Origin of the sequence: Streptomyces albospinus (assembly GCF_014648695.1) — a bacterium.
In the GTDB taxonomy this organism is placed as follows: Bacteria; Actinomycetota; Actinomycetes; order Streptomycetales; family Streptomycetaceae; genus Streptomyces; species Streptomyces albospinus.
In genome coordinates this window covers 175,950-233,620 of sequence record NZ_BMRP01000005.1, presented here as the reverse complement: position 1 = coordinate 233,620, position 57,671 = coordinate 175,950, and the positions used below count along the sequence as shown (strand labels likewise).

Below are 57,671 nucleotides of genomic sequence, written 5' to 3'. Positions count from 1 at the left end.
CAGCTCGTGGCGTACGTCGGCATGGACGAGTTCTTCAAGGGCGTGCAGGCGTACTTCAAGGCGCACGCCTACGGCAACACCCGGCTGAGCGATCTGCTGGGGGCGCTGGAGGAGACCAGCGGCCGGGACCTGAAGAACTGGTCGAAGAAGTGGCTCCAGACCGCGGGCATCAACATCCTGCGGCCCGAGATCGAACTGGCCGCGGACGGCACCGTCGCCTCGTTCGCGGTACGGCAGGAGGCGCCCGCGCTGCCCGCCGGGGCCACCGGCGAGGCGGTACTGCGCCCGCACCGGATCGCGATCGGCTACTACGACCTCCAGGACGGCACGCTCGTCCGCACCGGAGGCGTCGAGCTGGACGTGGACGGCGAACTGACCGAGGTCCCGTACCCCGAGGGCACCCCGCGGCCGGATGTGATCCTGCTCAACGACGGCGACCTGTCGTACGCCAAGGTCCGGCTGGACGAGCAGTCGCTGAAGGTCGTCACCGAGCACCTCGGCGACTTCACCGAGTCACTGCCGCGGGCGCTGTCGTGGGCATCGGCCTGGGACATGACCCGGGACGCCGAGATGCCCACCCGGGACTACCTCGCACTGGCCCTCTCCGGCATCGCCAAGGAAACCGACATCGGCGTCGTCCAGTCCCTGCACCGCCAGGTGAAGCTGGCGATCGACCTGTACGCGGCACCGGAGTGGCGCGAGACCGGGCTCGCCACCTGGACCGAGGCCGCGCTGGCGCAGCTGCGGGCGGCTGCGCCCGGCGGTGACCACCAGCTGGCGTGGGCCCGGGCGTTCGCCGCGTCGGCGCGTACCGACGCCCAACTGGACCTGCTCCAGGGGCTGCTGGACGGTACGGAGGAGATCGCCGGGCTGGCCGTGGACACCGAGCTGCGCTGGTCCCTGCTGGAGCGGCTGGCGGCCACCGGCCGGGCGGACGAGAAGGCCATCGCCGCGGAGCTGGAGCGGGATCGCACCTCGGCCGGCGAGCGGCACGCGGCGACCGCCCGCGCCGCGCGGCCCACGGCGGAGGCCAAGGCGGAGGCCTGGGCCTCGGTGGTGGAGTCCGACCACCTGCCGAACGCCGTGCAGGAGGCGGTCATCGCCGGCTTCGTGCAGACCGACCAGCGGGAGCTGCTGGCGCCGTACACGGCGAAGTACTTCGACGCCGTGAAGGGCGTCTGGGACTCCCGCAGCCACGAGATGGCCCAGCAGATCGTGGTGGGCCTCTACCCGTCCCTCCAGGTCTCGCAGGAGACCCTGGACGCCACGGACGCCTGGCTGTCCGCGACCGACCCGAGCCCGGCGCTGCGCCGCCTGGTGACGGAGTCGCGCGCGGGCGTCGAGCGGGCGCTGAAGGCGCAGGCGGCGGACGCGGCGGCGGGCTGACCCGCACCCCGCGGACCTCACAGGGGCGTGCCCCGGAACCCATGAGGTTCCGGGGCACGCCCCTGTAACGGGCTTCTGGATCAGGGTTGGTGACGCCCGGCGGCGGCGCGGGCTGGCGCTGCCGTCCGCCGGGCGAGTCCTGGTCCGCCGGGCCCCGCCCCCCTCCCGCGGGCCCGGCGGGATGCGGGGTCAGCCGTTGAGCTCGTCGAAGCGGCGGATCAGCTCGGCGCGGCCGGCCTCGGTGAGGTCGCCGTGGACGCGCATCCGGGCCAGGCCGCCGTCGGGGAAGACGTCCAGGCGGACGTGGGTGGCGGTGACCCGGCGGGGCAGCACGAAGCGGTGCGGGGTGTCGGGCTGGAGCCTGGTCCTGGGCAGGATCTCGAACCACGCGGACGCGTCCTCGGGGTCGCCGTCGCAGCCGGAGAGGGCGGCCCAGCCGGCCGAATTGCCCTTCAGGTACGCGGTGTCGATCTCGACGGCGCGGATCTCGCCCTGCGCGGCGAGGCGGAAGCGCACCCAGTCGTTGGTGCCCCGGACCCGGCGGCGGCGGTTCTCCCAGCCGTCGTCCATCTTGCGGGACAGATCGGGCTGGATGATCTGGGTGGGCGAGGAGTAGAAGCGGTCGGAGGCGTCCTCGACCACACCGCCGTGCATCACGGAAGCCAGGTCGAGCGAGCCGAGCACGTCCAGCCACTCCGGGTCGGGCACGACCTCGCCGTGGACCCGGAGGCGGGCTATGCCGCCGTCGGGGTGCTGCTTGAGGCGGAGGTGGGTGAAACGGCGCTCGGCGGTGACCGCGAAGCCGTTGGCGGCGTGGCCGCGTACCGGCGTGCGCGGGACGATCTCCTCCCACTTGACCCCGTCGGCCAGCAGGTCGTCGGGGCCGGGGCTGCCGGGCAGCGACGTCGCCTCGACGGTGACCTGCTGGGGGTAGTTGCCGCGGAAGTGGGCGGTGTCGACGATGAGGCCGCGGATCACGCCGGGGGCGGCGAGGCGGATCAGCGCCCAGTCGTGCTCGTCCTCGGTCGGGAAGGGGTGCTCGCCGTCGGCACCGCGCCGGCGCCGGGTCTCCCAGCCGTCCATGATCTTGCCCTTGTGGCCGAAGTGCTCGGGGTCGAAGACCGCCGGGCCCGGCTTCAGCAGGTTCTCGCGCTCGGCGAAGAACTCGTCGTTCGCGGCGACGACCCCGGCGCCGAAGCGGCGGTCGGCGAGGTCGACGAGCGCGGTGAAGGGGAAGTCCCCGCCGCGGTAGTCGGCGTAGGGGTCGCCGCCGCCGTACGGGTCGGCGTCGTTGGCGTGGGGATCGGTGGAGTCGGCGGCCGGGGTGGCGGGCATGCGGTTCCCTTCGTGCGCGGCGGGCGGTGCTGGGGACCGGTCCACCGTCGCAGCGGGGCACCCGACAGGTCCATCGAAAGTTTTCGATGGTTGTGTTCAGCTGGACTGAACGGTTCCGGGTGGCTCGGCGGTGTCCGCGCTCCCCCTGGCCGTCTGCGCGGCGGCGGCCTGGCGCAGTGCGGCCAGCACCCGGGCGAGCCCCGGCGCGTCCTCGGAACCGCGCCGGGCGGCGGCGACCACATGGCGGCGCGGCTGGTCGGCGTGCAGCACCCGCAGCGCCACCCCGGAGCCGCGCCCGAGGCCCCGGATCCCGCCCGACCGCGCCATCCGCGGCACCAGCGCGACGCCCATCCCGGCCGCGACCATCGCCCAGATCGCGCTCCAGTCGGCGGCGGCATGCGCCTGCTCCGGGACGAACCCGGCGTTCTCGCAGGCGGTGGTGGTGATCTGGGACCAGGGGCCGCTGCTGCCGAAGATCCACGGCTCACCCGCCAAATCGGCCAGCCGCAGCCCCGGTTCGGCGGCCAGCGGATGACCGGCCGGCAGCGCGACGTCCAGCGGGTCGGCGAGCAGCGAGACCCGGCTGAACCTGGGGTCGCGGGGGGTGGGCGCGTGCGCGGCCAGCGACAGGGCGAGATCCACGCTGCCCTCCGCCAGCAGCTCGTACGCGGCCTGTGCCTCCGCCTCCCGTACGGCCACCGCCAGGCCCGGATGGGTACGGCGCAGCTCCTGCACGGCGGGGACCACCAGCGCCGGGATGGCGGTGGAGAAGGCGCCGACCCGCACCTGCCCCGCCTCGCCCTGGAGGTAGCCGAGGAGTTCCGCGTCGGCCCGCTCCAGCTGGGCGAAGACCGCCTCGGCGTGCCGCAGCACCAGCTGCGCGGCGTCGGTGAGCCGGACCCGCCGGCCGTGGGCCTCCAGGAGCGTCACCCCGAGCGCCTTGGCCAGCCCGGTCAGCTGCTGCGAGACCGCCGAGGGCGTCATGTGCAGCGCCTCGGCGGTCGCGGTGACCGTGCCCAGCTCTTGGAGTGTGCGCAGGATGCGCAGCTTCTTGATGTCCCAGTCGGCCATGCGGGCAGCGTACGCACCCGCCACGGCCGGACCGGTCACCGCCGGCTGCCCGCCGCCCCCAGCGCCACCCCGGCGACGATCAGCGCCATGCACAGCACCTGCACCGCCCCGATCCCCTCGCCCAGGACCGCCGAGGAGAGCAGCGCCACGCAGACCGGCTGAAGGTAGTAGACGACCCCGGCGCGGGCGGCGCCGACCAGGGCGACGGCCTTGTTCCAGGTGAAGTAGGCGACGGCCGAGGAGAGTACGCCGACGTAGAGCAGCGGCCCCGCGGTGCCGGCGGTGAGCCGGAAGCCGCCCTCGGCGGCGAGGCTGATCGCGTAGGCGGGCAGCAGCATCGCGGCGCCCAGCGCGAAGGTCGTGAACAGGAAGGAGAGCCCGCCGATCTCCTGGGGGCGGCGGCGCAGCAGCGCGCTGTAGCCGGCGAAGGTGGCGGTCGCGGCGAGCATCCACAGATCGCCGGTGGCGAAGTCGAGGTGCAGGATCGCGGCCGGCGAGCCCTTGCCGACCAGGGTGACGACGCCGAGCAGCGCGATCACCATGCCGGCCGCCCGGCGCGCGCCGAGCTTCTCCCGCCCGCCGCCGCGCCGCCCTCCGGCGAGGTCGAAGAGGGCGATCATCATCGGCGAAGCGGCGGCGATCATGGCCATGTTGGTGGCGGAGGTGCTGCGACCGGCCGTGTAGATCAGGGTGTTGAAGAGGGTGACGCCCAACAGGGCGGCCAGCGCCAGGAATCCGAGGTTCCGGCGGATCACCGGCCACTGGCGGCGGACCTGCGGCAGGGCGACGGGGGCGACCGCGAGCAGCGCGACGATCCAGCGCCAGAAGGCGGTCTGGACGGGCGGGACGGTGTCGTGCAGGGCGCGGGCGATGACGAAGTTGCCGGACCAGACGACGGTCGCCGTCAGGGCCAGCGCCAGGCCCACGGCCTGCGCGGACGGTGTGCGGCGGACTCGGACCCGCTCCAGGACTGCCACGGTTTCCTCTCCCTCGGTGGTGGATACGGATCCACCGTGGCAGCCCGTCAAGCATCAGGTCTATCGAATACTTCAGCCATTTCCTTTCAGCAAAACTGAAAGGAACACCCGTGACCGACGGAAACACCCGTACCCGGGCAGTCCACCCCGCCCGACCACCCGCCACCACCCCTCACCACACGCAAGGAACTCATCACTCTCCGTAATCGTTGCGAGTGTAAGGAAGCAGCACGCGAGGCGCCGGCCCCTCACCCCGGGACGGTGGACCGGACCCGCAGGCCCCCGGGCCCACCGCCCCCAGGGTCCAGACTCCCCGGCGGGTTCAGGTCATGGGCGGACTCCCCGGCCCGCCGCCCGGCTGGCAGCGTTCAGGCCCCCGGCCCACCGCCCGGCGGGCCTACTGCCGGGCCGCCCGGCGGGCCAGGATCGCCGCCTGCCGCTCGTCGAACTTCCGGGCCTGCCCGTCCAGTCCGCCCATGAACAGCCCCAGCTCCTCCTGCGCCGCCAGCCCGACCGAGCCCAGCCCGCCGATCTCCAGCACCTTCAGGAAGCGCAGCACGGGCTGGAGCACATCGTCGTGGTGGATACGCAGGTTGTAGATCCCGCCGACCGCCATCCGGACGGCGGCCCGCTCGAAGCCGGGCATGCCGTGGCCGGGCATCCGGAAGTTGACGACCACGTCCCGCACCGCACACATGGTCTGGTCGGGGGCCAGCTCGAAGGCGGCGCCGAGCAGGTTCCGGTAGAAGACCATGTGGAGGTTCTCGTCGGTGGCGATCCGGGCCAGCATCCGGTCGCACACCGGGTCGCCGGAGTGGTGGCCCGTGTTCCGGTGCGAGATGCGGGTGGCCAGCTCCTGGAAGGCGACGTACGCCACCGAGTGCAGCATGCTGTGCCCGTTGTCGGACTCGAAGCCCTCGGACATGTGGGCCATGCGGAACCGCTCCAGCTCGACCGGGTCGACCGCGCGGCTGGTGAGCAGGTAGTCGCGCATCACGATGCCGTGCCGGCCCTCCTCCGCGGTCCAGCGGTGCACCCAGGTGCCCCAGGCGCCGTCCCGGCCGAAGAGGGTGGCGATCTCGTGGTGGTAGCTGGGGAGGTTGTCCTCGGTGAGGAGGTTGACCACCAGCGCGACCCGGCCGATGTCGGAGACCTTGGACTGGTCGGGGGCCCAGGGCTCGCCGCCCATCACACCGTCGAAGTTCCGCCCGTCGCTCCACGGCACGTACTCGTGGGGCATCCACTCCTTGGCGACCTTCAGGTGCCGGTTGAGCTCCTTCTCGACGACCTCTTCGAGTGCGTAGAGCAGCTGGGCGTCACTCCAGGCGGCCTGGCCGCGCTCTCCGTTATGGCGGGCGGGGGCGATGGTCAAGGGGAACTCCTGGGGACGACGGACCTACGGCTCCGTAGGTTTTGACCTACGGCCCCGTAGGTTACGTCATCGTAGGTACAGTCCGGTTAAACAGTTCCCCAATAACAAAACGGTCGAAAAGCGCTCAACAGCCGCTCTGCAACCGGTTTTTCACCTGCGGAAACGACCCGGGGGTGAGCCAGGACGGAATGAGGGAGGAGCCAACGCGGCCTCCGGGGACGGCACCGACCTCCGGGGACGGCACCGGCGTCCGGGTACAGCAAAGGGGTGCCCCCGGTCCGGATGGACCGGGGGCACCCCTTTGACGTTTCGGGCGCGGGCGGTCAGCCCGCGGAGCCCGTGCCGAGCCCTGTGGTGGACTCAGCTCTTGGGCTCGGCCCGCTTGCGGGACTTGTCGGTCACGATGACCAGTCCGGCGATGACGAGGAAGAGCACGACGGGCAGGACGACGTAGAGACCGAGCGTCTCGATCACGCTCAGGCCCGGACCCGGGTCGTCACCGTCGTCGCGGGTGAGCGCAAACGCGGGGGACGACATCAGCAGCAGCAGCGCGGTGCCGGCCGTGACGGTTCCGGCGCGCAGGGCAGTGTTCTTCACGTTCTTGACCTTGTTGCTCACCCAATCAACGTATCGGACGCCTGCCCACTCCGCGCGCCCGGGGTGGCGCAAGCCGCATCACGGCAGGCCGGGGGGACATGGCTGCGGTGCGGCGCCACCGGCCGGAGGAAGGTCCAGGGTGGCGGCCAACTCGTCCCGGACCCGGTACGGACTCCGGTGCGGACCCGGCGCGGACCCGGCGCGGACCCGGTGCGCGCGGGCCTGTTCCGGCGCCTTACGGCGTCTTACGGCGTCTTACGGCTCCTTGCAGCGTCCGCGGCCAACGGGGCGGGCGATGCGATGCGATGCGGCCCGGCGCGGTCCGGCGCGGTGCGGTGCGGTGCGGTGCGAGGATCCGCTGGTGCTCGGTGGTGGCGCCTTGGGTCACCACCGTCCACCGGCCCGCCCTACGCCGATCCGCGCCTCCGCGGTACAGCGCTCGCTCCGCCGCCCGTGCCGGATGTTCCATATATCCCGGATTTGCCAGATATTCCGGATGCTCTCGACCGGAACGGGCCGGCGATCCGTTGCGGAGGCGCGGCGTACGGCGGTCCCGGAGGCGGTGGGCGCGGCAAGGGCCTCGGGGGCGGTCCGGCCGTTCCGGGCGGGGTGTCCGGGGCACGGTGCCGGGCGCCGCGGCGCGCCGGAAGGGTGTGCGACGGGCCGGCGTCAGCGGTCCACCGACGCCAACTCCCGCATCAGCGCGTGCAGTCGGGGTGACGCCGCCAGCTCTTCGAGGGTTTGCGGGCGGCCGTCGGGGCCGGCGATGGGGAGGCGCCAGTTCGGGTATTCGTCCCATGTCCCGGGGAGGTTCTGCGGGCGGCGGTCGCCCACGGCGTCCGGGAGCCAGACGCCGACCATCCGCGCCGGGGTGCGCAGCAGGAAGCGGTGCACGGCCTTGACCGCCGCCTCCTCTTCGCCGGTGCCCTCGGGGAGCAGCCCCTGCCGCGCCAACTCGCCCAGCCACTCGCGGAGTTCGCACGCGGCACGGTACCGCTCCTGCTCCGGGGGGCCGGCGAGCAGTCCGAGGCGGGCGCGCAGCGCGACGTCCTCGCCGGTGAGCCGGGCGGCGGTGGGCGGCAGATCGTGGGTGGTGACGGTGGCCAGGCAGCCGGCGCGCCACTCCTCGGGGGCGAGGATCCGGGCTTCGGCGGCGGCCGGTTGCGCCGCCGGGTCCGCGTCGGGCGGGGCGCCGTTCCCGTAGTCCCGTTCGAACCACAGCACGGACGTGCCCAGCACCCCCCGCTCGGCGAGTGCGTCGCGGACGCCGGGTTCGACGGTGCCCAGGTCCTCGCCGATCACCGCCGCGCCCGCCCGGTGTGCCTCCAGGGCCAGTATCGAGAGCATCGCCTCGCCGTCGTAGCGCACGTACGCGCCCTCGGTCGGCGGGCGGCCCTCGGGGACCCACCACAGCCGGAACAGCCCCATGACGTGGTCGATGCGCAGCGCGCCGGCGTGCCGCAGCAGTCCTTGCAGCAGCGCGCGGTACGGGGCGTAGCCGGCGGCGGCCAGGACGTCCGGGCGCCAGGGCGGCAGGCCCCAGTCCTGGCCGCGGGAGTTGAAGGCGTCGGGCGGTGCGCCGACGGACATCCCGGCGGCGAAGGCGTGCCGCTGTGCCCAGGTGTCGGCGCCGGAGGGGTGCACGCCGACGGCGAGGTCGTGCACCAGCCCGATGCCCATCCCGGCCTCCCTGGCGGCCCGTTGGGCGGTGGCCAGCTGCTGGTCGGTGAGCCAGGCGAGCCGGGAGTGGAAGTCGATCCGGTCCAGCAGTTCGGGGCGCAGCCGGGCGGTCCCGGGCGAGCGGGGGTCGCGCAGGCCGGCGGGCCAGCCGCGCCAGTCGGGGCCGTGCCGTTCGGCGAGCGCGCACCAGGTGGCGTGGTCCTCCAGGGCCTGGCCCTGCTCGGCGAGGAAGTCGCAGTACGTGGCGCGCCGCCCCGGGGTGAGCGGGACGGCGCAGAGCAGTTCCAGGGCCTCCTGCTTGAGGGCCCAGACCGCGTCCCGGTCGATCAGCGCGCCGTCGTCGAGGACCGCGGTGCGCAGTGCGCGGGCCTGTGCGGCCAGTTCGCCGGCCCGGGCGCGGTCGGCTCCGGCCAACTGGGCGTATTCCGGGATGTGTTCGATCCGCAGATGGACCGGGTCGGGGAAGCGGCGCGAGGAGGGGCGGTAGGGGGACGGGTCGGTGGGCGGTCCGGGGACGGCCGCGTGCAGCGGGTTGAGCTGGAGGAAGCCGGTGCCCAGGGCGCGCCCGGACCAGGCGGCGAGGTCGGCGAGGTCCCCGAGGTCGCCCATGCCCCAGGAGTGCCGGGACAGCAGTGAGTAGAGCTGGACGAGGAAGCCGTGGCTGCGGCCGGGCGGTTCGGGCACCCGGTCGGGGGCGACGATGAGGCGGGCGCGGGCGGTGCGGCCGTCGGGGGCGTCCGCGCGGAGGTCGTGGACGCCGAGGGGCAGCTCGGCGAGGGGTGCGGTTCCCGGTGCCCCGCCGCGGAACGCGCCGTCGCGGAGCTCGGCGCCGACGATGCCGCCGTCCTCGGTCCGCACGCGCAGGACGGTGCCTTCGGGAAGGCCGGCGAGGTGTGGTGGCCGGCCCCGGCGGGCGGTGACGGTGGGCGGCAGCAGGGCGCGGCCCGCGGTCTCCTCGTAGGCGGCGAGGGCGGTGCGTACGGCGTGCGGCGTGGAGGCGTCGACGCCCAGTGCGGCGAGCACGGCGACGACGGTGTCCTCGGAAACGTGGACGGCCTGGCCCGGCGAGGGTTCGTAGGACGTGGCGATGCCGTGGAGCCGGGCGAGCCGCGCGCGGCCCATGGCTGCTCAGACCTCCATGGACTCCGTGCCCAGGCCGGCGGCCGTCGGCTCGCTGGTCAGCGGGAGTTCGGCGGCGATGGGCACCTCGCTGGTCAGCGGGGCGATGTCGGCGAGCGGCGGCTCGCTGGTGAGCGGCGGCTCGGCGAAGCTGAAGGATCCGGAGCCGTCGAGGCCGGAGTCGGGACCGGACACGCCGTCGAAGAGGTCGGGCTCGGCCGGCGCGGTTGCCGGTTTGGTGGCCAGTGCGTCGAGGAGCAACTGAGCGGATGCGGCCACGAGGGCCTCCCGTTCATCGGTAGTGGGACACGTCTGCCCTACCCAGTCGGCACGATCGCAGACGTATTCACCGTGCAAACGTGACCCACGTCACACTACCCATCCACAGGCGATTTCACTGCGGGGAGCGCCGACGGGCGCACAGAACACGCGGGAACGGGGTCCGGGAACGCAATTCCTGCGGCGCTCCGCCGTATCGCGCACCTGTCGGCCGGCCGCGACAAAAGGTGCATTCCGCCGGCTGTCCGGAGGGGCCGCCGCCGGGCGAACGGAGCCGCCGCCTAGGCCCGGTTGACACGTTTACCGGCACAATGGTGGGCTCACAGCCGAAGGTCTGTCCGAACGGGTACCGGCGGGTACACAACCCCCCGGTTCTCCACGCCGCGCGCACCACGACCACCAGCCTCCACCGCGGCGACCGCCGGCCGGACGGACGCCTCGGGTGCGCGGGGCCCCGGCGGCCGGGCGGTGGGACGAAGGGGGAGCCGGCGCGGGCCGGTGAGCGCGAGACGGGGACGAGGAGCGACGGTGCGAGTCCGGGGCGTTTGGGGCGGCGGCAGGGCCACAGCGACGGGCCGGGGAGGCACCCGGGCCCGGGTGGCCGGGACGACCGCGCTGGCGGCGGCGGTGATAGGGGGCCTGCTGGGCGGCGTACCGAGCGCCCAGGCGGCGCCCGCCGACCCCTCCGTCGGGACGCCCGACCAGCCGGACCGGCCGGCCGGCGCCGGGCAGGTGCCCGCCGTCTGGCCGCGGCCCCAGTCGCTCCGGCAGCTCGGCACGGCCGTACCGCTCGGCGGGCAGGCCGTCGTGGTGGCGGCGCCGGACACCGACCCGTACGCCCTCGACGTGCTGCGCGGGCTGCTGCGGGACGCCGGGGTGCACACCGTCCGGCAGGCGGCGCCCGGCGACCCGCTGCCCGCGGGCGGGCCGGTGTTCCTCGTCGGCGGCGCCCCGGCGGACGGCGCGCTGCGGGCGCTGCGGGTGCCCGCCCGCGGCGATCTGCCGCCCGGCGGCTACCGGCTCGCCGTCGGCCAGGTATCCGGCCGGGACACCGTCGCCCTGGACGGGGTCGGCACGGACGGCCTCTTCCACGCCGCGCAGACGCTGCGCCAGTTGGTGACGGACGGCCCCGACGGAGGGCGGCAGCTGGCCTCGGTGGCGGTGCGGGACTGGCCCGCGACGGCGGTCCGGGGCACCACCGAGGGGTTCTACGGGCAGCCGTGGACGCGGGCGCAGCGGCTCGCCCAGCTGGACTTCATGGGCCGTACGAAGCAGAACCAGTACCTCTACGCGCCGGGCGACGACCCCTACCGCCAGGCGCAGTGGCGCGACCCGTACCCGGCCGAGCAGCGGGCCGACTTCCGGGCGCTCGCCGAGCGGGCCCGCGCCAACCACGTGACGCTGGCCTGGGCGGTCGCCCCCGGCCAGGCGATGTGCCTGTCCTCCGCGGAGGATCTGCGGGCGCTGCGCCGCAAGGTGGACGCGATGTGGGCGCTGGGGGTGCGCGCCTTCCAGCTCCAGTTCCAGGACGTCAGCTACAGCGAGTGGCACTGCGGCGCCGACGAGGAGACCTTCGGCACCGGCCCGCAGGCCGCCGCCAAGGCGCAGGCCGGGGTCGCCAACGCGCTGGCCCGGCACCTCGCGGAGCGCCATCCGGAGGCCGCGCCGCTGTCGCTGATGCCGACCGAGTACTACCAGGACGGCGCGACGGCGTACCGGGGCGCGCTGTCGGCGGCGCTCAACGACCATGTGGAGGTGGCCTGGACGGGCGTCGGGGTGGTGCCGCGGACCATCACCGGCGGTGAACTGTCCGCCGCCCGCCAGGCGTTCGGCCATCCGCTGGTCACCATGGACAACTACCCGGTCAACGACTACGCCCAGGACCGGATCTTCCTGGGCCCGTACACGGGTCGCGAGCCGGCGGTGGCGACCGGCTCGGCGGCGCTGCTCGCCAACGCCATGGAGCAGCCGGTCGCCTCCCGGATCCCGCTGTTCACCGCCGCCGACTATGCCTGGAACCCGCGCGACTACCGCCCCGCGCAGTCCTGGGACGCCGCCATCGACGACCTCGCGGGCGCCGACCAGGGCGCCCGTACGGCCCTGCGGGCGCTGGCCGGCAACGCCTCCTCGTCGCTGCTGGACGGCGACGAGTCGGCGTATCTCCGGCCGCTGCTCGACCGGTTCTGGAAGACCCGCGAGGCGGCGATCAACCGCGGCCGGGAAGGCGACGACCCCGACTTCGCCGAGGCCGCCGCGGCGCTGCGGGCCGCGTTCCGCACGATGGTCGCCGTGCCGAAGGGCCTGAATTCCGATCTGCGGGCCGAAGTCGGGCCGTGGGCCACGCAGTTGGGGCGCTACGGCAGTGCCGGAGAGCAGGCCGTGGACACGCTGCTGGCGCAGGCGCACGGCGACGGGGACGCGGCCTGGTCGGCGCAGCGCGCGGTGCTGCGGCTGCGTACGGAGATCAAGCAGAGCCCGGTGACGGTCGGCACCGGGGTGCTCTCGCCGTTCCTGGACCGGGCGATGGCCGAGGCGGACGCCTGGACCGGCGCCCGGAACGCCGTCCCGCGGCCGGCGCGGGGCGCCGACCCGGCGTCGCTGACGGTGCCCTTCCCGCGGGCCCGGCCACTGGCCGCGGTGACCGCGCTGACCGAGCCGGGGCCGACCGCGGGCGCGGTCTCCCTGGAGGCGCATGTGCCCGGCAGCGGCTGGCAGCGGCTCGGGCAGCTCTCGGCGACCGGCTGGACCGAGTCGCCGACGGCCGGGCTGCGGGCCGACGCGGTACGGATGACCTGGGCGAAGGGCGCACAGGCGCCGTCCGTGCACGCGCTCACGCCGTGGTTCGACGACACCCCGCGGGCCGGTCTGGAGCTGTCCCGCAAGGAGACCGACGCGGAGACCGGCGGCAGCGCCACGGTGGACGCGCGGGTCTTCTCCCGCCGCCCGGCCGATGTCCACGACACGCTCACGGTCAAGGCCCCCAAGGGCTTCACCGTCCACGCGCCGAAGGAGCTCACCGCGCCCCGCGGCGGCACCGCCACCGTCCCGCTGGCGGTGGACATCCCGAAGGACGCGCCGTCCGGGACGTACGACATCGTCGTGGGCTTCGCGGGCCAGGAGCAGCATCTGACGGTCCGCGTCTTCCCGCCGACCGGCGGCCCCGATCTGGCGCGCGGCGCGGACACCACCTCGTCCGGCGACGAGACCGACGACTTCCCGGCGTCCGCCGCCACCGACGGCGACCCGAAGACCCGCTGGTCCTCCCCCGCCGAGGACGGCGCCTGGCTCCAGTTCGCGCTCCCCCGCCCCACCCGGCTCGGCCTGGTCGTCCTCAACTGGCAGGACGCCTACGCCGCCGCCTATCGCATCCAGGTCTCATCCGACGGCCGCGTCTGGCGCACCGCCGCCACGGTCCGCGACGGCAAGGGGGGCCGGGAGGCGATCCGGATGGACGCGAAGGACGCCCGCTTCGTCCGCGTCCAGGGGGACAAGCGGGCCACCCGGTTCGGGTACTCGCTGTGGGAGGTGGAGGCGTACGCGGTGACGCCGGGCGGCTGAGCGCCGTCCCGGGGCGCTGGGGAACCGCCGTGCCGCGGAAACGCCGTGGCGGGGGCCGCAGAAGCCCCCGCCACGACAAAACCCGGATCTACGCCGATACGGCATCGATCCGGGCCAAGGCGTCATCCGCGCCGTACGGCTGCAAGTAAGGCAGCCAGCGCGGGTCCCTATGGCCCGTGCCGATGATCCGCCACGCCAGTCCTGACGGCGGGGCGGGCTGATGGCGCAGCCGCCAGCCGATCTCGGCGACATGGCGGTCGGCCTTGACATGGTTGCACCGCCGGCAGGCGGCGACGACGTTCTCCCAGGTGTGCTGGCCGCCGCGACTGCGCGGGATGACGTGGTCGACGCTGGTTGCGACGCCACCGCAGTACATACAGCGCCCGCCGTCACGCGCGAACAGCGCCCGGCGGGTCAGCGGAACGGGGCCACGAAAGGGCACTCTCACAAACCGCTTCAAGCGGACGACGCTCGGAGCCGGTATGACATGGGTCGCGCTGTGCATCAGGGCGCCGGACTCCTCAAGGCTGACGGCCTTCTCATTGAGGACGAGGATGAGCGCGCGGCGGAGCGGTACGACGCCGAGCGGCTCGTACGACGCGTTGAGGACCAGGACATGCGGCACGGGTGCCTCCTTGTACGCCGGCGGCGCGTGGCTCGCGCCGGGACGATCTCCCCACAGTGTCCCCCGGTGCCTGGTCGGAGCGCCACCATGACCGGGTAACGGGCCGGAGGTGTTTTCCACCACACCGGCGCAGATCCCGCCGGATCCGGCTCTTTCCGGGCGTTCCGGGGCCGCCTTGATCGAACACAGGCGCGGTCTGCCCTCGTTGCCCCGTTAGTGTGGTAGATCTGCTCGGCTTCTCGGGTCCCACCGCGGCCGGGCCTGCTGTCCCTCACGGAAGGTTCCGCTGTGTACTGGTCCGCTCCGTCGGCCGCCGCCGCGCCGCTGCGCACCGCCGCGTCCGGCTCAACCGGTCCGACCTCCCTCGACGAGGCCACCCAGAAGGCCACCAACGCCGCCGGCTGGGTGCAGGCGAACTGGGGGACGTGGCTCACGTCCGCCTTGCAGATCGTGCTGATCCTCGTCATCGCGGTGGTCCTGCGGCATGTGATCCGCCGCACCATCACCAAGCTCATCGAGCGGATGAACCGCACCGCTGCCGCCGCCCAGGGCACCGCGCTGGGCGGGCTGCTGGTCAACGCCGAGCGGCGGCGGCAGCGCTCCGAGGCCATCGGCTCGGTGCTGCGCAGCGTCGCGTCCTTCGTGATCATGGGCACGGCGGCGCTGACCGTGCTCTCCGTGCTCCAGATAAACCTGGCCCCGCTGCTGGCCAGCGCGGGGGTGGCCGGTGTCGCGATCGGTTTCGGCGCCCGCAACCTCGTCACCGACTTCCTGTCGGGCGTCTTCATGATCCTGGAGGACCAGTACGGCGTCGGCGACGAGATCGACGCGGGTGTGGCCACCGGTACGGTCATCGAGGTCGGCCTGCGGGTCACCAAGCTGCGCGGCGCCAACGGCGCGATCTGGTACATCCGCAACGGCGAGGTCAAGCGGATCGGCAACCTCAGCCAGGGCTGGTCCACCGCCAGCGTCGACGTGCTGATAGCCGCCGACCAGGACCTGGAGCGGGCCCGCGCGGCGATCACCGACGCCGGTGAGGAGATGTCCAAGGCCGAGCCCTGGAACGAGCAGCTGTGGGAGCCGGTGGAGGTGCTCGGCCTGCGCGAGGTCTCGCTGGAGACCGTCACCATCGGCGTCACGGCCAAGACCATGCCCGGCAAGTCCGCCGGTGTGGAGCGCGAGCTGCGCTGGCGCATCAAGCAGGCGCTGGACGCGGCCGGCATCCACCTCGCGCCGCGCCCGGCCGCCACGGAGGACGGCGCGGCGCCGGCCGACCCGACCGCCGGGATGACCGCCCCCTCGGCCCTCGGCAACCCGACGTCCCCGCAGTCGCAGAGGTCGAACCCGATCCCGCCGCCGCAGCTGGAGAAGTAGTCCGGCACGACACAGAGGAGGGTGTGACGCACGTCACACCCTCCTCTGTCATACGGAGCGCTCCCCCGCATCGTGTGCCGGATGTCAGCACCGCCGGTCCGCACGGGACGACCCGCGCGGCCGGTGCGCACGACGGAGAAGGAGATGCACGGATGACCATCCGCAATCGCGTGGCCACGGGGGCCGTCGCCTCGGTACTGATGCTCGGCGGAGCCGCGGCCCTGACGGCCGCCGCCCCCGCTTCCGCGTCCGCCCGGATCCAGAACGACCTCACCTGCACCACGAACACCGACGGCCGCCGGGGCACCGCGGACTGCACCAACAACACCAACCGCACCATCGCCTTCCGGGTGACCGTGGTCTGCGGCTGGTGGCCCGACCAGACCGGCCCGTGGCGGACCCTCAACCCGGGCGCCCGCGACCACTCCGAGGCCACCTGCGACGGCGGCACCGGCGTCGGCAGCGTCAACTGGCAGGAGGGCTAGCACCGTTAGACCGCCGTGAACGGGGGCCGGGCGGCTACGGGGGAATCCGGCCCCAGGAGGGACAGGGGGATCCCTTCAAGGGGGAAGAGGGGGCGTACCGGCCGACCACCGGGCGCCCCCTTCGCCATGTCCGGCCCGTACGGCGCCCGTTGCCCGCGCCGAGCCGCGCCGCGCACGGCACCGCGTGCGCGCCGCGCGGCGGACGAATCCGCCGCCGAAACCATTGACGCGCCCCTGATGCGCGGCCTACCTTCCCTTCCAGAAATTGGAAGGTTTCCTAACAGACACGGGGTGGGCAGCAACCATGGCCGCAGCAGGGCAGGGAACTCCGGGCACACCGCGGGTACTCCGGGCGATGAACGACCGGGCCGCGCTGGACCTGCTGGTGTCCCAGGGGCCGCTGACCCGCACCCGGATCGGCGAGCTGACCGGACTGTCGAAGCCGACCGCCTCCCAACTCCTGGCGCGCCTGACCGCCGCCGGACTGGTGCGCACGACCGGGAACGTCACCGGCCGGCCGGGCCCCAACGCCCAGCTGTACGAGGTCAATCCGCTCGCCGCGCACGTCGCCGCGCTCGCCGTCGACCAGCTCGGCATCACCGCCGCCGTCGCGGACATCACCGGCCGGGTCCTCGGCGAGGCCCGCGTCGGCACCGACGCGGTCGCCGAGGGCACCCCGCACCGCACCGCCCGGCTGGTGGCCGAGGCCGTCGACGGGGCGCTGGAGGCGGCCGGACTCGACCGCGGGCAACTGCACGGCACGGTCATCGGCACGCCCGGCGCCCTCGACCCGCAGACCGGCCGGCTGCGCTACGCCCCCCACCTCCCCGGCTGGCAGTCGCGGACCCTGAAGGAGGAGCTGACCGCCGTCCTCGGCACCCCCCTCGTCATCGAGAACGACGTCAACCTGGCCGCGGTGGCCGAGCAACACGACGGCACCGCCCAGGACTTCGACGACTTCGTCCTGGTGTGGGTCGACGAGGGCGTCGGCGCCGCGATCGTGCTGGGCGGCCGGCTGCTGCGCGGCGCCACCGGCGGCGCCGGCGAGATCGGCTACATGCCGCTGCCGGGCGCCCCACTGGCCCGGGGCGGCGACCGCAGTGCCGCCCGGCCGGACGCCGGCGGCGGCTTCCAGCGGCTGGTCGGCGCACCGAACGTCATCGAACTGGCCCGGGAATACGGGGCGTCGCGGGTCCGTACCGTCGCCGGGGCGCTGGCGCGGGACGACGTCCGCGCGGAGGTGGCGCGGCGGCTGGCGACCGGACTGGCGGCGGTCGTCGCGGTCGTCGACCCGCAGCTGGTGGTGCTCTCCGGCGAGGTTCCGCAGGCCGGCGGCGAGGCGCTGCGCGCCCGAGTCGAGGAGGAGTTCACCGGACTCGCACTGCCCCGCCCGGAACTGCGCATCAGCAACATCGCAGGCAACCCGATCCTCACCGGCGCCCTCCTGACGGCGCTCGCCGAGGCCCGCGACGCGGTGTTCGACACCGCATGAGCGCCGCGCGCGACCGGACGGCCGCCGCCGCACCGCCGTTACCGCACCGACCGCACCGCACTCTCCTGCCGCAAAGGATGGCGCCATGCTGCTCCCGCGTCTGCGTACCTGCCTGCCGGCGGCACTGGCCGGCGCCGGACTGCTCCTGTCGGGCTGCGCCCGTCCCGCCGTCGGCAGCGACCGCGACGACCCCACCGCGCCGGTCACCCTGAACTTCTGGCACGGCTGGTCCACCCCGGACGAGGTGAAGGCCATCGACGACAGCATCGCCCGCTTCGAGAGACTGCACCCCCACATCAGAGTCCGGGCGACCGGAAACGTCACCGACGACACCATGAACCAGGCGCTGCGGGCCGGCGGCGGCGACGCACCCGACGTCGTCTCGTCGTTCACCACCAACAACGTGGGCCAGTACTGCTCCTCCGGGATGTGGGCGGACCTCGACCCCTTCCTGAAGAAGACCGGAGTGGTGAAGGAGAAGGTCTTCCCCAAGCCCCTCCTCGCCTACACCCAGTACCGCGGAAAGCAGTGCGCCCTACCGCTGCTCGCCGACACCTACGGGCTCTACTACAACAAGGACGCCTTCGAAAAAGCCGGCATCAGCCGCCCCCCGCACACCATGTCCGAACTGAAAAAGGACGCCGTCGAACTCACCCGGCGCACAACGGACGGCACCTACCGGCAGCTCGGATTCATGCCCAACTTCAGGCTCTACCAGAACAGTCCGGACCGGCTGTTCGCCCAGTGGGGCCCCACCTATTTCGACCGGAACGGCAAGGCGCAGCTGGCGAAGGACCCGGCGACCAAGGACTTCTTCACCACCCAGCGGGAACTGATCGACGCCCAGGGCGGCTACGGCCCGACGGAGAGGTTCCGCACCACCTTCGGCGACGAGATGTCCTCCCAGAACGCCTTCCTGACCGGGAAATTGGCCATGCACATGGACGGCGAATGGCGCGGCCTCCTGCTGCGGAAAGCCCCTGCGCCCTTCGCCTGGGGCACCGCGCCGATGCCCGTACCGGACGACCGGGCCGACACCTACGGCCGCGGCTGTCTCACCGGCACGGTCGCCGGCATCGCCCACAGCAGCCGGCACCAGAACGCCGCCTGGGAACTGGTGAAATTCCTGACCGTCGACACCGACCAGGTCGTCGCCTTCGCCAACGCCCTCCACAACGTCCCGTCGACCAACGCCGCCCTCACCTCCCCGAAACTCGACGCCGATCCGACCTTCCGCACCTTCCTCGGCATCGCCGCGCATCCGCACAGCACCGCACTGCCGCCATCCATCAACGGCGCCCAATACGTCACCGCGCTCCAGGACTTCGGTTACGACGTCGAAGCCGGAAAGGTCCGCGACCTCGATGCGGGACTCCGCGGACTCGACGCACAGATCGACGCCGACACCCTCCAGTCCGAGAACTGACGGAGCGCCCCATGGCAGCCACCACGACCGGCGCGCCCGCGCTGCGCCGCAAACGCACCCGCGAACGACTGCGCATTCTGGGATTCCTCTCCCCCTGGCTCATCGGCTTCTCGGTCTTCTTCGGATATCCGCTGATCGCCACCGTCTATTTCTCGTTCCTGCACTACAACCAGATCGAACGGCCCGAATTCGTGGGCCTGCGGAACTGGACCTACGTCCTGACCCAGATGCCGCTGTTCGGTCCGGCGCTGTGGAACACGCTGTGGCTGGTCGTGGTGATGGTGGCACTGCGGGTGGTCTTCGGACTGGGCATCGGCCTGCTCGTCACCAGGATCACGTCGGGCGCGGGCTTCTTCCGCACCGCGTTCTACCTGCCCTACCTGGCGCCCCCGGTCGCCGCCACCGTCGCCTTCGTCTTCCTGCTCAACCCGGCGACCGGCCCGGTCAACGGCATTCTCGGCGCGGTCGGCATCCCCGCCCCCTCGTGGTTCAACGACCCCCACTGGGCCAAGCCGTCGCTCGTCCTGCTGTCCCTGTGGGGCATCGGCGACCTGATGGTGATCTTCATGGCGGCGCTGCTCGACGTACCGAAGGAGCAGTACGAAGCCGCCGAGCTGGACGGGGCGGGCGCCTGGGGGAAGTTCCGCTACGTCACCTGGCCGTCGATCACCCCGATCGTGCTGTTCGCGGTGGTCACCGGCGTCGTCCAGACCATGCAGTACTACACCCAGGCACTGGTCGCCGGAAAGCTCGCCTCCGGTGTCTCCATCGGGCCCGGCACCGTCATCCAGCCCGGCTACCCGGACCACTCCACGCTCACCGTCCCACAGCTCGTCTACTCGCTCGGCTTCCAGAACTTCAACACCGGCGCGGCCTGCGCGCTCTCCCTCGTGCTGTTCGCCCTCGCGATGGCCGTCACCGTCCTGCTGATGCGGAAGCGCGCCGGCCTGCTCCCGGCGGAGGACTGACCCGACATGACCGAGGGCCGACCCGACATGACCGAGGGCCGACCCGACATGACGGAGGACTGATCCGACATGACGGAGGACTGATCCGACGTGACCACCACGACGCTCCGCACCCGCCCCGGCCCCGCCCGCGCACTCCGCGCCGCCGGCGGCCCCGCAGCCCGCGCCCGCCGCAAGCGGCTGCTGCACTGGATCGCCGTCCACGCCATGGCCCTCGCCGCCGCCCTCTTCTTCCTCCTCCCGTTCGTCTTCGTCTTCCTGACCGCCGTCATGAGCGACGAGCAGGCGATGAGCGGCGAGCTGTGGCCGCACACCTGGCACTGGTCCAACTACGCAACCGTGTTCACCACCCCCGGCTTCCTCGACTGGTGGCAGAACTCCCTGCTCTACGCGGGCCTGGGCACCCTCTTCACCGTCTGCTCGGCGGTCCCCGTCGCCTACGCGCTCGCCACCTTCCGCTTCCGCGGGCGCCGGGTGGCGATGATCCTGGTCATCTCGACGATGATGCTGCCGCCGCAGGTCGTCGTGATGCCCATGTACCTGGTGTGGGCGCAGCAACTGCACCTCGCCGGCTCCGTCTGGCCGCTGGTCATCCCCATGGCCTTCGGCGACGCCTACTCCGTGTTCCTGCTGCGCCAGTTCATGCTGACGATCCCTCAGGAGTACGCGGAATCCGCCAAGGTGGACGGCTGCGGCGAACTGCGCACGCTCCTGCGGATCATCGTCCCGATGTCCCGCCCCGGTATCGCCGCCATCGCCCTCTTCCAGTTCTTCTTCTGCTGGAACGACTACTTCGGCCCGCAGATCTACGCCGCGCAGAACCCGGCCGCCTGGACGCTCTCCTACGGCCTGGAGTCCTTCAAGAGCGCCCACAACGTCAACTGGAACCTCACCATGGCCGCCACGATGCTGGTCATGGCCCCCGTCATCGTCGTCTTCTTCTTCGCGCAGAAAGCCTTCGTCGAAGGCGTCACACTCACCGGAGTGAAGGGCTGAAACGGACATGCTGCCGACTTCCGGGGGACGACCCCCGTACCCCCGCATCAAACTCGCAGTGGTCGGCGGAGGCTCGACCTACACCCCCGAACTCATCGACGGCTTCGCACGGTTGCGTGACGTCCTGCCGCTGGCCGAACTCGTCCTCATCGACCCGGCCACCGACCGGTTGGAACTGATCGGCGCACTGGCCCGCCGCATCTTCGCCGCGCAGGGGCACCCCGGCCGGATCACCTGGACCGACGACCTGGACGCCGGCCTGGACGGCGCCCACGCGGTGCTGCTCCAGCTCCGCGTGGGCGGCCAGGCCGCCCGCAACCAGGACGAGACCTGGCCGCTGGAGTGCGGCTGCGTCGGCCAGGAGACCACCGGCGCCGGCGGCCTCGCCAAGGCGCTGCGCACCGTTCCCGTCGTCCTCGACATCGCCGAACGGGTCCGCCGCCGCTGCCCCGACGCCTGGATCGTCGACTTCACCAACCCCGTCGGCATCGTCACCCGGGCCCTGCTCACCCACGGCCACAAGGCCGTCGGCCTGTGCAACGTGGCCATCGGCTTCCAGCGCAAGTTCGCCACACTGCTCGGCGTCGCCCCCGAGCAGGTCGAGCTGGAACACCTCGGCCTCAACCACCTCACCTGGGAACGCGCGGTGCGTGTCAACGGCGACGACGTCCTCCCCGAACTCCTCGCCGCACACGGCGACGCCATCGCCGCCCACCTCCGCATGCCCCGCGCCCTCCTGGACCACCTGGGCGCCGTCCCCTCGTACTACCTTCGCTACTTCTACCAACACGACGCGGTCGTACGGGAGTTGCACACCAAACCCTCCCGCGCCGCCGAGGTCGCCGCCATCGAACGCCAACTCCTCGACCTGTACGCCGACCCGTCCCTGGCCGAGAAACCGGCCCTCCTCGGCCAACGCGGCGGCGCCTTCTACTCCGAGGCAGCGGTGGGCCTGACAGCGTCACTGCTGCGCACCCGGCCGGAGGGCCTCGCCCCTGAAGGGGCGGGAGGAGCCGGCGGGGGCGGCAGGGCCCTAGAAGCCGGCGGGGCCGGAGGGGCCACCGGGGTCGGAGGACCCACCGGGGTCGTCGGAGGGCCCACCAGGGGCGGAGCGGCGGCCAGAGTCGGGGCTACCAGGGGCGGAGGGGGCCACGGGGCCACTGCCGAGCCCGGCGGCGCCCATCGGGCGCACCAGATTCCTGGGCCGGGCGACACCCATGGGGCTCCCCGGACTCCCGGGCCGGGCAACACCCATCGGTCTCCTCAGACTCCTGGGTCCGTCGACACCCATCGGGCTCCCCAGACCCCTGGGTCCGTCGACACCCAGATCGTCAACACCTTCAACAACGGCACGTTTTCGTTCCTGCCCGACGACGCGGTGATCGAGGTCCCGGCGACGGTGACTTCCCGGGGGGCCGCCCCCCTCCCCCTCCGCCCCCTCGCCCCCCTTTTCAGTGGTCTGGTCGCGCATGTCACGGCCTATGAACACCTCGCCCTGGAGGCTGCCCTGAAGGGCGGCCGGGACCGGGTCTTCTCGGCGCTGCTCGCGCACCCCCTCATCGGCCAGCTCGACCACGCGAACCGGCTCGCCGACCAGCTGATCGCGCACAACCGGGAGCACCTCACGTGGGCCTGACCGGCACGGCGCTCGCCATCGACGCGGGCAACAGCAAGACCGACGTGGCGCTCGTCGCCATGGACGGCAGGGTCCTCGGCCGGGCCCGCGGCGGCGGCTTCCAACCCCCGATGATCGGCGTCGCCCGCGCGGTGGACGTCCTGGCGCCACTGGTGGCATCGGTGCTGGCGCAGGCCGGACCGACCGGCAGCGGCCCCGTCGACCACATCTCCGCGTTCCTCGCCAACGCCGACCTCCCGGACGAGGTGACCGGCCTGACCGCCGAGATCGCCCGCCGCGGCTGGGCCGGCACCGTCACCGTCCGCAATGACACCTTCGCCCTCCTACGGGCCGGACTCCCGGACGACGGCGAACCGCTGGGTGTCGCGGTGGTCTGCGGCGCGGGCATCAACTGCGCCGGCCTGGGCCGCGGCGGGGCCACCGCCCGCTTCCCGTCGATCGGCCGGATCTCCGGCGACTGGGGCGGCGGCCACTTTCTCGCCGAGGAGGCGCTGTGGCACGCGGCCCGCGCCGACGACGGTCGGGGCGCCCCGACCGAACTCGCCCGCGCGCTCCCCGCGCACTTCCGCCTGCGCACCATGCCGGAACTGATCGAGGCCCTGCATCTCCGGCGGATCCCCGACGCCCGGCGCCACGAACTGACCCCCCTTGTCTTCGACGTCGCCTCGGCCGGCGACTCCCTCGCCCGCGAGATCGTGGCCCGCCAGGCAGAAGAGATCGCCCTCCTGGCCACCGTCGCCCTGCGACGCCTCGACCTGCTCTCCGAGCCCATCCCGGTCATCCTCGGCGGCGGCGTGCTGGCCGTCCGCCACCCCTTGCTCCACGACCGCCTCACCCACCTCCTCACGGAACGGGCCCCGAAGGCCGTCCCCCAGGTCGTCACCGCCCCGCCGGTGCTCGGCGCGGCGCTCGACGCCCTGGACCGGGCAGGGGTGCCAAAGGAAGCGGGGGCCTATGAGCGGCTGCGGGGAGCCTGGGCGTAGGCCGCCCCTCGGGCGTGGGTGCAGGGCGGCTCCGCCGGCTGTCCGGCTCCGGTCGGCCGGCGTCCGGCGTCCGGTGTCCGGCGTCCGGCGTCCGGCGTCCGGCGTCCGGCGTCCGGCGTCCGGCGTCCGGCTCAGCCGACCTGGACGCAGTCCCCCCGGCCCGTCTCCGTGCGCTCGCCGGGGGCCAGGACGATGTCGGCGGGCGGTGGGGAATGGTCGCGTTCCGTGACAATGGTGATGGGGTGGTCGGTGTCGTTGACGATGGTGGTGAGGGTGCCGTCGGCGGCGTGGTAGATGGGGTAGCTGCCGGCCGGGTTGATGTAGGTCGTGGTGCCGATGGTGAGCAATCCGCTGGCCGTCGGGGTGATCGTGGGGGTGGCCGGGGTCCTGGCCGGGGACTTGGCGAGCGGGGCGAGGAGCTTGTTCCAGTAGCCCATGGTGGTGCCTCCGATGCGTGGGTGGGGTGGCCTGGCGACCACCTTTCGTCACTCAGGGTAGTCGTCGGTGGGGTGGGCGTCATCGGCGCGCGGGAGTGAATCGGGGGCGCGGAGAGCCGGGCGCACGCTCCGTGGCGGGGCGGCCCGTGGAGGGGAGACGACGGGGCCGGGACGACGGGGCCGGGACGACCGGGACGGAGTGAGCGGGCCGGGACGACCGGGACGGGACGACCGCCGCGGGCGGTCAGTCGTCGAGTGGCAGGGCCAGGTCCCGTACGTGGCCGGCCAGGAGGAGGACGGCAGCGTCGACGGCGGCCTGGGGGTCCTGGGCGCGGATCGCGTCGGTGAGGCGGGAGTGCGGGTCGGTGGCAGCCGCGGTGGCGGTGTCGAGGCAGGCGGCGCGGCGGAGTTCGTCGCGCAGGGCGGCGCTGAGGGACCGGTAGATGTCGGCGAGGACGGGGTTGTCGCTGGCCTCCGCCACCAGCACGTGGAACTCGGCGTCGGCGGCGGTGAACGCCTCGCTGTCGTGCGCGGCGAGGGCCGCCTTGCGCCGGGCCAGTGCGGCCTCGATGCCGGCGAGTTGGGCGTCGGTGCGGTGCTTGGCGGCCTGGCGCGCGGCGACCACGTCGAGGCCCTGGCGGACCTGGGTGACATGGCTCAGTTCGGCGCGCTCCAGGCGGCGGCGGAGGGCGACCGCACTGTCGTCGTCGGAGATCACGAAGGTGCCGTCGCCCTGCCGGGGTTCGAGGAGCCCGGAGTGGACGAGGGAGCGGACGGCCTCGCGCACCGAGGCGCGGCTGACGCCCAGCGTTTCGGCGAGGGCGCTCTCCGGCGGGATGCGGCTGCCCACGGGCCAGGTGCCGTTGACGATCTGGCCGCGGATCTCGTCGGTCGCGGACTCCACGAGGGACACCCTGCCCTTGCGGACGGTCTGCACGTGATCACTCCCTTCGGCCGGCTGTCCGGCATGCGCCGCGCAGTCCCCCGGGCTGCCCGGTCCCGGTCGTCTGATGTCCGGTGATTCCTCGGTCACTGTAATGCGGGGGCGGGCGGCCGTGCGCGGGCGCGGGGGAGGCGTGCTCGTTCATCGGGGACTGTGGCCGTCCCGGGCGCGGGGGAAGGACGCCCGTCCCGGCCGGAGGGCGCGCGCCGCCTCCGGCCGACGGGCCTCCCTCGTTCCGGCCGCCCGCCGGGCCGTGGAACCGCGCCCGGCGGGCAGGCGTGGTGAGAGGGGAGCGGGCGGGCCGGGTGGGTTGTGGGGCGGGTGGCAATCCGAGCAAGATCGGGTCAAGACCGGTGTGGTTGTCGGTGGCGGAGGACATACTGACGGCCGTGCACCCGTGCCCGTGGGCGCTCTCGCGGGTGCCGGGGCGGGGGCCGGGCCCGCAGTCAGCGACCTAGGGGGTGGTTCGTCGGTGTCGTCCACATCGTCCGTGACGTCGGTTTCCGCGGTGCCGTCCGCGGCGCCCGCGCCGGCCGGCGGCGCCTCGGGGCCCGCGGTGCGGCGACGTACCGCGTGGGCGGAGGGACTGGACCGGCTGCGGGCCGCGGCGGTCACGGAGCCGGGCCGGCTGCGGGCGATCGGGGCGGTGCTGGCGCTGCTGGTGGTGCTGTTCGGGGCGGCCACGGCCTGGCAGGTGTCGGACCGCTCGGCGGCGGCCGACGACGTGGTGGAGCGGAGCCAGCCGCTGACCGCGGACGCGGCGAGCATCTACCGGTCGCTGGCGGACGCGGACACGACGGCCGCCGGGGGTTTTCTGGCGGGCGGCACGGAGAGCCCGGCGACCCGCGCGCGGTATGCGGCGGACATCGCGACGGCGTCGGATCTGCTGGTCAAGGCATCGGCGAACACCCGGGGTTCGGGCACACCGGATGCGGCCGGGGTGCAGATCGCCCGGCTCGGCCGGCTGCTGCCGCGCTATACGGGGCTGGTCGAGACGGCGCGGACCAACAACCGGCTGGGGCTGCCGCTGGGCGGCGCCTATCTGCGGTATGCGAACGACCAGATGCGGAAGGAACTCCTCCCGGCGGCGCGGGCGTTGTACGACGCGGAGACGGTGCGGCTGTCCGCCGACTACGGGCGGGCGAAGGCATGGCCGTTGTTCGCGCTGGCTGCGGGGGTGGCGGCCATCGGTGCGCTGGTCTGGGCGCAGCGCCGGAACTACCGCCGCACCAACAGGGTGTTCGACCGCGGTCTGCTGGCGGCCACGGCGGCTTCGGTGGTGGTGCTGCTGTGGCTGGTGGCGGGGCATGCGGTGGCGCGTGCGGGGCTGTCGGATTCGTACGAGCACGGTGCCCGGTCGCTGCGGGTGCTCAACGAGGCGCGGATCGACGCTCTTCAGGCGCGCGGGGACGAGAATCTGACGCTGGTGGCACGCGGTGCGGTGCTGACGGGCGACCAGAAGGATTTCTACGAGGTCGGCTTCCGTGCCGGGATGCAGGATCTGGCGGGCGCGGGCTCCGAGGGCGGGGCGGCGGCCGGCAGCCGGCTGGGGGCGGCGCTGGCGCTGGCGGGTGACGACGCGGGGCGGCGGCCGGTGCGCGACGCGGTGGCGGCCGTACGGGAGTGGCAGGCGCGGCACGCCGAGGCGCGGGAGGCGGACGACAGGGGGGATTACGGGCAGGCGCTGGCGAAGGTGATCGGCCCGGACGCCTCCACGGGGGCGTCCTTCGACCGGGTCGACGCCGGGCTCCAGCAGGCGCTGGTGCACGAGCAGGACAGGTTCCGGTCGGCGGCGGACGGCGGGCGCGGGGCGTTCGGCGGGCTGGCGGTGGGGGCCGGGGTGCTGGCCGTGCTGGCGGCGGCGGGTGCGGTGCTGGGTATCGGGCGCAGGCTGTCGGAGTACCGGTGATGAGGCCGGATGAGCCGGGTGGGCCGGGTGAGAGGGACATGAGGATGCGCGCGCGAGGGCTCGGGAATCTGCGTGCCGTCCTGGCGCCGGTCGCGGCCGGGATGTCGGTGATGGCGGTGGCCGCGACGATACTGGTGCCGGCGCTGGGCCGGGACGCCCGGAAGAGCGCTCCGGACGGGGTGTCAGGCCCCCTGGCGGTGCATCGTGCGTACGGGCCGGGGGCGGGGCAGGCCCGGTCGGCGGCGGCGAAGTGCACGGCGGGCACTGCCGCGGAGAGCCTGCGGCCGTCGCCGGACGACGGTCCGGCGGTGGAACGGATCAAGAAGAAGGGCCAGTTGGTCGTCGGCGTCGACCAGAACACCTATCGGTGGGGGTACCGCGATCCCGGTACGGGCCGGCTGGAGGGTTTCGACATCGATCTGGCGCGGGCCATAGCCAAGGACATCCTGGGGCCGGACGCCAAGGTCGTGTTCCAGGCGGTGCCGACCAACCAGCGGATCCCGGCGGTGCAGAAGCGCACGGTCGACATGGTGGTGCGGACGATGACGATCAACTGCGTGCGCAAGGAGCAGGTGGCGTTCTCGACGGCGTACTTCCAGGCGGGGCAGCAGGTGCTGGCCCCGAAGGCGTCGTCGATCCGGGCGTTCGACGATTCGCTGCGCGGCAAGCGGGTGTGCACGGCGGCCGGTTCGACGGGCGAGACGGCGCTGGCGGCGCAGAGCCACGGCGCGCAGGTGCTGCGGGTGCCCAACCAACTCGACTGCCTGGTAAGGCTCCAGCTCGGCGAGGCGGACGCGGTGGTCACCGACAGTGCGCTGGCCGCGGCGCAGGCGGCGCAGGATCCGACGGTCGAGCTGAAGGGCAGGCCGTTCACGGACGAGTCGTACGGCGTGGCGATGAACAAGGACGACACGGATCTGGTGCGCCGGGTCAACAAGGTCCTGGACGACTATCGGGGCGGCGGTGCCGACAGCCCCTGGATGCGGGCGTACCGCACGTGGCTGAAGGCCGATCTGCCGGGGATATCGGGGCCGCCGTCGCCGGAGTACAGCGACTGACGGCGCGTCCGGAGGGCGGTGGCCGACGGTGTGTGCGGGTGTGCGGCGGCGGGGAGGGCGGCGGCGGATGGCCACCGGCTGCAACTGATCGCCCCACGGAGCGCCCGATGGGTTCACTATGGAGGGGCTGGAGCGGGGGAAGGGAGCGGCAGGACCGACGAGTGACCAGGCGCACCAACCACCGTGCACCGTACGCGTATTGGAGAGGTGATCGATGGGGGTCCCTGGACCCTTCCCCGGCTCGGCGGCGAGTCCCGATGCCCCGGTGCCGGATCGGGAGGAGGTGGACCGCGCGCTGGCGCGGCTCGGTGCCGAGTACGAGGCGATCGAGACGTCGCTGCTGGCGTTGCAGGACCATGCCGGCCGGCGGCTGCTGGAGGGCGCCGAGCTGTCGGGCACCACCAAGGAGCGCTGGGCCGCCGCGGAGCGGTCCATCACGGTGCTGTGGTCGCTGTTCGACGCCTATACGGCGGTGCTGACGGCGGCCCGTGATCTGCGCGCCCGGCGGCGCTGGCCGTCCGTGGCGGATCTCGCGGAGCTGACGGAGCTGCTGCACGGCGGCGAGGTGACGGTTCCGGGCGTGGATGCGGCCGGCGGCCCGGTGGTGCCGGGCGAGCGGTTCAGCCTGGAGGGGCTGGTCGAGCGGATGAACGGGCTGTACGCGCGCTCGCTCGACGTCATCGTGGCGGCGGACGCGGTGTGGTCGGCGCTGCCGGCCCGTATAGACCTGCTGGCCGCCGAGTTGCAGCGGACGCGGTCGCTGGCGCACTCGGTGGGGGTGCGCCCCGGGGAGCATCCGGCGGGCGACGACCTGGAGCGCATCACGGACGAGCTGGTGCGGCTGCGCGCCCAGGTGATCGCGGACCCGCTGGCCTTCTGGGTGTCGTCGTCGACGGGGAGTTCGGCGCCCGGCGGCGGCCGTCCGGACACCGCCCGCTACGACCGGGCGGCGCGGGCGCTGGAGGACATCCGGCGCGAGGTGGCGGCGGTGCTGGACGTGCGGCAGGACGCGGAGCGGCGGCTGATGCTGCTGCGGGACGTGCTGTCGCGGGCGGACCGGACGCTCACCGAGGCGCGGCAGGCCCGCGGCGAGGTGCTGGCGAAGATCGCCGCGTCGGAGGTGCCGGCGGTCAGCGGCCCGTCGACGGTGCTGCACGAGCAGCTGGTGGCGGCTGCGGAGTACCGCCGCCGGGCGCAGTGGCACCGGCTGTCGCCGCTGCTGGACAGTCTGGAGGAGCGGGCCGAGGACGAACTCCACCGGGCCCGTGAGTCGTTGACTGCGGTGACCGCGCCGCTGGCGGTGCGCGCCGAGCTGCGCGGCAGGCTGGACGCGTACCGGGCGAAGGTGGCGCGGCACGGTCTGGCGGAGGATCCGCTGCTCGTCGAGCGGTACGACGTGGCGCGGCGGATGCTGTGGAGCGCGCCGTGCGATCTGCGGGCGGCGGAGCAGGCGGTGTGGCGGTATCAGGAGGCGGCGGCGGAGGCGCTGACTCTGGAGCAGGTGGACGGCAAGGGGGAGTCGTGACGGAGCGGGACGGGGCGCGGTGCCAGCGGCGGGACTGCGAGGGGCGGTACGGGGACGTCGGCGGCGGCGAACTGTACTGCGACGTCTGCGGACTGGCGCCGGTGGTGTCGCCCGAGGGGCTGCTGTCGTCGCCGGCCACGGGTGTGACGGCGCGGGCGCTGATCGGGGGCGCGGCGACGGTCGCTGCGCCGCCGCCGACGGGGGTGCACTCCCCCGGGACGGCAGGCACCCACGCGTCCGGTGACCGCGGCGGTGACGGCGGCGGTGCGTCCGGGCCGTCCGGCGCCGGGCGCCCCTCGCGCGCCCTCGGGGGCGGTGATGCGGCCCGTGAGAGATCGGCGGTGTCGGTGCGCGGTTCGGGCCAGGGCAGCGGTGCGGGCGCCGGTTCCCGTTCCGGGTCGTCGCGGGGGCGGCTGGGCGCGGGCCTGGTGGCGGTCCCCGGGGTGCCGCGGCCCGATCCCCGGTCGGCGGTGCTGGAGCGCCCCGAGGTCCCGGAGCGGAAGCGGTTCTGCAGCCGCGGCGAGTGCGGGGCGCCGGTGGGCCGCGGGCGGGGCGGCGAGCCGGGGTGGACGGAGGGGTTCTGCACCAGATGCGGCCATCCGTACAGCTTCGTGCCCAAGTTGCGGCCCGGGGACGTCGTCCACGACCAGTACGAGGTCGTGGGCTGCCTGGCGCACGGCGGGCTGGGCTGGATCTACCTGGCGATGGACCACGCGGTCGACGACCGGTGGGTGGTGCTGAAGGGCCTGCTGGACACCGGCGACGAGGAGGCGCTGGCCGCGGCGGTGTCCGAGCGGCGGTTCCTCGCCGCGATCGAGCACTCCAACATCGTGCGGATCTACAACTTCGTGGAGCATCTGGACCGGGCGACGGGCAGCCGGGACGGCTACATCGTCATGCAGTACGTCGGCGGCAAGTCGCTCAAGGACCTCGCCAACGAGCGTCGTACGCCCCAGGGGCGGCGCGATCCGCTGCCGGTCGAGCAGGCGTGCGCGTACGGCATCGAGGCGCTGGAGGCGCTCGGGCACCTGCACAGCCGCAAGCTGCTGTACTGCGACTTCAAGGTCGACAACGCCATCCAGCAGAACGACCAGCTCAAGCTGATCGACCTGGGCGCGGTGCGCCGGATGGACGACCACGAGAGCCCCATCTACGGCACGATCGGCTACCAGGCGCCCGAGGTCGCCGAACTGGGCCCGTCCGTCGCCTCCGACCTGTACACCGTCGCCCGCACCCTCGCCGTCCTCACCTTCGACTTCCAGGGCTACACCAACGTCTTCGCGGACTCGCTGCCGGACCCGGACAACATCGAGGTGTTCCGCACGTACGAGTCGTTCTACCGGCTGCTGGTGCGTGCCACGGACCCGGACCGGGACCGCCGCTTCGCGTCCGCGGAGGAGATGGCCGAGCAGCTGACCGGCGTGCTGCGGGAGGTGGTGGCGCTCCGGTCCGGCGAACAGCGGCCGGCGCTGTCCACCCTCTTCGGGCCGGAACTGCGGGTGGTGGACACGGAGTTGATGGCTCCGGCGGCGGGCGACGGCTCGCGGCTGGGCGCCCGCGGGGCGCCCCCCGGCGCGGCGGAGGAGCCGGCGGACGCGCCCGCCGGTCCCGTGCTGCGCCCGCTCGACACGGCCGGGGCCGCGCTGGCGCTGCCGGTGCCGCGGGTGGATCCCGACGACCCCAACGCCGGTTTCCTGGCCGGGCTGCACGCCGCCCCGGCCGAGCTGCTGGCGGCGCTGCGCGCGGCGCCCGCCGACTCCCCGGAGGTCCGGCTCCGTACGCTGCGGGCCCGTCTGGAGCTGGGCGAGGGCGCGGCGGCGCTGGCGGCCCTGGAGCCCGCCGATACGGATGCCGGGTCGGACGGCGACTGGGACGACCGGCGGGCCGCCGGGAAGGCGGGGGCGGACGCGGACTGGCGGACGGTGTGGCACCGCGGGCTGGTGCTGCTGGCGACCGGCGACCGGGAGGGTGCCGCGCTGGCCTTCGACGTGGTCTACGACGCCTTCCCGGGCGAACCGGCGCCGAAGCTGGCACTGGGCATCAGCGCGGAGCTGCTGGGGCAGTTGGAGAACGCCGCGGAGTACTACCGCCTTGTGTGGACGGCCGACCGCAGCTATGTCAGCGCCGCGTTCGGGCTGGCCAGGGTGCGGCTGGCGGCCGGCGACCGGGCGGGCGCCGTCGAGGCCCTGGAGTCCGTGCCGGAGTCGTCCATCCACTACACGGCCGCCCGGGTCGCCGCGGTCCGGGCCCGGCTGCGGGAGCGCTCGCCGCGCGAGGCGCTGCTGCCGGATCTGCGGGCCGCGGCCGAACAGGTCGAGGCGCTCGCGGACTTCGGGCTGGACGACCGGCGGCAGGCGCAGCTCGCCACCGAGGTACTGGGCAGCGCCCTGGACTGGGTACTCTCCGGGAGCCACGGCGACGGCCCGGACGGTCAACCGCCGGAGGGTCAATCGCCGGACGGTGCACGACCGGGTGAACGACCGGACGGTGAACGGCCGGACGGGGCCGCCGCGCCGCCCGTACCGCCGCAGCGGCCACCGCTGCTGGGCAGCGCGCTGGACGAACGCGGCCTGCGGTTCGGGCTGGAGCGGTCGTACCGCCTGCTCGCGCGGCTTGCGCAGCGTGGCGAGGAAAGGATCGAGCTGGTGGAACGGGCCAACCGCTTCCGCCCCAGGACGTGGGTGTGACATGAGTGTGACTGGGCCGTCCCGGTGCCGGAGCTGCGATGAGCTGCTCGATGCGGGGGACAACTTCTGCGGGCGGTGCGGCGCCGAGCTCCTGACGCCGGCCGCGACGGGGGACGGAAGGCCGGACGGACCGCCGGTGGCGGCGGGCGGCTACGGCGTCCCGGCGGGCCGCGGGGCCCCGCCGGCGGCGGCAGCCTACGGGGCGCCGTCCGGATTCGGGCCGCCCGCGGGTGCCGCCGTCCCGGCGGGGCCGCCGCCCGACCCCAAGACCCGTATTCCGTACGGGGATGCCGGCGCACCGCCGGCGCCGGGGCAGCTGCCCGATGCGGCCGGCGCCCGGCCCGCCGACCCCCGGGTCGTCGGGTACGAGGCCGTAGCCGACGCCGCGGCCGGAGCGGAAGCACCGGCAGAAGCGGAAGCACCGGCGGAAGCGGAAGGACAAGGACAAGGACAAGGGGAAGGGGAAGCACCGGTGGCGGCGCCGGCCGGGGGGCGGGCCGCGGCCGGGGAAGGGGCCGGGGCTCCGGCCGGGACGGCGAACGAAGCAGAAGGCGCAGTGGAAGCCGCAGCGGTAGGCGCAGCAGAAGCCCAAGCCCATCCGGAAACGGAACCAGAAGCGGAAGCGGAAGCCGAAGCGAAAGCAGAACCGGAACCGGAACCGGAAGCAGCAGGGGAAGCCGTGCCGGGAGGCCCGGCGGACGCCGGTGCGGAGGCCCGTGCGGACGCCGGTGTGGACGCCGCCCCCGCGGCACCATCCCCCGGGACCCCGGCGCCCAAGCCTCAGCGCGACCATCTGGAGAGCGAGTTGGCGGGCATCGCGGCCGTCAGCGACCGCGGCCACCGCCACCACCGCAACGAGGACTTCTTCGCACTGGCGGCCACCGCGCTGCCGGACGGTTCGCCCGCCGTGGTCGCGGTGGTCTGCGACGGGGTCTCCTCGGCGACCCGCCCGGACGACGCGTCCAAGGCGGCGTCCGAGACGGCCGGTACGGCCCTGCGGCTGTCGCTGGCGCGCGGTACGCACCCCCAGCAGGCCATGCACGAGGCCATCATGGCGGCCTCCACGGCGGTCGACGCGCTGGCCGCCGACCCCTCGATAGCGCACGATGAGTACCGCCAGCAGAACGCCCCGGCCTGCACCTTCGTCGGCGCGGTGGTCGGCGGCGGGCTGCTGACCGTCGGCTGGGTCGGCGACAGCCGCGCCTACTGGATCCCCAACGACCGCACGGCGCCGCCCGTCCGGCTCACCGAGGACGACTCCTGGGCCGCCCAGATGGTCGCCAACAACCTGATGACCGAGGCCGAGGCGAACGCCGACGAGCGGGCGCACGCCATCACCGGCTGGCTGGGCGCCGACGCGTACGAGGTCGAGCCGCACACCGCGGCGTTCAAACCGGACGGCCCCGGCGTGGTGGTGGTGTGCACGGACGGACTGTGGAACTACGCCGAGTCGGCGGACGCGATGGCCGCGGTGCTGCCCTTCGACGCGCCCGTACGGCCGCTGCACGGCGCCCGCACGCTGGTCGCGCACGCCCTCGGCGGCGGCGGGCACGACAACGTAACGGTCGCGCTCGTGCCGTTCCCCGCGCCCACGGGAGGGGCAGGATCGGCCTGAGCATCCCAAAACCGCATCGGACGGACAACCGGCCCCTCCTGCCGCGGCAGCCGCCCGCCCCCGAGCCGGCCGGCGGGGCGGGGCCCAAGGAGCGGACCAGATGGCCAACTTCGCCAAGTCGCGCGTGCCGCGCTTCTCCGCCGAGGTGCACCAGAACCCCTGCCTCCCCGAGGGCGGACGGGAGGTGCACGCCATCGTCACGGTCACCGCGACCGGGGGCGGCACGACCGGCGGGCGCCCGGTGCCCGCGCCGCGGACGGGCCCGGACGGGCCGGTTCCGGCGGGCCGGCACGGGTCGGTCCCGGCGGGTCCGGACGGCGGTGCGGCCCGCATCGCCGATGTGGGGCTGCGGGTGTGGACGCCGCGCGGTGCCGAGGTCGCGCACCTCCGGCAAGTGGCACCCACCGTGGCGGACCTGACCGCGCGGCGGCGGGCGTCCGGCCCCCTCTCGGGGGACTATCCGACCGGCTCCTGGGGCGACGAGTCGCGTGACTATCACCTCTGTTTACGGGTCCCGGACGCCGGCCTCGGCCGGCGGATGCTGGCCGCCCGGGTCTCGCTGGTGCTCTCCGGACCGGACGGCTCCGCTCCGCGGACCGTGTCGCAGGGGCTCGTCAAGGCCGTCTGGACCGACGATCCCGCCGCCGCGGCGGCGATCGACCCGCAGGTCGCGCACTACACAGGACAGGCGGAACTGGCGCAAGTCATCCAACAGGGGCTGGATGCCCGCAAGTCAGGAGATGCCGCCCGCGCCGTGGCGAAGCTGGGCCGGGCGGTGCAACTGGCCCGCGCCGCGGGGAACGGGGACATTGCGAAACTCCTTGCGAAGGTGGTGGACGTCGTCGATGCCGCGACCGGTACTGTGCGACTGAAGGCGAAGGTCACCGAAGCCGGCGAGAGAACTCTCGGAACGCACTCGACGACCACCGTCCGCGTCACGGAACACCCATAGAAACAGCCACAGAAGATCACCATCAGCACCGATCAGTACCACCTGGAAGAATCGGTACGGAGGGGGAAGAACCGACATGCCTACCTGCCCGAACGGCCACCAGTCGGTGGCCGAAGACTGGTGCGAGGTGTGCGGCCAGCGGATGGCGGGCGCTGTCCCCCCGCCGCCCTCTCTGCCCGCGGGGTTCCTGAACACCCCGCCGCCCGCCGAGCCGACCGGCCCGGCGGCACCGCCCCCGGGACAGCCGGGCCCGCCGCCGGCCGGCGGCCCCGGTGGACCCGGCGCGCCCGGCCACGGCCCGGTGCCCGGCGCTCCCGTTCCCGGTGCTCCCGTTCCGGGCCCCCCCGCACCCGGTGGCCCCGGCCCCGGCCCGCAGGGCGGCTACGGCTTCCCGCCGCCCGTCCCCGGCCCCGGCGGTCCCGGCGCCCCCGCTCCCTTCCCCGGTGCTCCTGCCCCTGGCGGCCCCGGCGCACCCGGCCCCGGCGACACCGGTCCGCAGGGCGGCTACGGCTTCCCGCCGCCGGCCCCCGGCCCGGGCGGTCCCGGCGCGCCCGCTCCCTTCCCCGGTGCTCCTGCCCCTGGCGGTCCCGGCGCACCCGGCCCCGACGCCTCGGGTACACCGCCGCACGGCATGCCCCCGCAGGGCACCCCGCCGCCCGGCGCCCCCGCACCGTTCCCGGCTCCCGGCCCCGGGCAGCCAGGGCAGCCGGGCGCACCCGAGCTGTGCCCGCAGTGCCGTACGCCGCGCCAGGCGATGGCGCCGTTCTGCGACGAGTGCCGCTTCAACTTCCTCACCAACTCCCCGACTTCGTTCGCCCCGCCGCCCGGCGCCCCCGGCCCGCAGGGCGGCCAGGGCGGTTACGGCTTCCCGCCGCCCGCCCCCGGCCCCGGCGGTCCCGGCGCGCCCGCTCCCGGTACGCAGGGCGGGCAGGACGGCTACGGCTTCCCGCCGCCGCAGCAGGGCCCGCCGCCCGGCATGCCCGGCCCCGGCGGCTTCCCCGGTCAGCCCGGCCCGCCCCCCGGCATGCCCGGCCCCGGTCCCGCCGGCCAGCCCGGTCCGCCGCCCCCGCACCAGGGCGGCGACGACTGGACGCTGAACCCGCCGGCCGCCCAGCACGCGGCCCCGCCGATGGCTCCCGCGCCGCCCGGCCCCGGCCCGCAGGCACCGTTCGAGCAGCAGCCGCCCGCGCCGTTCCCGCCGCAGCAGCCGGGACCGTACGACCAACAGCCGGGACCGTACGACCAGCAGCCGGGACCGTATGACCAACAGCCAGGGCCTTACGAGCAGCAGCCGGGTCCCGACGGGCAGTGGACCGGCGGTCCCGGCCCGGGTCCTGCGGCGCCGCCGCAGGGTCCGCCGCCGGTCGTCGGCGACGGCTGGGTGGTGGCCATCGCGCCGGACCGCGAGTACTTCATGGCGATGATGGCCCGCAGCGGCCCGGAGGCGGCGGGGCTCAACCTGCCCTCGTACTCCCCCGAGCAGGTGCTGCCGCTCGCCAACGGGCAGATCGCGGTCGGCCGCCGCCGGAACAGCACCGGTGAGTCGCCGGACGTCGACCTGGGCCGCCCGCCGGAGGACCCGGGCGTCTCGCACCAGCACGCCCTGCTCGTCCAGCAGCAGGACGGCAGTTGGGCGGTGGTGGACCAGAACTCCACCAACGGCACGACGATCAACCTCGCCGAGGAGCCGATCCAGCCGTATGTGCCGGTGCCGCTCCACGAGGGCGACCGGGTGCACGTCGGCGCCTGGACGACCCTGACCGTCCGCCGGGGCTGACCGCACCCGGCAGCAGGACCCCAACTCCGGGGCGTGATCAGCCGATCACGCCCCGGAGCCGTTTCCGGTCGCCCGCGTCCTACGACCGAAGTCCTCGGCCGGAGCGTCTGCCACCATGGACCGGTGAACAAGATTCCGCACGGCACGCTTCAGGAGCAGACCTTCTACGAGCAGGTCGGCGGCGAGGACACCTTCCGCCGCCTGGTGCACCGCTTCTACCAGGGGGTCGCCGAGGACCCGCTGCTGCGGCCGATGTACCCGGAGGAGGATCTGGGTCCGGCCGAGGAGCGGCTCGCCCTCTTCCTCATGCAGTACTGGGGCGGCCCCCGTACGTACAGCGAGGGCCGCGGCCACCCCCGGCTCCGGATGCGGCACGCCCCGTTCACCGTCGACCGGGCCGCGCACGACGCGTGGCTGCGGCACATGCGGGACGCGGTGGACTCCCTCGGGCTGGCCGAGGAGCACGAGACGCAGCTGTGGAACTACCTCACGTATGCGGCAGCGACGATGATCAACGCGGCGGAGTGAGAGACCTGTCACACCCGGCCCCGGCGCACCGGCCCTGAGGTGCCCGCGGGCCCTGATGTGCTCGCGTCGCCATCCGGTCGAGCCCGCCCGCAAAGCACTCACCCGGCACGTCACACCCCGACGGCATCCTCCGCATCCGATCACGCTTCCGGACGTCGCGAGCCTGACGCCGTGCACCTGATGTCGCGAACCTGACGCCGCGAACCTGCCGGTGCGTCCCGGCCGATTCGTCCCGGCTGGAGGTTCCGTGCCCCAGGGGGACCGTGTCCGGCTTCATCGTGCTGCGGGTGCGCGCGCACCCTCCGGCCGCCCGCCCGGCGGCGGGTCCGGAGCACACCTCGCGAGCCCGCACGAGCACGCACGAGCCCGCACCAGCAGGCACCCGCACGCAGCCCCAGTCACCCGCAACCCGCAGGCACCCGCACGCCCAGGCCACCCGCCGTAGTCGGGCACGCCCCGGCCACCCGCCGTAGTCGGCCTCGCCTCAGACCGGCGAGACCGTCAGCCCCGACAGCCCGGTCAACCCCGCCGGCCCCCCGGTCCGTACCGCGATCGACCCGTACGGCGTGCTCAACCGCAGCCATCCCCCGGCGGCCAGCAACGCCGGCCCCTGCTCCGGTCCGGGCGGCACCACCGCGGTCGAGCTGCCGCCGACGGATGCGCCGGCAGCAGCACCGGCATTGACCCCGCCATCGGCGCCCCCGGCCATCGCCCCCGCACCGGCCCGCACCGGCCTCAGGAACCCGAGCGCCTGCGCCGCATGCACCGCCCGCAGCGGCAGATGCGTGTCACCGAGCGTCCGGGACCATATCTCCCGCCCGATCCGGTCGCGCTCGGTCCGGGTACGCCGCTGCGGCGGCAACGCCTCGTCCCGCGCCCGGAATTCGGCGACCGCGGCGGCCACCGCGCGCGCCAGCGCCTCGGGCGAGGGCAGCCCCGGCACCCGCGTCCAGCCACCGCGCGGCGGCAGCATCCCGGCCCACGGCGGGCCGGTGACCGCGGCCGGCACGGTCACCCGGTCCGCCGACTCCTGGACGCCTTCGAGGAGTTCGCCCGCGGACACGGTCACGTCCAGCGTGAGGTCCTGCGCGAGCCGCGCCGTGCGGATCGCCAGCACCTCGAAGGACGGCGGCCGGCCGAACACCGCCAGCACCCCGCCCCCGGCCTGAAGCCGCACCGCCGCCGCGCGGTCGTAGTGGATCAGCCGGGCGAGGAAGGCGGCGAGGTCCGCCGCCTCCCCGGCATCGGCCAGGTGCAGCGCCGTCATGCGGAGACGGCCCCCTCCTGGTGCGCGGCGTCGTCCAGGTACTCCTTGAGGATCGCCTTCTCCTCGGCGGTGAGGCGGCGCGGACGCCCCTCCGCGAAGTGGTACGGAACGACGACGGTCGAGGCCCGGAGGTAGACCGTCTCCTCGTCCTTGACCTCGTACCCCACCGTCATCGACGCCGCGCTGATCTTCTTCACCCACAGCTCGACGGTCACCGGCTCGGGGCGGTGCACCAGCTGCCGCACGTAGTCGATCTCGTGCCGGGCGACGACCGAGCCGCCCGTGAACGACGGGCTGCCGCCCCCCGGCGCCAGCCGGCGCATGAAGTCGATCCGCGCCTCTTCGAGGTAGCGGACGAACACCGCGTTGTTGACGTGGCCGAACGCGTCCATGTCCGACCAGCGCAGGGGGCACGGGTAGAGGTGTCGCACGACGGTCAGCCCCGGGTCAGCTTCTTGTACGTCGCACGGTGCGGACGGGCCGCGTCGGCGCCGAGGCGCTCGATCTTGTTCTTCTCGTACGACTCGAAGTTGCCCTCGAACCAGAACCACTTGGAGTCGCCCTCGTACGCCAGGATGTGCGTGGCGACGCGGTCGAGGAACCAGCGGTCGTGGGAGACGACCACGGCGCAGCCGGGGAACTCCAGCAGCGCGTTCTCCAGGGAGGACAGCGTCTCGACGTCGAGGTCGTTGGTCGGCTCGTCGAGGAGGAGCAGGTTGCCGCCCTGCTTGAGGGTGAGCGCCAGGTTGAGGCGGTTGCGCTCACCGCCGGAGAGGACCCCCGCCGGCTTCTGCTGGTCCGGGCCCTTGAAGCCGAACGCGGAGACATAGGCCCGCGAAGGCATCTCGACCTGGCCGACGTTGATGTAGTCCAGCTCGTCGGAGACCACGGCCCACAGGGTCTTCTTGGGGTCGATGTTCTCGCGGCTCTGGTCGACGTAGGAGATCCGGACGGTCTCGCCGACCTTGATGTCACCGGAGTCCGGCGTCTCCAGGCCCTGGAGCATCTTGAACAGCGTGGTCTTGCCGGCGCCGTTGGGGCCGATGACGCCGACGATGCCGTTCCGCGGCAGGGTGAAGCTCAGGTCCTCGATCAGGACCTTGTCGCCGAACGCCTTGTTGAGCTTGTCGACCTCGACGACGACGTTGCCCAGACGCGGGCCCGGCGGGATCTGGATCTCCTCGAAGTCCAGCTTCCGCATCTTGTCGGCCTCGGCGGCCATCTCCTCGTAACGCGCCAGGCGGGCCTTGGACTTGGCCTGCCGCCCCTTGGCGTTGGAGCGCACCCACTCCAGCTCTTCCTTGAGGCGCTTGGCGCGCTTGGCGTCCTTCTGGCCCTCGACCTTCAGACGGGTCTGCTTGGTCTCCAGGTACGTGGAGTAGTTGCCCTCGTAGCCGATGGCGCGGCCTCGGTCGAGCTCCAGGATCCAGCCGGCGACGTTGTCGAGGAAGTACCGGTCGTGGGTGACGGCGACGACGGTGCCGGGGTACTTGGCGAGGTGCTGCTCCAGCCACTGCACGGACTCGGCGTCCAGGTGGTTGGTGGGCTCGTCGAGGAGCAGCAGGTCGGGGGCCTCCAGCAGCAGCTTGCACAGCGCGACGCGGCGGCGCTCACCACCGGAGAGGTTGGTGACCGGCCAGTCGCCGGGCGGGCAGCCGAGCGCGTCCATGGCCTGCTCGAGCTGGGTGTCGAGGTCCCAGGCGTTGGCGTGGTCGAGGTCCTCCTGGAGCTTGCCCATCTCCTCCATCAGCGCGTCGCTGTAGTCGGTCGCCATCAGCTCGGCGACCTCGTTGAAGCGGTGGAGCTTGCCCATGATCTCGGCGGCGCCGTCCTGCACGTTCTGCAGCACGGTCTTGGACTCGTCCAGCGGCGGCTCCTGGAGGAGCATGCCGACGGTGTAGCCGGGAGAGAGGAAGGCGTCGCCGTTCGACGGCTGCTCAAGACCAGCCATGATCTTCAGCACCGTGGACTTGCCGGCGCCGTTGGGACCCACGACACCGATCTTCGCGCCCGGCAGGAAGCTCAGCGTCACGTCGTCAAGGATGACCTTGTCGCCGTGCGCCTTGCGCGTCTTGCGCATCGTGTAGATGTACTCAGCCAAGAGAAACCGTCCGGCAGTCTGGATCTATCAGGTGGTCTGTGCGGCTCCGCCGCCTGGGCCATGGTGCGGCGTGGCCGCGCGAGGGCAGATACACCCCATCTTGCCGTACGTCCATCCCTGGACGGAAACGGGTGCCACTGGGCGGACGGCCACGGCCCCGGAGCGCATGTCGCACTCCGGGGCCGCGAGGTGCCCGGCCGGCAACCGCCCGCTCATTCCGAGCGAGCGGTGCGATCGCCGAGCGTCACCGCCGTGTCACTGCTGCGGGCGTCCCCGCCGGCAGCAGCACCGACGGCATTGTTGCCGGTGTTGCTGATGTTGCAAGTGTTGCAAGTGTTGCAGGTGTTGCCGTGATGCCGCCGACCGCTGTGCGGTCGCCGTCACGCGGACGGGGTGGACTTCTTCTTCCGCAGGAAGAACACCGCCGCGCCGCCGACCACGACGAGGACGGCCGCGATACCGGCTATCACCGGGGTGGCGCTGCTGGAGCCGGTCTCGGCGAGGTCATGGCCGTGGCCGCCGCCCGTGGTGCCGCCGGCCGAGGCCGGGCTGGGGTGCGGGGAGGGCTTGCCGCCGCCGTTGCCCGCGGTCTTGCAGTTCAGGACGCCGGAGAACGTCTTCTTGAAGCCGCCCGCACCGGTGATCGTGATCTGGTACGACTGCTTCTCGGCCACCGGAACGGTCACGGTCCGCGACGCGCCCGGTGCGATCGAGTAGTCCTTGCCGGCCAGCTGGAAGCGGAACGCCTCGTCGCCCTTGTTGGTCGCGGTGACGTCCACGCCGCCCTTGGCGCAGTCCTTCTCCGCGGTGATCGCGGGGATCGCGCCCTGCTTCTTCCAGGAGACCGTGGCCGCCGCGGAGACCGTGGACTCGCTGGACCCGGCCAGGATCTGGGTCTGGCTCCTGGCGTGCTCACCGATGCCGGTGAAGGCGCGGCCGACCGGGACCTTGGTGGCGGCCTGCGCGGTCAGCGAGGTGTTGCCGTCCTTGGTCCCCTTGGGGACGTCGAAGAACAGCTGGGTGCCGTCGGTGGCGCTGGTGACCGGCTTCCCGTCCTTGCCCACGACCTTGACGCCGGCCGGCACGTCGGCAGCGGGGGAGATCGTGACGCTGTCGGCGTTGGTGTGCACGGTGACCGGGCCGAGCTTGCCGCCGGACTTGCCGGAGACGGCCGGCGGGTCCAGCGTGAGCGACGCCTTGGGCTCGCCGACGTTCTGCGCGCTCTTCTCCAGGTAGGCGGCGAGCTTCTCGGCCGCCGGGTCGACCGCGTCCACCTTGGCGTGGTCGGAGAAGCGCCAGATCGCGACCTGGGTGCCCGCCGCGGCGGTCTTCTCGGTGAGGTTGCCGGCACCGGCCTTGGCGGCGAGCGCGGCCAGGTCGTTCACCTGCGGGTAGGAGTTCTGGAGAATCCAGCGGATCTTGCCCGCGTCCGCGTTGTCGTGCAGCGACGAGGCGCTCCAGGGCACTTCCTGGTACCGCGCCTGCTGCTGCGTCGGGTTGTGGATGTCGATGCAGTACGTCTGTAGCGTGCCGCCGTTGTCGACCGACATCTCGAAGAGCCCGGCGCCGACGCGCTGGTCCCCTCCGTCGCCGTGCACCACTGCCTGGTCGAAGGTCTTCAGACCCCCGAGCGTCGCGGTGGCGCCCCCGTGCCAGGTGGTCGCGTCGTCGGCCACTGCGGTCCCCGCGGTGGCTATCGCACCCGCCGCGACGAGGCCCGAGGCCACGACCGCGGCGGCAAGGCGGGCTGCGCCCCGCCCTTTCATCGAAAGCATTGATTTCCCCTCTGGGCGAGGCGGTCGGCTGGAGAGGTTGCCTCGCCGGAAAGATCCCAAGAACTCAACGGCCGAACTGCTCAGCCTGGTCAGCCCCCGTGAGTACTCGTCAGATCCTATGGAGCAGGCGCATCACCGTCCCCAGTAATAGCGTCCTATAAGCGATCCGAATCGCAATCGTTATCGAGCACGGGCACCCTGACCTGGCATTATCGACAAATCGTCAGAGGTTTTCAGGCTGCTGACGCCTTCTGCGGTGAATTGCCTGCCGCCCCGGAGGGCCTTGGCGGCGGCTCCGCCCGGCCTTTCGCCGACGATGTCGTTGCTGCCTCAACTTCTTTGAACTCCGGACCGTCCACCGGCCGTTGGGACGGCGCGGATTCCTGCCGCGCCCTTACCACCCGGCGGAATGCGGCGGTCCCCCGCGAGAGGTCATGGCCGATCGCGATGGCGTCGATCTCCGCCGCGAACCATCGCTGTCCCCCCTTCTCCGGCGGCTGCTCGCCCTCCCGCAGCCGCAACCGTCCCTGGACGACGAGGGGTTCGCCCACCGCCACCGACGCGGCCACGTTGTCCGCGAGCGCGCGCCAGGACCGCACCGTATAGAAGCTCGTCTCCCCGTCGGTCCAGCACTCCCGGGCCTTGTCCCAGCGCCGCGAGGTCGCCGCCATCCGGAACCGCGCCACCGGCACCCCCGCGGCGGTCTCCCTGTGCTCCACCGCCGTCGCCGCGTTCCCCACCAGTGTCACCATCGTGTCGTTCATGGAAGGTTCCCCCCGTCCGCCCTTTACGGCGTATCTCTGTGGCTCCCGCTGTGATCTCCCCGGGCGCCGCATCTCCGAATGCCAGGTCCCTGCGTGCCGGATCTCTGAATGCCAGGTCCCTGGGCGCACGCAATGCTTGTGCCACGTCGCGCTGCGTTGCCGTGCGCTGTGCTGCACCGCGCTGTGCTGCACCGCGTTGCGTTGCGTTGAACTCATGCTGCACCGCCGCGGCTTCGGCCGCTGCGGGCTGTGGACGACAGACCGTATGTGGACAACTCCGTCACCGGGAAGGGTGAGGCCGCGCCCCCTCCCGCCCTGCGTCACACGCCCGACGCCACCGCGTACTGCTCCCGCACCTCGCGGTACCGCAGCAGTTCGGCCGCGACCGGCTCCAGTACCCGCGCCCGCCCGCACCCGGCCGCCGCGCCCCGCAGCCGCCGCTCGGCCTCCTGCCCGTACCGCCGGGCCGGGCCGCGCGCCACCGCCCCGCACAACCAGGTCAGCGCCGGGCCGCCCACCGAACCGACAGCGGCAGGCAGCAGCCCGGCCGGCCAGCCGGCGGCGTTCGTCACGCCCGTCGCCGCCCCCAGCAGCCAGAGCACGCCCACCACTTGCAGCACGAACAGCAGCCCCTGCACCGCCGCCGCCACCGTCCACCACCGCGGCTTCACGGCCGGCCCCTGCCGCAACGATTCCTCGGCCTCGGCAGCCACCGCGTCCAGCGCCTCCGGCAGCCCGCCCGCGCCCCGCACCGCCGCCTCCTGCACCGCCTGCGCCCACGGCGTCGGCAGCCCCCGCGCGGCATCCTCCGCCACGGCCCGCACCGCCTGCTCCACCACCGGCCGCGCGGCAGCCCGGCCGTCGCCGGTCCGTACACCATCAGCCCCTACGAGGCCACGCCGCGCGGAACCGCCCCGTGCGGAACCGCCCCGCACGGCACCGGCGCGCCCACCGGTGGCCCGCCCCGAAGCAGAACCTGAAGCAGGACCCGAAGCAGGGCCCGAAGCGGGACCCGAAGCGGAACCTGACGTCGCAGGCCCCGAAGCAGCAGCCCCTGAAGGAGAAGTAGCGGGCCCCGCGCCGGTGCCCGTCCCGCCGGCCCCGGCCGCCCCTTCCTTCCGCCGGGCCCGCGAACCGCCCCTCCGACCGCTCCTCCGGCCACTCCCCCGACCGCCTCGACGGCCGCGCAACCGCGACCACGGCGACCCGCAGGCCCGCTCCGCGTGCCGGAGCCAGTCCCGTTCCGCGGCGCGCCCGGTGGCCGCCGCGCCCACCGCCTCGGCCAGCCGGCCGTCGAACTCCTCACGAGCCCGTTCGGTCAACCCGACCCGGCGCTCCGCCACATACACCGAACGCAGCCGCTCGGCCGCGGCGTCCACATCGGCCGTCAGCCGGCGGTCCGCCGCGCCCCGCTCCGCGACGAACTGGCCCAGGGCCTCCCGTAGTTCCGCCACTCCCTCGCCGGTCGCCGCGGACAGCGCCAGCACCGCCGCGCCGGGTTCCCCGTGCTCGCCGAGCGCCAGCCCGTCCTCGTCCAGCAGCCGGCGCAGATCGTCCACGACCTGGTCGGCGGCGTCCCCGGGCAGCCGGTCGACCTGGTTGAGCACCACGAAGGTGACCTCGGCGTAGCCCGCCAGGGGCCGCAGATACCGCTCGTGCAGCACCGCGTCCGCGTATTTCTCCGGGTCCACCACCCAGATCACCGCGTCCACCAACTCCAGCATCCGGTCGACCTGTTCGCGGTTCGCGGTGTCCGAGGAGTCGTGGTCGGGAAGGTCGAGCAGGACGAGGCCGCGCAGCTCCTGAGCGCCCTCCCCGGGGATGTGGCGGCGGTGCACCGGAACCCCCAGCCGCCGCAGCAGCCCGTCCGCCCCCGGCCTGCCGCCCGACCAGACGCACGCCACCGGTTCACCGGTCGTCGGCCGGCGCGCGCCGACCTGCGAACGGTTCGCCCCGGCCAGCGCGTTGAAGAGCGACGACTTGCCGCTGCCGGTCGCCCCCGCGATGGCGACCACGGTGTGCTCGCCGGACAGCCGGTAGCGCTCGTCGGCCGCCTCCAGTACCCGCCCCGCCTCGTCCAGCACCGCCCCGTCCAGCCGGGTCCGGGACAGCGCGATCAGCTCGCGCAGCGCCTCCAAGCGGGGACGCAGCCCCTCCGCCGCCACCCGCCGCGCGCCGCCGGGCACCCACTTGTACCCGCCGGCCCCGATACCTCCCTCGTCCCGGCCGTTCGCACTGGCCTCGTCCTCCTGGAGGTCTCCCTGGAGGTCCGCCTGCCGGAGACCCGCCCGAACCGCTGCTTCCGGCGTCTCCGCGGCGTCCGGACCGGCCTTCGCACGGGCCCCCGGCACGACGGGCTCCGCGTCCTGCGCCTCGATCCGCGCGTCCCCGCCGCGCACCCGCCGGGCGATCACCCCGTCGTCCCATGCCGTGCCCGCACCGTCCCCGCCCGCCGCCCGCTGCTCCTCGGAGTCCGTCACCCCGTCACCGCCTCCCGCTCGCACACGACCGCCTTGTCATGGGGATCCCCGAGATCCCTGTGGGCCCTCTGGCCCTCGTGGCCCTCGTGGCCCTTGAGGTGGTCCTTCTCCTTCCGCGCTCTCTCCTTCTGCAATACGGACAGCGCGGCGATCAGCTCGGCCTGCTGGTCCGGTGGCACGGTCAGCGGGTCCAAGGGGGCCAGCCGCCGCTCCCGTTCGCCGGACAGGGCGCGCTCCAGATACGTGGTCAGCAGCCGGCTGCCCCGGTCGCACAGCCGCAGCGCGCTCTGCGCCCCCAAGAGGTCCGCGAGGTTCTCGCCCGCCGTACGGGCGCGGCGACCGCCGAGCAGCGCGGTGGCCAGCAGCGCCGCCGACTCCTCCGCCGCCACCGAGCCGGCCCGTTCACCGGCCTGGCCGCCGCGCGCCTCGCGGGTCTCCTCGTCGGCGAGCTCCTCCAGGCAGCGCCGCCAGCGCCGGATGACCACCCCGAGCCGCCCGTCCGCCCCTGTGGCGCCCGCCGCCGCCAGCCGGACGTCCGCCGCCGCGGGGTCGCGCCGCCAGGCGTCCGCGGCCCGCTCGTCCGCCTCCGCGACGGCGCACGCCAGCAGCGCCGTCAATCCATGGGTCAGCGCGTCCAGCAGTTCGTCGGCCCGGCCGCCGCGGGGGTGCTCGTGCCAGTGGGCGCGCGCGTCCCCGGCCAGTACCTCGCCGGCCGCGACCTCCCGCCGCACCCGCTCCGCCGCCGCCTCGTACGCCTCCTCGACCCGGCCGGCCAGCCGCAGCGCGGCGGCGTGCTGCGCAGCGGCGGCCCCGGCGAGCGCGGGGAGCCGGCTGCGCAGCGAGGCGAGTGCGCCGGACGCCGTGCGGTCCGCGGCGGCAGTACGGGCGACAGGGTCCTGGGCGTGCCACCCCAGCCACTCGCGCAGCCCGGCGACCGCCGTGGCGGGCAGCAGTCCGCGGCCCCCGCCGGCCGACTCGGGCAGTTCGGGAATGGTGAAGCGGGGGACGTGGCCGAGCCCGGCCCGCTGGAGCAGTTCGGCGTACCGGGCGGAGATGTCGGGGGCGATCTGGTGCGGCACCCGGTCCAGCACCGTCACCAGCGTGACGTCGTACTCCTTGGCCGTCCGCAGCAGATGCCAGGGCACCGCATCCGCGTAACGGGCGGCCGTGGTGACCAGCACCCAGACGTCGGCCGCGCAGATCAGCTCGGCGGCCAGCTCCCGGTTGCCGGCGACCAGCGAGTCGATGTCCGGGGCGTCCAGCAGCGCGAGCCCGCTGGGCAGCGCGGGATCCGTCTCGATCCGCACGGTCGGCATCCCCGGGTCGCCGGTGCCGCAGCCGCCGCTTGCGGCACCCTCGTAGGAACCCCGCCCGCTCCCCTCCCCGCCGTCCTGTTCCGGCACCCACACCCGGGTGAGCCCCGGCAGCACCCGCTGCCCGGCGAACCAGCGGTGATCGTCGGGATGGCACACCAGCACCGGCATACGGGTCGTCGGGCGCAGCACCCCGGCCTCCGAGACCCGCCGCCCGACCAGCGAATTGACCAGGGTGGACTTGCCCGCCCCGGTGGAGCCGCCGACGACGGCGAGGAGAGGTGCCTTAGGGGCGCGCAGACGGGGAATCACATAGTCGTCGAGCTGGGCGAGCAGTTCGGCCCGGTTTCGCCGGGCCCGGGCGGCGCCCCGAAGCGGCAGTGGAAAGCGTGCGGCGTCGACGCGGTCACGCAGAACGGACAGGGCGTCGATCAGTCGGGGTCCTACGTCCAAGGTCGCCACATGTGCAGAATGCCCAATTTCGATGGGTTTTTGAAGCGTATAACCCCTTGTGCGCGCCGCGAGAACCCGCACAGAACGGGGCGAGTGACACACGGAACGTTCGGGACAACCGAGACGCAGGCATAACGACTGCACAACACCCGCCGCACGAAACGCCAAAAGCCGTGCAGGATTCGTACCTGCCTGCGATTATCGGGATCGCTTCACCGAACCTCCACAACGTGCCACGGAGGTGAAGCAACCGGGACGAGGTACCCGGACCTCTATCCTGGTCCGCGGTCCGTGATCCACACCCACCACCCGGCCCCCGTAGCTCAGTGGATAGAGCAGGTGCCTTCTAAGCGCTTGGCCGCAGGTTCGAGTCCTGCCGGGGGCGCCACTGACGCCTTGTCAGATTGGCGACATATTCGCAGGTCAGATCGCGTCTGACTGATCACTGAGACGAACCGGACTCCCTCCCTCCAGCGAGGGCGGAGTCCGGCTGACACCGGCCAAAACCGGGTTTCTACGGGTGTCCGTCCCACATACGTCCCACAAAATCGGGGGCCCGGGAAGGCCCTCCAGCCCCTCCCGGCACGCAGCAGAGCGGCCCCGGAGCCCGCTGTTCGCAGGGTTCCGAGGCCGCTCTTCACGCCGCCACCTTTGGTAGGTCTTGGACGCCTTCGATCCGTTTGAGGTAGTCATCCAGCTGACCGACGATGCAGCGTGCATAAATGGCCAGCAGGACCGGCACGCTGTTGCCAGCCCATTCGGCGACCTGGGCGGGCGGGATGTTGCTGTTGAGCCACGTCGTCAGGCAGGTGTGGCGCAGGTCGTACGGGCGCTTCCCCGTTGGCGTCTTAAACAGGTGCTCAGGCACGACAGCCTTGCGTGCCTTATTCCACACGCGCCGGAACACCGAGCCCGCAAGCATGTCGCCCTTCTCGCCAGGGAAGAGGAGGTCGGCCGGCTTGAGGTCGTACTCCTTGATGATCTCCAGGAGGATCGCGACGAGGGAGGGGTGAATGGGGACAGTGCGCGTGTCGCCTTCCCCTCGGCCCTTGAGGTCACGTTCCTCATGGACCTCGCCGGTGTCGGTCCACTGGCTGCCCACTTCGGGCTGGGCCTCATGGACGAGGAACTCACCCCAGCCGGTCTCCGGCAGCGTGGCGTCCCCGACTCGGAGAGCGACGGCTTCCTCCGGACGCAAGCCCGCGAAGTAGAGGGTTGCGAAGAAGGCTCGGTAGAGGCGTCCGCGACGCGGACGCCTGCCTATCCAGTCCAGCATCTTCGCGACCAGGTCGCGGTTCAGCAGGCATCGCTTGTCGATGGCCTGGGCCACCTTCGGAGCGCTGCGCGCCTTTCCCTTAGGAAGCGGATTGGCCTTCAGGTAGTTGTGCCTGATGGCGTAGTCCATGACCAGGTTCATGATCCGGTCGTTGCGCGTGATCGAGCTGGCCGCTGCTGCGGTGCCGTCCAGCAGGGTGCTGAGAGCAGTGACGACCTTGTCGACGTTCTCGACCTTCTCCCAGGCGCTCATCGGGAGGGAGTTGCGCTTGATCCAGTCGAGGATCGTCTGGACCTCATCTGGGATGCGCTCGTCGGGATCGTTCCGCCGGTTGACGTTGAAGGCGTACTCCCGCAGCGCTCGGCGGACCTTCATCGGCTCGAAGTGGGCTGGCGGCGGCGTGCGCAGCAGGGCGATGGTCGCCGGTGTCAGCGCCTTGGCCATGTTCTTGCGGGTGTTGCCAGAGGCGCGCGGCCATTTCCAGTCGACGTACTCGATGGCGAACTGGAACCAGTTCACCTCGGCTGCCTTGGACGACCAGGAGACCGGCAGACCCAGCTCGATGTCGAATGGCTCACGCTTCCGGTGTGCGGCCATGAGCTTCGAACGTTCGTCGTCAGCGACAGCGGACTTCTTGTAGGTCTTGCTGTGCTTCTTGTAAGCGACCTTCCAACGGACGGTATAGCTATTGCCCTTGGCCCGCTTGTTCGTCTCGATTGGATAAAAACGAACGTCCAGCGAACTGGTGTCCATCAGGAAGGGTCCTCGCAATCAATCAACCAGTTTTCGAGATCGCTGCGCCGTATTCGAAGAGAGCCGTTAGGGAGCCGGATGCAGCGTGGCCCTCGCCCCTTTTGCCGCCAGTCGTAGAAGGTGCTCCGGGCGACCCCCAGTTCGTCGCACACTTCATCGACTGTCAGCTTTGCCCCAGGTCGCGTCGCCACTGTCACGACGCCACCCCGCCGGCGCGGTTGGCGTCGCCGACACGTCGGCCTGACACATCGGGGTGAAAAAGGGCAGGGGGTATCGCGGATCGGCACATGAAGCGGGGTCCTTGCGAAGAAGCGCGCAGAGCGGCAGAGCGGAATCAGCAACGCCGGGTTCCTCACCGAGTCGGCGAGGCATCGCTGTCCTTTGGCGAACAGGCGCTGCGTTTCAGGGCAGCAGTCACCGCGAGCCGCGCATTGCCTCCTTTCCTGTTCACGGCACGGTCAACTGCATCCGACACGGCTCCACCGCCAAGCGCAGCCGAGTGCGAACGAGATCAATGGTCCGCACAGTCCCCGGTTTCGCTAACCGGGGATCGTCTGCTATGTATCTCCCTGCGCCACGAGGGCGTGTCCCTTGCCCTCTGCTCCGGCGTCGGTCACGACGCCAGTCGGTAGGACCGCAGCGCAGGAGTCGCGCCGTCAGTGACAAGCACCAACAGCCCGTCATCGGTGAGGCGGTCGAGGTTTCGGGCGACGACGCGCTCAGGGGCTCCGACGGCTCGGGCCACATGGCGAGTTGCGGCTCCCGGGTGCCCCGCGACGTGCGCGAGGACCGCGCGGTCACGCCGGTACCCGCGTTGGAGCAGATCCTCGCCAAACAGGCCGGCGGCACAGACGCACAGGCACAGCGCCGTGGACAGAGATCCGTAGTCCTCAGTCCGTTGTGCCGCCCACGCGTTCATGGCGCCGAGCGCCAGGAGGATGGGGGCCGTGAAGCGGGCAGATCGGATAACAGCGTTCGACAGGTGGACCTCCGTGGGGTCGGTGCTCGGTCGCGAGGCCGAGCGGGATTTTGCGGGCTGTCGTGGCGCGGCGGGCCGCCGCCCGCCAGGAGCCCACATCCCTTCGCTGACCTGGTGTTCCGGGACGTTGTACGTTGACATGGTCTCGGAGGAGGTTCCAGTCGTTTAGGGCTCTTTCTCGTCTGCCGTGGGCTGAACAATGCATAACCCCGACAGTGACCAGGGATCTCTCCGCCACGGCCCCATTGAGGGGCACGCACGCGCCGATACCACGAAGCCGTTACGCGACCTTTTCGACGAGAGGACCTTCACCGTGATGGCGAAGCAACGCTCGCCACCCGGGATCGTGGGCCGCTGCATGAGTGATCAGGTCGGTGGGTGAATCCCCCCTCCTCGCCGGTGTCCACCACCCGTCGGCCCGCGCTGGACAGCTGGATAGGGTCGCGGTACCCGAGCTGGAGAGGTAGACGCATGGCCCACGAGATCGTGATCGCGCAGACGACCAGTGACAACGAGGATCAGGCGAAGGCTCTCGCCCGAGGCGCGGTTGAGAGCAAGTTGGCAGCGGGCGTTCACATCGATGCGCCCATCACCGCCTTCTACTGGTGGAAGGGGAAGGTCGAAGCGGCACAAGAGTGGCGGATCTCGTACATGACGTCGGCAGACCACCTCCCAGCACTGGAGGCGTGGCTGCACGAGAAGCATCCGTATGACGTCCCCCAGTGGATCACGCTGCCCGTGACCGGAGGGTCGGAGGCGTACCTGTCCTGGGTGGTCGACGAGACTCACCCCCAGTAGAGCCGGCCACCCAGCACTTCGCCCTCAGCGAGCCTGAACGCCGGGATGGCTCACGACGCGAACGCCAGCAAGTGGCCAGCCAGATCGCGCTCAGTTTCGGGGAGCCAGGCGGCGATGCTCTGCGCCCGATGACGTCCCATAGTGTTCGGCTTCGACTCCGCTGCCGCTGCGAACTGGCGCGCGACGTAGACCCCACGGTCTACGTCGCCGCCACGGAGCAGCGCCGACGCCAGATCGCCGAGGACCACCACTCCGGATTCAGGAAGCTCCTGACCGAGGCGCTTGACTGCGGAGTCCGCTGTGACCGTCAGCTCTTGGCGCTTGAGTTCGCCGTAGACCGAGAGGGCCAGTGAATCCATCCGGTACGGCGTCACGAAGCGGACCCACGCCTGCTCGCTCGTGTGATTGGCGAAGTCGTACGCGAATCGCGCCTGTTCCAAGGCCCGGAGAGCGCCGGCATCGTCTCCTGATTGGGCCGCTTCCTCCGCGTACCGCCCTAACACCCATGCTGCAGCGGTCGCGCTGCCGTGTCCACGCACGTCCTGAGCCGCCTGTGACAACATTTCCAGCGCCTTCTCTGGGGTAGCGGCCCCGTAGCTCGCATAGCCCAGCGCAAGGGCACGCAGCGGCGGGTGCCCTGCTTCCTTCGCGCATTCCGAGGTCACTCGGTAGTAGGCGGCGGCCTTGTCGTGTTCCCCGAGGTCCCAGGCGACCCATCCGGCAAGGGCAGCGGTTTCGCCCGCCGCGATGGTCAGCGCCCGCCCATGTTCGCCAGCTCGGGGAAGGGCCGCCGTGATCGCGTCGAGGTGTGACTCGACCCGGTTCTGCAGACTGCGCGCGCTTTCGTTCAGCTCGTCCAGATGCAATCCAGCAGCGTGGTCGATGAGCACGGATGCGGACTCGGGGTCGATCCTGGCTCCCTTACTGAGCGCGTAGGCGAGTCGACCCCATGGTTCGGCAGCGGCTGCCGCCCCGATGATGGCGCCCCCAAGGAGCGTTCGACGCTTCACGTCGTCCGGGTCCTCCCCTTCACGGTCGTCCCTCTTTCTCCGCCTGGCGCGGGCGGCCTTCGCCTCCCGCAGGAGCAGCTCCAGCGGGACACCGCAGGCCACAGCGATGTTTCCAAGCGTGTGATCTGTAGGGACGTTTTCACCGTTCTCGTACCGGCTGACCTCTCGGCGGGTCACCGTCGCCCGGCCCGAGGCCGTGTTGATCGCGTCTGCCTGTTCATCCATAGTTCGGCCCGCCTCACGGCGCAGCTGACGGAGTAGCTCGGCAAACGGATCTACTGGCATGAGTGTGACCTCAGTCGGTGGGGGATTCCAATCTTGGCCCTAACTCCCCCCTCGTTTTCCCCCCTTGACAAATATTTCCCCCCTCATGTTTCCCCTGTTCTGCATCGCGGGACCACGGTGCGATGGGAGGCATGACCACGTACCGCGCAACGCCTCACCTTCATGGTGCGGCTGGCGGCGGCCCCACCGCCGTCAGCAGCGCGCCGGCCACGCCACCGCCGACGTCACGTGCATTCGAGATGTCCATGGAGCCGGCGGACGTTCATGTAGCTGAAGCGCGCGGCACCACTGCGGTTCTGCTCAGGTTGTGGGCACTGCCGGAATCCACGTCGGAGGATGCCCGGTTGGTCGTCTCTGAGCTGGTTACCAACGCGATCCGACACGGCTCCGGCGCCGTGAAATTACGGGTGGAGTACAGATGCCGGCAGGTCCGGATCGAGGTCACTGACGGCAGCGACACCGCACCCGAACGGCGCCGTGCGGGTGCCGACGACGTTGGCGGACGAGGGTTGTCCCTGGTCGCAGCTCTGGCACGGCGATGGGGCGTGATCGACGGAGGCCGGACCGCGTATGCCGTGATTCCCGCTGATGCAGGACGCGAGAGCGTCCAGGCCGCGTCCTCGACGTGGTGTGCACTGAGCTTGGAGGCACACTGATGCCGCTCACCCGCACCGCCGACCGTCCTTCGCTGGCCTCGGCCGTCAAACTAAGGACGCTCCGAGGCGTCATGCCAGTAGTCGGCAAGCATCTCGCCCGGCCAGGCTGGCTGTCGGACTTGGCCCCGGGGGCCCATCTGCTCGAAGTACGGAGCCAAGTCGATGATGGGCGTCCCGTCGACGGCGTCGAGATCGGTGACCAGGAGGTCTCGGCCTTCCACCTTAAGCAACCTCGGGTAGCTGATCGCCAGTTGGTTCGGTCGTCGGTGATTGCGGTGGACGAAAGTTCCTGTTGCCGGCCAGCTCTCGTTCCCGCGGGGGCTGCGTGCATGAAGCTGCACGTCTCCCGGCGATGCCAGGTGGAATCGCCACGTCACCACAATGTGGGAGAACTCCTCGATGCCCTGCAGCGTTTCGAGAGGGTATGTGCCGTCGAGCCTGATGATCGACTCGACCCCACCCTGGTAGTCGTCCTGAACACGGGTGTGGCCCCCGACGACTGTTGCGATCGACTCGACCTGGTACGTCGCCATCGGTGCTCGTCCCTCTCCCTCGGCGCAGCCTGTGCAGCAGCTCATGGTCGGTGTCTGGAAGCTGCTCTGTGGTCAGCCTATGGTGCGCAACATCTCCCTTGCCCGGCGGTCCAGTTCGGCGACATGACGCCCGCCGCGTCGCCGGACGGGAGACAGGTCGCTCTGCATGCGGACGATGACGTCGCGGGCACGGCCGGACTGAACGCCGGCCATGGCGTCAAGCGCTTGGTTCCAGGTGGCGCACGCCTCGTCGAGGCGTCCCTGGTGGACCTGGACGGCACCAAGGTAGCCGAGGGTCACGCTGTGAGTGCGGGCGTACTGCTGGCGACGACGAGTGGCGACGCTCCTTCGGAAGTGGATCTCCGCATCCCGCGACTGCCCCATGTCCCGCAGCGCACAGGCGGTCTCGTGGGCCAGGGAGGCGTCCTGGAAGAAGCCCACACGGCTGGGGGCGTCGTCACTGTCGGCTCGAGCGAGGTCCCGTTCTGCGCGGCTGATTGCCGCGAGGGTGCCGGCGCGGTCGCCGTCTACCGCCAGGGCTCGGGCGTGGACGATGGCGAGCAGCGCCTTCTCGCGGTGGCTGGCCTGCCCGTAGCGGTCGCGGGACATCGAGGAGTCGGCCAACGCGAGCGCACGCCGAGGGTGCCCAAGGTCTACTGCTTGATGCGCGAGGGCGCGCAGGATGTGGCCGCCAAGCGGTCCGTCACCCGCTTCGGCTGCGATGCGGGCGGCAACAGTGAGGTAGCGCTGAGCAGTTCGGTGTTCGGAGGCGTCGAAGGCCATCCAGCCTGCGAGGTAGGTCATCTCCGCGACAGCCGAGTAGGTCTCCCGGCGAATCTGTTCGGTGCTGAACCTGCTGCCGAGCAGGGGCACGGCTTCGTCGCGAAGATGGCCGGCGAGGGCCGAGCGGCCGGAGGCTCCACCGCGCTGCTGGTCGCGTGCGGAGTAGAAGGCGGTCAGATCGCGGACATCTTCGATGTCGATCTGCGTCACCTGCCGGGAGGAGACTGCAGGACGCTTCGCCGCCGCGGCAGGAGCGGCTGCCCACCACGAGGCGGCGGGCAGGACGAGGCTGGCGGCCGAGTACGCGGTGGCCGCCAGCAACTTGCGTCGGTGCATATCGAGGTCGTCGCTTCCCAACTCGGCCAGCACGGTCAGAGGGTCGACGCTCCAGTCGGAACCGCTTTCGGTTTGGCCTGTGGCTTCACCTTCCAGCCCAAGGTCGACCAAAGTGAGGCGGCGGCCGAGCCTGCGGGACAGCGTCTCGCGCAGGATATGCGGCGCTCGTCCACTCGGCTTCGTGCCCAAGACCCACATGGAGATGTGCGAGCGGGAGATCGCCTCCAGCTCGCGCGCCCCGCACTCCGTGGCTACCCGGGCGACCGCCGCGGCTGCTTGCGGCTGGGACCAGCCAGCTTCGCGCAGAAGTGCGGCAAGGGCGACGTTTCGCACACGGGCCATGGACTGCCCCTCGGTTCTGAAATGATCTTTGGCGCCTTTGGCGGCCTTGCAGGCCGCGCAGGCATACCCCCGGGCGGGGATTCAGGGTTCGCTCAACGTAGCGACCAGATCACTCACTTTGCACGACGGCCATCATCCCTGCACGGCGGATTCCCATCAACTTGGCTTGCTTTGAACAGGAGTTGTGTCATGCGCCTCTCTCTGGCTGGACGCCAGGAAGCCGGTCAACGCATCGCACCTAGCAAGAAGGCCCGCACTGCTGACGAGCCGGATTCGCAGCGCGACCAAACGGTGGCAGCAGCGGAGACAGTGGCGCTCGTGTTGGACGAGGACTCGCCTCTGCCACAGACCGCCTCCGACATTGAGGACCTCGCGCGGCGCCTGCGCGGTCACATACGTCAACTCGGCGTCCTCGCGCCCAAGGAGGAGTGGGCGCTGCACCACGCTCAACAGCTCAGCTCAGCAGGGGTCCCCGCCGGCTACATGCCCAGCAGGGTGCATCTGGTCCAACTGGCTGAGGCGACCCAGGAGCTCGTGGCGACCGTGGAGACCCGCGGCGCCGGCCATGCGATGCAACAGCGGGGACGTCGTTGGTGGATGCCGCGAATCAACATCGTGCGGGGTGCGGTCTTCGCGGTCGCCTTCACCTTTCTGGGCCTGGCCGCGTCGGTGCTGCGGACGTGACCCCTACCGGGGCGGTTCTGTTCGTCCTGATCCTCGGTCCCACGGCATGGCTGGTTCTCCGCGGTGATCGCGCCATCAGGGCCTCGACCGCGCGTGAGAAGCCCACACCGGCGCGGACCGTGTCACCGCCTCGCCGGTGACCACCAGCGCCCCTCCTCAGCGACAGTTCACCGGCCGTCTCGACGGCCCTGAAGCCCACCCCGGACTCGCGGGGCTATGGAGATCTACACGATGACACGCGTTCCGCGTATCGAGCAGTACGGACTGATCGGCGACATGCAGACCAGCGCTCACGTCCGTGACGGCGGGTCGATCGACTGGCTGTGCCTGCCTCGCTTCGACTCGCCTGCCCTCCACATCGGAGTGATCGGGTCCGCACTCCTAGTGCATCAGCTTGATGCCCAGGCTCCCGCACCCACGATCGACGCACGCGTCCCGGCGGGTGCCTGATGGCCGCGACCATCATCACCATCGTCGTCCTGGTCGCCCTCACGGCCGTAGTCTCCATGGCAGCGGCGTGGGTCACCCACCGTCGCTGGCAGCAGGCGCGGCAGGAGACGCACCGCCTCGCCCGAGAACAGCAAGCGACCCAGCACGCCCTACAGAAGTTCGTCACCGAGACGCTGCCTCAGATCCATCAGTCAGGCGGACGGATCGCCGCCCCAACACCCGCACCTGAGCTGGCTGGAACGCCAATCGGCGAGCAGTTGATCACCGTGGTCAAGGGCACCGCCGGCGTCGTGCAGGCCGTCGTCCGCGACATCCAGTTCACGGCACACCAGGAGATCGAACAAGCGAAGACGCTCGGCGCAGAGGAGCTTCGGCGGTCGCACACTGACGCGCAGGTAGAGATCGCACGCGTGCGTTCCACAGCGTTGCGCTCGACGGAGGCCGCGGTGCGCAGTGTGTCGTCGGCGCTCGTGGGCATGGCGGCCAAAACGAGCCGCAAGGTCAGTGAGGGGGTGCGCGCGCACGAGGACGACGCCGCGTTCGAAACGCTGGTCGGTATCGACCACACCGTCCAGCAGATGCTGCTGGTCGCCCAAGGATGGACCGTCCTGGCCGGAGGCAAACTAACCCGGCACTGGCCCACTACGCCCCTGACCGATGTAGTGCGGGCAGCGATGGGCTACGTCGAGGACTACGACCGCGTACAGCCCCAAGAACTCAACGTCGCGGTGAAGACTCGCGTGGTCGGGCCCGTGGTGCACACCCTCGCGATCCTGCTGGACAACGCGCTGCGCTTCTCGCCTCCGCAGTCGAGGGTGCACGTCGCCTTCGAGCATGGTCACCACGGGGTCACCGTCATCGTGGACGACAGCGGCCTCCAGATGACGCCGGAGCAGCTCGACGCCGGCCGGGACATACTCACCGGGCACCGCACGGACGACATCACGCAGCTCGGTGCCCGCCCACAGACCGGTTTCAGAGTCGCCGCAGCCCTTGCGAGCGCCTACGGATTCCGGGTCGACGTCCAAGCGCCCAACTCGCTCCTGGGCACCCGCGCACTCCTCACCCTCCCCGAGGACCTACTCACCACGGTGCCGCAGCAAGTGTCGGCGCCCTCGCAACCGGCACAGGATGCTCCGCCGACCACGCTTGCTCCCACCCCGGCCGGCCAACCGTCTGCGCTCACACCGGTGACGGCGCGCCCGCTCGCCGCGCTCGCCCCTGCCCCAGCGGCCGAGGAGGCTGGGCAAGAGCGTCCCGCCGCCCGCACCACCACCGTCGGCGGCCTGACGGTGCGCCACCGCCGCTCCGCGCCCACGCCTGCTCCCCGCCCGGCCAACGCCGAGCCGGGACGGGCGAGCGTCATCGCCGCCTGGGCTCGTGGCACCGAACGTGCCCGCGCCGAGCAGAACGCCCAACTCCCCGCCGCCGAGACCACCCAAGGACACGAAGCATGACCGACAAGAACATCGGCTGGCTCCTCAAAAGCCTGGAGGAGACCGACGGCGTGGAGTACGCCGTGCTCGTTGCCGCCGACGGCATGAGCCCGGCCCATACCGACCGGCTAGCACGCGAGCGCGCCGAGAAGGTCTCGGCCATCGCCTCCACATTGTGGGGAGCATCTCGGGCCTACGACCGGGAGACGAACGGCGGAGGTGTCCGCCAGTTCGTCATGGAGTCGGTCGACCACATCTCCCTGCTCATCCCGGCCGGCGAGAACACGATGCTCGCCGTCCGTACCGACACCCCCCTCGCGGACATCGGTGTGATCAGCGAGGCCGCCCTACGCCTGGCCGAAAGCGTGGGCGAACGGCTGGGAGTCAAGACGCGCGTCGGCGGCGCC

45 protein-coding genes, 1 tRNA gene and 1 pseudogene (2 of these 47 cut by a window edge) are annotated in these 57,671 nt (G+C 72.4%); 25 read left to right on the top strand and 22 right to left on the bottom strand.

The window, feature by feature from the left end:
* Positions 1-1,386: the 3' portion of an aminopeptidase N gene (gene pepN / locus IEZ17_RS10375; protein WP_189298748.1), read on the top strand. It extends 1,194 nt beyond the left edge of the window; 1,386 of the gene's 2,580 nt are visible here — the last part of the coding sequence; its start codon lies beyond the left edge, outside the window; its stop codon occupies positions 1,384-1,386.
* A 189-nt stretch (positions 1,387-1,575) separates the two neighbouring features.
* Here the strand turns inward: pepN and alc are convergent, their stop codons facing one another.
* From alc to IEZ17_RS10340, 7 genes are all read right to left on the bottom strand, one after another.
* Positions 1,576-2,721 carry an allantoicase gene (gene alc, locus IEZ17_RS10370; protein ID WP_189298747.1) on the bottom strand — a complete coding sequence of 382 codons (1,146 nt, stop codon included), beginning with the start codon at positions 2,719-2,721 and terminating at the stop codon, positions 1,576-1,578.
* Positions 2,722-2,817: 96 nt separating this feature from the next.
* Complete coding sequence (locus tag IEZ17_RS10365) at positions 2,818-3,792, bottom strand: LysR family transcriptional regulator (RefSeq protein ID WP_189298746.1); 975 nt, start codon at positions 3,790-3,792, stop codon at positions 2,818-2,820.
* Positions 3,793-3,827: 35 nt separating this feature from the next.
* Positions 3,828-4,769: a DMT family transporter gene (locus IEZ17_RS10360; RefSeq protein ID WP_229852126.1), complete on the bottom strand. Its 942-nt coding sequence runs from the start codon at positions 4,767-4,769 to the stop codon at positions 3,828-3,830.
* Positions 4,770-5,166: 397 nt separating this feature from the next.
* Positions 5,167-6,141: an acyl-ACP desaturase gene (locus IEZ17_RS10355; RefSeq protein ID WP_189298745.1), complete on the bottom strand. Its 975-nt coding sequence runs from the start codon at positions 6,139-6,141 to the stop codon at positions 5,167-5,169.
* A 360-nt stretch (positions 6,142-6,501) separates the two neighbouring features.
* Positions 6,502-6,759, bottom strand: a complete 258-nt coding sequence (locus IEZ17_RS10350) for a hypothetical protein (RefSeq protein WP_189298744.1) — start codon at positions 6,757-6,759, stop codon at positions 6,502-6,504.
* Between the two features lie 648 nt (positions 6,760-7,407).
* Positions 7,408-9,540, bottom strand: coding sequence for a 4-alpha-glucanotransferase (gene malQ / locus IEZ17_RS10345; protein WP_189298743.1), 2,133 nt, complete (start codon positions 9,538-9,540; stop codon positions 7,408-7,410).
* A 6-nt stretch (positions 9,541-9,546) separates the two neighbouring features.
* On the bottom strand, positions 9,547-9,816 hold the full coding sequence (locus IEZ17_RS10340; RefSeq protein ID WP_189298742.1) for a hypothetical protein: 270 nt from the start codon (positions 9,814-9,816) through the stop codon (positions 9,547-9,549).
* A 597-nt stretch (positions 9,817-10,413) separates the two neighbouring features.
* Between IEZ17_RS10340 and IEZ17_RS10335 the strand changes: the two genes are divergently transcribed.
* The gene (locus tag IEZ17_RS10335; protein WP_189298741.1) at positions 10,414-13,374 is read left to right on the top strand and encodes a glycoside hydrolase family 84 protein; all 2,961 of its coding nucleotides are present in this window, start codon (positions 10,414-10,416) and stop codon (positions 13,372-13,374) included.
* Positions 13,375-13,462: 88 nt separating this feature from the next.
* On the opposite strand, the gene IEZ17_RS10330 is transcribed toward IEZ17_RS10335, so the two are convergent.
* Positions 13,463-13,999: an HNH endonuclease gene (locus IEZ17_RS10330; RefSeq protein WP_006605595.1), complete on the bottom strand. Its 537-nt coding sequence runs from the start codon at positions 13,997-13,999 to the stop codon at positions 13,463-13,465.
* Positions 14,000-14,287: 288 nt separating this feature from the next.
* Here IEZ17_RS10330 and IEZ17_RS10325 point away from each other — a divergent pair, with 288 nt between their 5' ends.
* The 8 genes from IEZ17_RS10325 (at position 14,288) to IEZ17_RS10285 (ending at position 23,359) form a co-directional block, all read left to right on the top strand.
* Positions 14,288-15,373: a mechanosensitive ion channel family protein gene (locus IEZ17_RS10325; RefSeq protein WP_189298739.1), complete on the top strand. Its 1,086-nt coding sequence runs from the start codon at positions 14,288-14,290 to the stop codon at positions 15,371-15,373.
* A 152-nt stretch (positions 15,374-15,525) separates the two neighbouring features.
* Positions 15,526-15,858, top strand: a complete 333-nt coding sequence (locus tag IEZ17_RS10320) for a hypothetical protein (RefSeq protein ID WP_189298737.1) — start codon at positions 15,526-15,528, stop codon at positions 15,856-15,858.
* Positions 15,859-16,213: 355 nt separating this feature from the next.
* A complete protein-coding gene (locus tag IEZ17_RS10315; RefSeq protein WP_189298734.1) occupies positions 16,214-17,350 on the top strand; it encodes an ROK family transcriptional regulator in 1,137 nt (378 codons plus the stop codon).
* 85 nt (positions 17,351-17,435) lie between these two features.
* Entirely contained in the window at positions 17,436-18,776 is a 1,341-nt protein-coding gene (locus IEZ17_RS10310; protein WP_189298732.1) for an ABC transporter substrate-binding protein, read from the top strand.
* Between the two features lie 11 nt (positions 18,777-18,787).
* Positions 18,788-19,744: a carbohydrate ABC transporter permease gene (locus IEZ17_RS10305; protein ID WP_189298730.1), complete on the top strand. Its 957-nt coding sequence runs from the start codon at positions 18,788-18,790 to the stop codon at positions 19,742-19,744.
* Between the two features lie 90 nt (positions 19,745-19,834).
* Positions 19,835-20,740: a carbohydrate ABC transporter permease gene (locus IEZ17_RS10300; protein ID WP_189298728.1), complete on the top strand. Its 906-nt coding sequence runs from the start codon at positions 19,835-19,837 to the stop codon at positions 20,738-20,740.
* A 7-nt stretch (positions 20,741-20,747) separates the two neighbouring features.
* Positions 20,748-22,376 (top strand): family 4 glycosyl hydrolase, encoded by a 1,629-nt coding sequence (locus IEZ17_RS42220; protein ID WP_229852125.1) that lies wholly within the window; start codon positions 20,748-20,750, stop codon positions 22,374-22,376.
* Positions 22,367-23,359, top strand: a complete 993-nt coding sequence (locus tag IEZ17_RS10285) for an N-acetylglucosamine kinase (protein ID WP_189298726.1) — start codon at positions 22,367-22,369, stop codon at positions 23,357-23,359. The genes IEZ17_RS42220 and IEZ17_RS10285 overlap by 10 nt, the downstream gene beginning before the upstream one ends.
* 131 nt (positions 23,360-23,490) lie before the next feature.
* Here the strand turns inward: IEZ17_RS10285 and IEZ17_RS10280 are convergent, their stop codons facing one another.
* Positions 23,491-23,796 (bottom strand): hypothetical protein, encoded by a 306-nt coding sequence (locus tag IEZ17_RS10280; protein WP_189298724.1) that lies wholly within the window; start codon positions 23,794-23,796, stop codon positions 23,491-23,493.
* Positions 23,797-24,040: 244 nt separating this feature from the next.
* On the bottom strand, positions 24,041-24,733 hold the full coding sequence (locus IEZ17_RS10275) for a FadR/GntR family transcriptional regulator (RefSeq protein WP_189298722.1): 693 nt from the start codon (positions 24,731-24,733) through the stop codon (positions 24,041-24,043).
* A gap of 496 nt (positions 24,734-25,229) precedes the next feature.
* On the opposite strand from IEZ17_RS10275, the gene IEZ17_RS10270 reads away from it, so the two are divergent.
* The 8 genes and pseudogenes from IEZ17_RS10270 (at position 25,230) to IEZ17_RS10235 (ending at position 36,790) form a co-directional block, all read left to right on the top strand.
* A complete protein-coding gene (locus IEZ17_RS10270) occupies positions 25,230-26,648 on the top strand; it encodes a GlnX family signal transduction membrane protein (protein WP_373299776.1) in 1,419 nt (472 codons plus the stop codon).
* 44 nt (positions 26,649-26,692) lie between these two features.
* The gene (locus IEZ17_RS10265) at positions 26,693-27,706 is read left to right on the top strand and encodes a glutamate ABC transporter substrate-binding protein (protein ID WP_189298720.1); all 1,014 of its coding nucleotides are present in this window, start codon (positions 26,693-26,695) and stop codon (positions 27,704-27,706) included.
* Between the two features lie 214 nt (positions 27,707-27,920).
* Positions 27,921-29,231, top strand: a complete 1,311-nt coding sequence (locus tag IEZ17_RS10260; RefSeq protein WP_189298718.1) for a hypothetical protein — start codon at positions 27,921-27,923, stop codon at positions 29,229-29,231.
* A complete protein-coding gene (locus IEZ17_RS10255) occupies positions 29,228-31,918 on the top strand; it encodes a serine/threonine-protein kinase (protein WP_189298716.1) in 2,691 nt (896 codons plus the stop codon). The genes IEZ17_RS10260 and IEZ17_RS10255 overlap by 4 nt, the downstream gene beginning before the upstream one ends.
* 1 nt (position 31,919) lies before the next feature.
* Positions 31,920-33,533 (top strand): PP2C family protein-serine/threonine phosphatase, encoded by a 1,614-nt coding sequence (locus tag IEZ17_RS10250; RefSeq protein WP_189298714.1) that lies wholly within the window; start codon positions 31,920-31,922, stop codon positions 33,531-33,533.
* A gap of 331 nt (positions 33,534-33,864) precedes the next feature.
* A pseudogene (locus IEZ17_RS10245) lies at positions 33,865-34,485 on the top strand (hypothetical protein); the annotation flags it as partial.
* A 76-nt stretch (positions 34,486-34,561) separates the two neighbouring features.
* Positions 34,562-36,262, top strand: a complete 1,701-nt coding sequence (locus IEZ17_RS42215) for an FHA domain-containing protein (protein WP_229852123.1) — start codon at positions 34,562-34,564, stop codon at positions 36,260-36,262.
* Between the two features lie 123 nt (positions 36,263-36,385).
* Positions 36,386-36,790 (top strand): globin, encoded by a 405-nt coding sequence (locus IEZ17_RS10235; RefSeq protein ID WP_189298710.1) that lies wholly within the window; start codon positions 36,386-36,388, stop codon positions 36,788-36,790.
* A 484-nt stretch (positions 36,791-37,274) separates the two neighbouring features.
* Here IEZ17_RS10235 and IEZ17_RS10230 read toward each other — a convergent pair whose 3' ends face one another.
* The 7 genes from IEZ17_RS10230 to IEZ17_RS10200 form a co-directional block, all read right to left on the bottom strand.
* Positions 37,275-38,057: a DUF8010 domain-containing protein gene (locus IEZ17_RS10230; RefSeq protein WP_189298708.1), complete on the bottom strand. Its 783-nt coding sequence runs from the start codon at positions 38,055-38,057 to the stop codon at positions 37,275-37,277.
* Entirely contained in the window at positions 38,054-38,488 is a 435-nt protein-coding gene (locus IEZ17_RS10225) for an acyl-CoA thioesterase (RefSeq protein ID WP_189298706.1), read from the bottom strand. The genes IEZ17_RS10230 and IEZ17_RS10225 overlap by 4 nt, the downstream gene beginning before the upstream one ends.
* Before the next feature lie 5 nt (positions 38,489-38,493).
* Positions 38,494-40,158 carry an energy-dependent translational throttle protein EttA gene (gene ettA, locus IEZ17_RS10220; protein ID WP_189298704.1) on the bottom strand — a complete coding sequence of 555 codons (1,665 nt, stop codon included), beginning with the start codon at positions 40,156-40,158 and terminating at the stop codon, positions 38,494-38,496.
* A gap of 380 nt (positions 40,159-40,538) precedes the next feature.
* On the bottom strand, positions 40,539-41,933 hold the full coding sequence (locus IEZ17_RS10215; protein WP_189298703.1) for a Cys-Gln thioester bond-forming surface protein: 1,395 nt from the start codon (positions 41,931-41,933) through the stop codon (positions 40,539-40,541).
* Between the two features lie 233 nt (positions 41,934-42,166).
* On the bottom strand, positions 42,167-42,697 hold the full coding sequence (locus tag IEZ17_RS10210; protein WP_189298702.1) for a single-stranded DNA-binding protein: 531 nt from the start codon (positions 42,695-42,697) through the stop codon (positions 42,167-42,169).
* A 320-nt stretch (positions 42,698-43,017) separates the two neighbouring features.
* Entirely contained in the window at positions 43,018-45,177 is a 2,160-nt protein-coding gene (locus IEZ17_RS10205; protein WP_308427621.1) for a YfjP family GTPase, read from the bottom strand.
* Entirely contained in the window at positions 45,174-46,943 is a 1,770-nt protein-coding gene (locus IEZ17_RS10200) for a dynamin family protein (RefSeq protein ID WP_189298867.1), read from the bottom strand. Before IEZ17_RS10200 ends, IEZ17_RS10205 begins: the two co-directional genes overlap by 4 nt.
* A gap of 312 nt (positions 46,944-47,255) precedes the next feature.
* Here IEZ17_RS10200 and IEZ17_RS10195 point away from each other — a divergent pair.
* Positions 47,256-47,331, top strand: a tRNA-Arg gene (locus tag IEZ17_RS10195).
* Between the two features lie 249 nt (positions 47,332-47,580).
* Here IEZ17_RS10195 and IEZ17_RS10190 read toward each other — a convergent pair.
* Positions 47,581-48,972 (bottom strand): tyrosine-type recombinase/integrase, encoded by a 1,392-nt coding sequence (locus IEZ17_RS10190; RefSeq protein WP_189298701.1) that lies wholly within the window; start codon positions 48,970-48,972, stop codon positions 47,581-47,583.
* Positions 48,972-49,163 (bottom strand): helix-turn-helix transcriptional regulator, encoded by a 192-nt coding sequence (locus IEZ17_RS10185; RefSeq protein WP_229852138.1) that lies wholly within the window; start codon positions 49,161-49,163, stop codon positions 48,972-48,974. Before IEZ17_RS10185 ends, IEZ17_RS10190 begins: the two co-directional genes overlap by 1 nt.
* Positions 49,164-50,422: 1,259 nt before the next feature.
* Here IEZ17_RS10185 and cutA point away from each other — a divergent pair.
* Positions 50,423-50,749 (top strand): divalent-cation tolerance protein CutA, encoded by a 327-nt coding sequence (gene cutA / locus IEZ17_RS10180; protein WP_189298699.1) that lies wholly within the window; start codon positions 50,423-50,425, stop codon positions 50,747-50,749.
* Positions 50,750-50,799: 50 nt separating this feature from the next.
* On the opposite strand, the gene IEZ17_RS10175 is transcribed toward cutA, so the two are convergent.
* Positions 50,800-52,044: a helix-turn-helix domain-containing protein gene (locus IEZ17_RS10175; protein ID WP_189298698.1), complete on the bottom strand. Its 1,245-nt coding sequence runs from the start codon at positions 52,042-52,044 to the stop codon at positions 50,800-50,802.
* 122 nt (positions 52,045-52,166) lie between these two features.
* Between IEZ17_RS10175 and IEZ17_RS10170 the strand changes: the two genes are divergently transcribed.
* Complete coding sequence (locus IEZ17_RS10170; RefSeq protein ID WP_189298697.1) at positions 52,167-52,700, top strand: ATP-binding protein; 534 nt, start codon at positions 52,167-52,169, stop codon at positions 52,698-52,700.
* A gap of 50 nt (positions 52,701-52,750) precedes the next feature.
* Here the strand turns inward: IEZ17_RS10170 and IEZ17_RS10165 are convergent, their stop codons facing one another.
* Positions 52,751-53,233: an SAM-dependent methyltransferase gene (locus IEZ17_RS10165; protein WP_189298695.1), complete on the bottom strand. Its 483-nt coding sequence runs from the start codon at positions 53,231-53,233 to the stop codon at positions 52,751-52,753.
* Between the two features lie 72 nt (positions 53,234-53,305).
* Positions 53,306-54,694 (bottom strand): NsdA family TPR-like regulatory protein, encoded by a 1,389-nt coding sequence (locus IEZ17_RS10160; RefSeq protein ID WP_189298693.1) that lies wholly within the window; start codon positions 54,692-54,694, stop codon positions 53,306-53,308.
* A 291-nt stretch (positions 54,695-54,985) separates the two neighbouring features.
* On the opposite strand from IEZ17_RS10160, the gene IEZ17_RS10155 reads away from it, so the two are divergent.
* The 4 genes from IEZ17_RS10155 to IEZ17_RS10140 form a co-directional block, all read left to right on the top strand.
* On the top strand, positions 54,986-55,378 hold the full coding sequence (locus IEZ17_RS10155; protein ID WP_189298865.1) for a DUF6415 family natural product biosynthesis protein: 393 nt from the start codon (positions 54,986-54,988) through the stop codon (positions 55,376-55,378).
* Positions 55,379-55,609: 231 nt separating this feature from the next.
* A complete protein-coding gene (locus IEZ17_RS10150; protein WP_189298887.1) occupies positions 55,610-55,828 on the top strand; it encodes a trehalase-like domain-containing protein in 219 nt (72 codons plus the stop codon).
* Positions 55,828-57,285, top strand: a complete 1,458-nt coding sequence (locus IEZ17_RS10145; RefSeq protein WP_189298691.1) for an ATP-binding protein — start codon at positions 55,828-55,830, stop codon at positions 57,283-57,285. The genes IEZ17_RS10150 and IEZ17_RS10145 overlap by 1 nt, the downstream gene beginning before the upstream one ends.
* Positions 57,282-57,671, top strand: the 5' portion of a protein-coding gene (locus IEZ17_RS10140) for a roadblock/LC7 domain-containing protein (protein ID WP_189298689.1). 21 nt of this gene lie beyond the right edge of the window; the window shows 390 of its 411 coding nt (coding positions 1-390); the start codon lies at positions 57,282-57,284; its stop codon lies off the right edge, out of view. The genes IEZ17_RS10145 and IEZ17_RS10140 overlap by 4 nt, the downstream gene beginning before the upstream one ends.

Excerpts from the sequence above, each read along its gene's own strand:
- malQ (WP_189298743.1), bottom strand. The coding sequence starts at position 9,540 with ATGGGCCGCGCGCGGCTCGCCCGGCTCCACGGCATCGCCACGTCCTAC.
- IEZ17_RS10170 (WP_189298697.1), top strand. The coding sequence starts at position 52,167 with ATGGGAGGCATGACCACGTACCGCGCAACGCCTCACCTTCATGGTGCG.
- IEZ17_RS10175 (WP_189298698.1), bottom strand. The coding sequence starts at position 52,044 with ATGCCAGTAGATCCGTTTGCCGAGCTACTCCGTCAGCTGCGCCGTGAG.
- IEZ17_RS10190 (WP_189298701.1), bottom strand. The coding sequence starts at position 48,972 with ATGGACACCAGTTCGCTGGACGTTCGTTTTTATCCAATCGAGACGAAC.
- IEZ17_RS10265 (WP_189298720.1), top strand. The coding sequence starts at position 26,693 with ATGCGCGCGCGAGGGCTCGGGAATCTGCGTGCCGTCCTGGCGCCGGTC.
- IEZ17_RS10315 (WP_189298734.1), top strand. The coding sequence starts at position 16,214 with ATGAACGACCGGGCCGCGCTGGACCTGCTGGTGTCCCAGGGGCCGCTG.
- IEZ17_RS10150 (WP_189298887.1), top strand. The coding sequence starts at position 55,610 with ATGACACGCGTTCCGCGTATCGAGCAGTACGGACTGATCGGCGACATG.
- IEZ17_RS10230 (WP_189298708.1), bottom strand. The coding sequence starts at position 38,057 with ATGACGGCGCTGCACCTGGCCGATGCCGGGGAGGCGGCGGACCTCGCC.
- IEZ17_RS10260 (WP_189298718.1), top strand. The coding sequence starts at position 27,921 with ATGGGGGTCCCTGGACCCTTCCCCGGCTCGGCGGCGAGTCCCGATGCC.
- IEZ17_RS10215 (WP_189298703.1), bottom strand. The coding sequence starts at position 41,933 with ATGCTTTCGATGAAAGGGCGGGGCGCAGCCCGCCTTGCCGCCGCGGTC.
- IEZ17_RS10210 (WP_189298702.1), bottom strand. The coding sequence starts at position 42,697 with ATGAACGACACGATGGTGACACTGGTGGGGAACGCGGCGACGGCGGTG.
- IEZ17_RS10365 (WP_189298746.1), bottom strand. The coding sequence starts at position 3,792 with ATGGCCGACTGGGACATCAAGAAGCTGCGCATCCTGCGCACACTCCAA.
- IEZ17_RS10320 (WP_189298737.1), top strand. The coding sequence starts at position 15,526 with ATGACCATCCGCAATCGCGTGGCCACGGGGGCCGTCGCCTCGGTACTG.
- IEZ17_RS10310 (WP_189298732.1), top strand. The coding sequence starts at position 17,436 with ATGCTGCTCCCGCGTCTGCGTACCTGCCTGCCGGCGGCACTGGCCGGC.
- IEZ17_RS10305 (WP_189298730.1), top strand. The coding sequence starts at position 18,788 with ATGGCAGCCACCACGACCGGCGCGCCCGCGCTGCGCCGCAAACGCACC.
- IEZ17_RS10250 (WP_189298714.1), top strand. The coding sequence starts at position 31,920 with ATGAGTGTGACTGGGCCGTCCCGGTGCCGGAGCTGCGATGAGCTGCTC.
- IEZ17_RS42215 (WP_229852123.1), top strand. The coding sequence starts at position 34,562 with ATGCCTACCTGCCCGAACGGCCACCAGTCGGTGGCCGAAGACTGGTGC.
- alc (WP_189298747.1), bottom strand. The coding sequence starts at position 2,721 with ATGCCCGCCACCCCGGCCGCCGACTCCACCGATCCCCACGCCAACGAC.
- IEZ17_RS10160 (WP_189298693.1), bottom strand. The coding sequence starts at position 54,694 with ATGGCCCGTGTGCGAAACGTCGCCCTTGCCGCACTTCTGCGCGAAGCT.
- IEZ17_RS10280 (WP_189298724.1), bottom strand. The coding sequence starts at position 23,796 with ATGGGCTACTGGAACAAGCTCCTCGCCCCGCTCGCCAAGTCCCCGGCC.
- IEZ17_RS10145 (WP_189298691.1), top strand. The coding sequence starts at position 55,828 with ATGGCCGCGACCATCATCACCATCGTCGTCCTGGTCGCCCTCACGGCC.
- cutA (WP_189298699.1), top strand. The coding sequence starts at position 50,423 with ATGGCCCACGAGATCGTGATCGCGCAGACGACCAGTGACAACGAGGAT.
- IEZ17_RS42220 (WP_229852125.1), top strand. The coding sequence starts at position 20,748 with ATGCTGCCGACTTCCGGGGGACGACCCCCGTACCCCCGCATCAAACTC.
- IEZ17_RS10165 (WP_189298695.1), bottom strand. The coding sequence starts at position 53,233 with ATGGCGACGTACCAGGTCGAGTCGATCGCAACAGTCGTCGGGGGCCAC.